At 70.6% G+C, this 57,671-nt stretch carries 45 protein-coding genes and 3 pseudogenes (2 of these 48 only partly in view); 22 read left to right on the forward strand and 26 right to left on the reverse strand.

Going from position 1 to position 57,671, the window contains the following annotated elements; translation table 11 throughout:
* Window positions 1-733, forward strand: a pseudogene (locus tag Phou_RS19680) (ParB/RepB/Spo0J family partition protein) (it extends 312 nt beyond the left edge of the window).
* Window positions 734-4,000: 3,267 nt separating this feature from the next.
* A pseudogene (locus Phou_RS55550) lies at window positions 4,001-4,870 on the forward strand (hypothetical protein); the annotation flags it as partial.
* A gap of 623 nt (window positions 4,871-5,493) precedes the next feature.
* Here Phou_RS55550 and Phou_RS19690 read toward each other — a convergent pair.
* Entirely contained in the window at window positions 5,494-6,447 is a 954-nt protein-coding gene (locus tag Phou_RS19690) for a D-alanine--D-alanine ligase family protein (RefSeq protein ID WP_173057362.1), read from the reverse strand.
* A gap of 8 nt (window positions 6,448-6,455) precedes the next feature.
* Window positions 6,456-7,772 (reverse strand): aminotransferase-like domain-containing protein, encoded by a 1,317-nt coding sequence (locus tag Phou_RS19695; protein ID WP_173057363.1) that lies wholly within the window; start codon window positions 7,770-7,772, stop codon window positions 6,456-6,458.
* 240 nt (window positions 7,773-8,012) lie between these two features.
* Here Phou_RS19695 and Phou_RS19700 point away from each other — a divergent pair, with 240 nt between their 5' ends.
* Window positions 8,013-8,672, forward strand: coding sequence for a GNAT family N-acetyltransferase (locus Phou_RS19700; RefSeq protein ID WP_173057364.1), 660 nt, complete (start codon window positions 8,013-8,015; stop codon window positions 8,670-8,672).
* 14 nt (window positions 8,673-8,686) lie between these two features.
* Here the strand turns inward: Phou_RS19700 and Phou_RS19705 are convergent, their stop codons facing one another.
* The 6 genes from Phou_RS19705 to Phou_RS19730 all read right to left on the reverse strand — a co-directional run bounded on the left by Phou_RS19705 (window position 8,687) and on the right by Phou_RS19730 (window position 14,489).
* Window positions 8,687-9,826 carry an N-acetylmuramoyl-L-alanine amidase gene (locus Phou_RS19705; RefSeq protein ID WP_173057365.1) on the reverse strand — a complete coding sequence of 380 codons (1,140 nt, stop codon included), beginning with the start codon at window positions 9,824-9,826 and terminating at the stop codon, window positions 8,687-8,689.
* A 150-nt stretch (window positions 9,827-9,976) separates the two neighbouring features.
* Window positions 9,977-10,300 (reverse strand): thioredoxin, encoded by a 324-nt coding sequence (gene trxA / locus Phou_RS19710; RefSeq protein ID WP_173057366.1) that lies wholly within the window; start codon window positions 10,298-10,300, stop codon window positions 9,977-9,979.
* A 16-nt stretch (window positions 10,301-10,316) separates the two neighbouring features.
* Window positions 10,317-11,270: a thioredoxin-disulfide reductase gene (trxB, locus tag Phou_RS19715; RefSeq protein WP_173057367.1), complete on the reverse strand. Its 954-nt coding sequence runs from the start codon at window positions 11,268-11,270 to the stop codon at window positions 10,317-10,319.
* Window positions 11,271-11,355: 85 nt separating this feature from the next.
* Window positions 11,356-12,264: an RsmA family anti-sigma factor gene (locus tag Phou_RS19720; RefSeq protein ID WP_173057368.1), complete on the reverse strand. Its 909-nt coding sequence runs from the start codon at window positions 12,262-12,264 to the stop codon at window positions 11,356-11,358.
* Window positions 12,261-12,905, reverse strand: a complete 645-nt coding sequence (gene sigM, locus Phou_RS19725) for an RNA polymerase sigma factor SigM (RefSeq protein ID WP_173057369.1) — start codon at window positions 12,903-12,905, stop codon at window positions 12,261-12,263. The genes Phou_RS19720 and sigM overlap by 4 nt, the downstream gene beginning before the upstream one ends.
* Before the next feature lie 9 nt (window positions 12,906-12,914).
* A complete protein-coding gene (locus tag Phou_RS19730; protein ID WP_173057370.1) occupies window positions 12,915-14,489 on the reverse strand; it encodes a protein kinase family protein in 1,575 nt (524 codons plus the stop codon).
* A gap of 284 nt (window positions 14,490-14,773) precedes the next feature.
* Here Phou_RS19730 and Phou_RS19735 point away from each other — a divergent pair, with 284 nt between their 5' ends.
* Complete coding sequence (locus Phou_RS19735) at window positions 14,774-16,345, forward strand: helicase HerA-like domain-containing protein (RefSeq protein WP_173057371.1); 1,572 nt, start codon at window positions 14,774-14,776, stop codon at window positions 16,343-16,345.
* A 76-nt stretch (window positions 16,346-16,421) separates the two neighbouring features.
* Here Phou_RS19735 and murJ read toward each other — a convergent pair whose 3' ends face one another.
* Window positions 16,422-18,188, reverse strand: a complete 1,767-nt coding sequence (murJ, locus tag Phou_RS19740; protein WP_173057372.1) for a murein biosynthesis integral membrane protein MurJ — start codon at window positions 18,186-18,188, stop codon at window positions 16,422-16,424.
* A gap of 1 nt (window position 18,189) precedes the next feature.
* Window positions 18,190-19,038 (reverse strand): hypothetical protein, encoded by an 849-nt coding sequence (locus Phou_RS19745; protein WP_246273626.1) that lies wholly within the window; start codon window positions 19,036-19,038, stop codon window positions 18,190-18,192.
* Between the two features lie 38 nt (window positions 19,039-19,076).
* On the opposite strand from Phou_RS19745, the gene Phou_RS19750 reads away from it, so the two are divergent.
* The 3 genes from Phou_RS19750 (at window position 19,077) to Phou_RS19760 (ending at window position 22,023) form a co-directional block, all read left to right on the forward strand.
* Window positions 19,077-20,522 carry a CCA tRNA nucleotidyltransferase gene (locus Phou_RS19750; RefSeq protein ID WP_173057373.1) on the forward strand — a complete coding sequence of 482 codons (1,446 nt, stop codon included), beginning with the start codon at window positions 19,077-19,079 and terminating at the stop codon, window positions 20,520-20,522.
* 116 nt (window positions 20,523-20,638) lie between these two features.
* The gene (locus tag Phou_RS19755) at window positions 20,639-21,508 is read left to right on the forward strand and encodes a hypothetical protein (protein ID WP_173057374.1); all 870 of its coding nucleotides are present in this window, start codon (window positions 20,639-20,641) and stop codon (window positions 21,506-21,508) included.
* A 35-nt stretch (window positions 21,509-21,543) separates the two neighbouring features.
* A complete protein-coding gene (locus Phou_RS19760; RefSeq protein ID WP_173057375.1) occupies window positions 21,544-22,023 on the forward strand; it encodes a methylated-DNA--[protein]-cysteine S-methyltransferase in 480 nt (159 codons plus the stop codon).
* A 52-nt stretch (window positions 22,024-22,075) separates the two neighbouring features.
* Here Phou_RS19760 and Phou_RS19765 read toward each other — a convergent pair whose 3' ends face one another.
* Entirely contained in the window at window positions 22,076-23,155 is a 1,080-nt protein-coding gene (locus Phou_RS19765) for an inositol-3-phosphate synthase (RefSeq protein ID WP_173058604.1), read from the reverse strand.
* Between the two features lie 23 nt (window positions 23,156-23,178).
* The gene (locus Phou_RS19770) at window positions 23,179-23,808 is read right to left on the reverse strand and encodes a PadR family transcriptional regulator (protein ID WP_173057376.1); all 630 of its coding nucleotides are present in this window, start codon (window positions 23,806-23,808) and stop codon (window positions 23,179-23,181) included.
* Between the two features lie 174 nt (window positions 23,809-23,982).
* Between Phou_RS19770 and Phou_RS19775 the strand changes: the two genes are divergently transcribed.
* The 3 genes from Phou_RS19775 to Phou_RS19785 all read left to right on the forward strand — a co-directional run bounded on the left by Phou_RS19775 (window position 23,983) and on the right by Phou_RS19785 (window position 29,032).
* On the forward strand, window positions 23,983-24,462 hold the full coding sequence (locus tag Phou_RS19775; RefSeq protein WP_173057377.1) for a DUF5318 domain-containing protein: 480 nt from the start codon (window positions 23,983-23,985) through the stop codon (window positions 24,460-24,462).
* Between the two features lie 575 nt (window positions 24,463-25,037).
* Window positions 25,038-27,413 (forward strand): transglycosylase domain-containing protein, encoded by a 2,376-nt coding sequence (locus Phou_RS19780; protein ID WP_246273627.1) that lies wholly within the window; start codon window positions 25,038-25,040, stop codon window positions 27,411-27,413.
* 86 nt (window positions 27,414-27,499) lie between these two features.
* Entirely contained in the window at window positions 27,500-29,032 is a 1,533-nt protein-coding gene (locus Phou_RS19785; protein WP_173057379.1) for a glycosyltransferase family 87 protein, read from the forward strand.
* A gap of 42 nt (window positions 29,033-29,074) precedes the next feature.
* Here the strand turns inward: Phou_RS19785 and Phou_RS19790 are convergent, their stop codons facing one another.
* The gene (locus Phou_RS19790; RefSeq protein ID WP_371872189.1) at window positions 29,075-31,216 is read right to left on the reverse strand and encodes a putative glycosyltransferase family protein; all 2,142 of its coding nucleotides are present in this window, start codon (window positions 31,214-31,216) and stop codon (window positions 29,075-29,077) included.
* Between the two features lie 493 nt (window positions 31,217-31,709).
* Window positions 31,710-32,486 carry a deoxyribonuclease IV gene (locus Phou_RS19795; protein WP_173057381.1) on the reverse strand — a complete coding sequence of 259 codons (777 nt, stop codon included), beginning with the start codon at window positions 32,484-32,486 and terminating at the stop codon, window positions 31,710-31,712.
* A 163-nt stretch (window positions 32,487-32,649) separates the two neighbouring features.
* Here Phou_RS19795 and Phou_RS19800 point away from each other — a divergent pair, with 163 nt between their 5' ends.
* From Phou_RS19800 to rplI, 5 genes are all read left to right on the forward strand, one after another.
* Window positions 32,650-33,447 carry a hypothetical protein gene (locus tag Phou_RS19800; protein ID WP_173057382.1) on the forward strand — a complete coding sequence of 266 codons (798 nt, stop codon included), beginning with the start codon at window positions 32,650-32,652 and terminating at the stop codon, window positions 33,445-33,447.
* 250 nt (window positions 33,448-33,697) lie between these two features.
* The gene (rpsF, locus tag Phou_RS19805) at window positions 33,698-33,988 is read left to right on the forward strand and encodes a 30S ribosomal protein S6 (protein ID WP_173057383.1); all 291 of its coding nucleotides are present in this window, start codon (window positions 33,698-33,700) and stop codon (window positions 33,986-33,988) included.
* Between the two features lie 72 nt (window positions 33,989-34,060).
* Window positions 34,061-34,600 (forward strand): single-stranded DNA-binding protein, encoded by a 540-nt coding sequence (locus tag Phou_RS19810; protein WP_173057384.1) that lies wholly within the window; start codon window positions 34,061-34,063, stop codon window positions 34,598-34,600.
* 48 nt (window positions 34,601-34,648) lie between these two features.
* A complete protein-coding gene (rpsR, locus tag Phou_RS19815) occupies window positions 34,649-34,888 on the forward strand; it encodes a 30S ribosomal protein S18 (protein ID WP_089250287.1) in 240 nt (79 codons plus the stop codon).
* A gap of 14 nt (window positions 34,889-34,902) precedes the next feature.
* Window positions 34,903-35,355, forward strand: a complete 453-nt coding sequence (gene rplI / locus Phou_RS19820) for a 50S ribosomal protein L9 (RefSeq protein ID WP_173057385.1) — start codon at window positions 34,903-34,905, stop codon at window positions 35,353-35,355.
* Window positions 35,356-35,447: 92 nt separating this feature from the next.
* On the opposite strand, the gene Phou_RS19825 is transcribed toward rplI, so the two are convergent.
* Window positions 35,448-37,352, reverse strand: a complete 1,905-nt coding sequence (locus tag Phou_RS19825; protein WP_173057386.1) for a hypothetical protein — start codon at window positions 37,350-37,352, stop codon at window positions 35,448-35,450.
* A 361-nt stretch (window positions 37,353-37,713) separates the two neighbouring features.
* Here Phou_RS19825 and dnaB point away from each other — a divergent pair, with 361 nt between their 5' ends.
* On the forward strand, window positions 37,714-39,129 hold the full coding sequence (dnaB, locus tag Phou_RS19830) for a replicative DNA helicase (protein WP_173057387.1): 1,416 nt from the start codon (window positions 37,714-37,716) through the stop codon (window positions 39,127-39,129).
* Window positions 39,130-39,186: 57 nt separating this feature from the next.
* Here the strand turns inward: dnaB and Phou_RS19835 are convergent, their stop codons facing one another.
* The 6 genes and pseudogenes from Phou_RS19835 to Phou_RS19860 form a co-directional block, all read right to left on the reverse strand.
* Window positions 39,187-39,564 (reverse strand): TFIIB-type zinc ribbon-containing protein, encoded by a 378-nt coding sequence (locus tag Phou_RS19835; RefSeq protein WP_173057388.1) that lies wholly within the window; start codon window positions 39,562-39,564, stop codon window positions 39,187-39,189.
* Window positions 39,565-39,586: 22 nt separating this feature from the next.
* Window positions 39,587-40,233, reverse strand: a pseudogene (locus Phou_RS19840) (phosphoribosyltransferase).
* A gap of 54 nt (window positions 40,234-40,287) precedes the next feature.
* The gene (locus Phou_RS19845) at window positions 40,288-40,626 is read right to left on the reverse strand and encodes a fluoride efflux transporter FluC (RefSeq protein WP_173057389.1); all 339 of its coding nucleotides are present in this window, start codon (window positions 40,624-40,626) and stop codon (window positions 40,288-40,290) included.
* The gene (locus Phou_RS19850) at window positions 40,623-41,003 is read right to left on the reverse strand and encodes a fluoride efflux transporter FluC (protein ID WP_173057390.1); all 381 of its coding nucleotides are present in this window, start codon (window positions 41,001-41,003) and stop codon (window positions 40,623-40,625) included. Before Phou_RS19850 ends, Phou_RS19845 begins: the two co-directional genes overlap by 4 nt.
* A complete protein-coding gene (locus tag Phou_RS19855) occupies window positions 41,000-42,199 on the reverse strand; it encodes a glycosyltransferase 87 family protein (protein WP_173057391.1) in 1,200 nt (399 codons plus the stop codon). The genes Phou_RS19850 and Phou_RS19855 overlap by 4 nt, the downstream gene beginning before the upstream one ends.
* Window positions 42,196-44,727: a putative bifunctional diguanylate cyclase/phosphodiesterase gene (locus Phou_RS19860; RefSeq protein ID WP_173057392.1), complete on the reverse strand. Its 2,532-nt coding sequence runs from the start codon at window positions 44,725-44,727 to the stop codon at window positions 42,196-42,198. The genes Phou_RS19855 and Phou_RS19860 overlap by 4 nt, the downstream gene beginning before the upstream one ends.
* 750 nt (window positions 44,728-45,477) lie before the next feature.
* Between Phou_RS19860 and Phou_RS19865 the strand changes: the two genes are divergently transcribed.
* The 6 genes from Phou_RS19865 (at window position 45,478) to Phou_RS19890 (ending at window position 52,605) form a co-directional block, all read left to right on the forward strand.
* Window positions 45,478-48,405: a BTAD domain-containing putative transcriptional regulator gene (locus tag Phou_RS19865; protein ID WP_173057393.1), complete on the forward strand. Its 2,928-nt coding sequence runs from the start codon at window positions 45,478-45,480 to the stop codon at window positions 48,403-48,405.
* Window positions 48,406-48,503: 98 nt separating this feature from the next.
* The gene (locus tag Phou_RS19870; RefSeq protein ID WP_173057394.1) at window positions 48,504-49,865 is read left to right on the forward strand and encodes an ATP-binding protein; all 1,362 of its coding nucleotides are present in this window, start codon (window positions 48,504-48,506) and stop codon (window positions 49,863-49,865) included.
* Window positions 49,866-49,970: 105 nt separating this feature from the next.
* Complete coding sequence (moaC, locus tag Phou_RS19875) at window positions 49,971-50,462, forward strand: cyclic pyranopterin monophosphate synthase MoaC (RefSeq protein WP_173057395.1); 492 nt, start codon at window positions 49,971-49,973, stop codon at window positions 50,460-50,462.
* Window positions 50,459-50,947, forward strand: a complete 489-nt coding sequence (locus Phou_RS19880; RefSeq protein WP_173057396.1) for a MogA/MoaB family molybdenum cofactor biosynthesis protein — start codon at window positions 50,459-50,461, stop codon at window positions 50,945-50,947. Before moaC ends, Phou_RS19880 begins: the two co-directional genes overlap by 4 nt.
* A 9-nt stretch (window positions 50,948-50,956) precedes the next feature.
* Window positions 50,957-52,177 carry a molybdopterin molybdotransferase MoeA gene (locus tag Phou_RS19885; RefSeq protein ID WP_173057397.1) on the forward strand — a complete coding sequence of 407 codons (1,221 nt, stop codon included), beginning with the start codon at window positions 50,957-50,959 and terminating at the stop codon, window positions 52,175-52,177.
* Window positions 52,174-52,605 (forward strand): molybdenum cofactor biosynthesis protein MoaE, encoded by a 432-nt coding sequence (locus tag Phou_RS19890; RefSeq protein WP_173057398.1) that lies wholly within the window; start codon window positions 52,174-52,176, stop codon window positions 52,603-52,605. Before Phou_RS19885 ends, Phou_RS19890 begins: the two co-directional genes overlap by 4 nt.
* On the opposite strand, the gene Phou_RS19895 is transcribed toward Phou_RS19890, so the two are convergent.
* From Phou_RS19895 to Phou_RS19915, 5 genes are all read right to left on the reverse strand, one after another.
* Window positions 52,592-54,124 carry a glycosyltransferase 87 family protein gene (locus Phou_RS19895; protein ID WP_173057399.1) on the reverse strand — a complete coding sequence of 511 codons (1,533 nt, stop codon included), beginning with the start codon at window positions 54,122-54,124 and terminating at the stop codon, window positions 52,592-52,594. The two genes, Phou_RS19890 and Phou_RS19895, sit on opposite strands and share 14 nt — an antisense overlap.
* A 174-nt stretch (window positions 54,125-54,298) precedes the next feature.
* Entirely contained in the window at window positions 54,299-54,844 is a 546-nt protein-coding gene (locus Phou_RS19900) for a DoxX family protein (protein WP_173057400.1), read from the reverse strand.
* 29 nt (window positions 54,845-54,873) lie between these two features.
* On the reverse strand, window positions 54,874-56,079 hold the full coding sequence (locus Phou_RS19905) for an ATP-binding protein (RefSeq protein WP_173057401.1): 1,206 nt from the start codon (window positions 56,077-56,079) through the stop codon (window positions 54,874-54,876).
* A gap of 128 nt (window positions 56,080-56,207) precedes the next feature.
* Window positions 56,208-56,657: an LppU/SCO3897 family protein gene (locus Phou_RS19910; RefSeq protein WP_173057402.1), complete on the reverse strand. Its 450-nt coding sequence runs from the start codon at window positions 56,655-56,657 to the stop codon at window positions 56,208-56,210.
* Window positions 56,658-57,151: 494 nt separating this feature from the next.
* Window positions 57,152-57,671 carry the end of a UvrD-helicase domain-containing protein gene (locus Phou_RS19915; protein ID WP_173057403.1) on the reverse strand. Its footprint extends 2,669 nt past the window's final position, so the window shows 520 of its 3,189 coding nt (coding positions 2,670-3,189); the start codon falls outside the window, past its right edge; its stop codon occupies window positions 57,152-57,154.

A 57,671-nucleotide genomic window follows, 5' to 3' on the forward strand; every position in this document is an offset into this window, starting at 1 on the left:
GCTCAAGACCTCGATCCAGGAGGTGGGCCTCCTCCAGCCGATCGTGGTGCGCGAGCTCGACGGCGAGAAGTACGAACTCGTCATGGGCGAGCGCCGCTGGCGAGCCGCCCAGGCGACCGGCCGCGACACGATCCCGGCCATCGTCCGCGACACCCGCGACGACGCAATGCTCCGGGACGCGCTCCTGGAAAACATCCACCGCGCCAACCTGAACCCGCTTGAAGAGGCGGCTGCGTACCAGCAGCTGCTGGAGGAGTTCGGGGCGACGCACGAGGAGCTGGCCAAGCGCATCGGCCGGAGCCGCCCGCAGATCTCGAACACCATCCGGCTCCTGAACCTGCCGGCACAGGTACAGCGGCGGGTGGCGGCAGGCGTGCTGTCCGCGGGCCACGCCCGGGCACTGCTCGGCCTCGAGGACGCCAGCGCCCAGGAAGACCTGGCTCTGCGCATCGTGGCCGAGGGCCTCTCGGTCCGCGCGACGGAGGAGCTCGTCGCCCTGGCCGTCGCCGAGGGCCCAGGACCCGAGGCGAAGCCGGCCAAGCGGCGGGTCAAGGCACACGCCCCCGCCCTGAGCGATCTGGCCGAACGCCTGTCCGACCGCTTCGACACCCGCGTGAAGGTCGACATCGGCCGCAGCAAGGGGAAGATCACGATCGAGTTCGCGACGGTCGACGACCTTGAGCGCATCGTCGGGATCATCGGCGTTGAGCGCACGGAGCAGCCTCCGGAGTAGGCCACTCCCCCGGCTTCTCGACGGCCGCGAACCCGGGCGGGTTCGCGGCCGTCGCCGTTTCACGTGAAACGCCGGCGGGCCGCGTGCGGCCGCGATCTTGCGGGGGTTGTGGCCGTCCTTGGGGCTGGGTCGGGCGCGGCGTGCGCCGGTGGCCGGAGCGGCCCTCTCGTCGGTGTCGGCGCGGTTCGTGGTTCGGGCCACCGGTGCTTTCGGGGAGGGACCGTTCCACGTGAACACTCGTCCCGGTCGGCCGGCGGCACGGAGCTCGTCGGAATGGCACTCGGGCGGGCATGGGTGCGGGCGACGGTTGGCGCCGCGCTTCGGTCTTGGCTTGGCTCGTTTCTGCGCCACCCGGAGTCTCGTGGCTGCGACCTTCCTATCGGGCGTGGTCTGACCCTCCGGTGTCGGCGTCTCTGCCCGCGCTTGTGAGTACCCCGCCGCCCGGCTGAGAAGCTCGGTGTGTGGCTGCGGACGGCTCGTCGGGACGACCAGTTGAACGCATCGGAACCACCTCGGCTCTCTTGGCCTGCGGCCGTTCGTCGGCAGGCGGTGGCCACGTTCTTCTGTGTGCCGGCAGCCTTCAGCTGTTGGTGACCCGGCCGGCAGGGTGGCCAGGTCTGGTGGCTACCGCCGCGACTCTCGGTCGCAGCAGGTCGCCAGCTTCAGCAAGCCCTACGGGTTCCCTGCGGTTGCTCAGTCGACCGAGCGACCGCGAGACCTCGCTGACGCGTTGCTACCGGCGCCCTGTGGACCGGATGGATCGTGGGACTCACGCTGCCGACGGGGCGGATCGTCCAGGCCCAGTCTGCTGGGCCGCCCACCGAAAGGTCCGGTGCCGTGCTTGGGTTGCCGGCGTGCACGTGCTCGCAGTAGGACGGGGTGGGATGTTCGACGGCGCGGGCCACGCCGCTGGCCCCGACCAACTCGGCGGCGTCGCGGCTCGTGCCAAACCTTGCGCCGGTTGGCCCGACGCACTGCCGCAGTCTTTGTCACTGAGCCGCCTCAGTGTCGCCGTGCGTCGGAGCCTTCCAAGAACACGTGGCTTCCGGTTTCCCGTGAAACATCGGCGGCGCGGCGCCTGTGGCCGCCGCTGTCTGAGCTTCGCGTTTCCGTGGTTCCGGTTCAGGTGTGTGCACGGCCTGTCGGCTCCTCTTAGTCAGTCGTCTCGGCAAGTCCGTCGACGGGAGCTTGATGTCTCGGCTCGTAACGGCGGTGTGGCCGCCGGCGGGGCCTCGCTGCGCGAGCGCCGCGGGGCGCATGTCCGAGCGGTGCGTTCTGCTCTGCGTTGACCTCAGCCCGACTGCCCCTGGTGATGCGGCCTCTCACGTAGGCCGCCGCACCGCACCCTGGAGAAAGATCAGTGCCCCAGGACGACGCCGGCAACCGTCCGGTCGGGAGGACGATCCACCGTCATGACGGCCGTTGGCAGATGGGTGGACGCAGTGGTCCAACGCCGACCGTGGTGCTGCAGCCCGTCCTCGTCGACGTTGTGGTCGTCCTCGGTTCGGCGGCCGCCGGCTCCGTGGCGGCGCCCGGTCACTCTCGGAGGAGCTTCGCCAGTTCCGAGCGCGCGACTGGCAACCACCATCTGCATTGGAACCCCCGTCTGTAGGCCCGCCCCGCACTGTGGAGCGCCTTCGCTCCTGGGAGGTCTCGGGCGTCGCGGGACCTCGACGCAAAGAGGTCTCGGCCGGACAGGCGACCACCGATCGCCTCGCTCGTCGGCCGGCTCGAAGCGGCCGGGTCGCAGCGACCGCCACCGAGGGCGCGGGTCTGCCTGGCGGACGTTGCGACCGTCCGGCGGGACTGGGAGTCGGATAGTCGCGCAACGAGTCCAAGTAAGTGGATCACCGTGTTTCCCGTGAAACATCGAGCAGTCGGCCGGCGAGTCCTAAAGCGACGAGGAGGATGCGTCCCCTCGCCGTAACTCCGGTCCGCCCGTGCCACCGGACAGCTGAGGCGTCGCCGCGTGGCCGACATCGCCCCGCCACTGAGGAATGCCCAGCGGAAGGCAGAACTGGCGGCCGCCCATGCGCATTGGACGGTGTCTCCCCATCCGGCATGCCGCCGAGATGATGGGACGTTCCACAGCCGCCGAGCTGGGTGCGAAACCACGGCAGCGTGGCATCTCCCGTCCAGTGGCGCGCCCGGCATCCTCCGGGAGCCAGGCGACAGTGGCGTGCTCGGTAGACAGAGCGGCGTGTCACCCATGTGGGTTGCCGGCCGAAGAAGGGCCGGCGCTACTGCTTCCCCAAGACGCCTACTCAAGTGAGGCGACCTGTTGGGCATCGCCGTCTGCGTCCGCCGCCGCCCGGACCGAGCCGACCCAACGACCGAGTTGGGTCGCGGAGTTGAGGCCGACGATCCTGCGGCAGGCGATTGGCAACGGCCGGTGCTTCGGCCGCCGGTTCGACTAACAGGATCTGTCGAGAGTGTCACAGTCGACGATGAGATCGCCGCGGGCGCGCTTCGCCGCGACCCCACCCTCGGCCAGGAACGCTTCGCGCCCAAGCCGCCGGGGCGAAGCGGCCTGACCGAGTGGGAACCGGCGACGTCGGTACATCACCGAGCTATGCGCCGGGCCGGCTAGTCGCCTTGCTGCTCGCAGCCCACCACGACGAGGCAGCAGAAAGGGGGAAGCCGAGGAAGCAGCCAGAACCTTCAAACTCGAAGGTCGCCGCACAGTCGACAGCGCCCCGTCACGGCCAGCCGCACGACAGCGAGTCGACGGATGCGGACGACAAGGGCGGCACAGCTACGACGGCAGCGCGGACGATCGCAGACCCGCGCGACACCACCGGCTCAGTCCGCTCGCCCAGACAATGTCCCGGCCAGGAGCCGATGGCCGTCTTAAGGCCGGCGACGATAGCCACAGCATCGTCCACTCACGAGCCGTGAACCTCGCGACGGGCATCTCGACCGCCTAGCCATCCCCGCCACGCTTCCCCCATCCGAGTGACGGCACGAGCCGCCGCCACCGCACGAGAAGCAAGCGGGCCACCGCGCCCAACCACCGGCTCCACTGCTGGCGAGCCCTCAACGAGCGGTTCCTGTTTCACGGGAAACGGCGAGGGTGACCACCGCCACCCAGCAGGCCCCCGTTTCACGTGAAACGACGGCGCTCACAATCCACAGAGGTTATCCACAGCTAGACCGGATTCGAGAGAAAGGGCCGGTCGGGGTGGGTGGTTGCCTGTGGACAGAGACGGTGGCGTCCGCCCGAAACGGGGAAGGACAGCGGTCCTGAACTCCGTTAGGGTCAGCCTCGTGCCAGACACAGCATCCCCCGTTCCTGACTTCACGAAGTGGCCCTCCTTCCCTTTCGAGGGCGACCTGCGGGTCAAGCAACTCGACGCACCGGTGGCAAAAGAGCCGGCGCGTAAGGGTGAGGACGCAGCCGACTGCAGCGCGTGCAGCGCACCCGACGAGGCGTACATCTGGGTCAGCGAGCGATGGCGTGTGCGCGCCATGGACCGGCCCACCGGACTGCCGATGGTGCTCATCCTGGAGTCCCGCTCGCACCTCGATCTGGGCGACCTGCCCAACCTGTTGGCGGCCGAGCTCGGCGTGATGACGGTGCGGCTGGAGCGCGCCGTCCGCTCGCTCGACGGCGTCGCGCGGGTCCACGTCAACCGGTGGGGTGACGGGTCGGCACATCTGCACATGTGGTTCCTGGCCCGGCCGTACGGGCGGCTGCAGCTGCGCGGCACCTTCCTGTCGCTGTGGGACGACATCCTTCCACCGATCCCCGAGTCGACTTGGCGGGAAAACCTGGCGCTTGTCGCGGCGTGGTTGGCGGAGTTCGGCGGCAGGCCGCTCGCCGAGCCGCCGCGGATCGAGTGGCAAGCGCCGTCGAGTCTGGTCCAGCAGGCAGAGGCGGAAGCAGCGAGTCTGGCGTTGCAGGCCGAGTCCGACGACACGTCCGTGGCGCTCATTGAGGCACCAGCCGACGAAGCCACCGACGACGCGGCGACCGACGACGCGACCGACGGCCCGGCGGCCAACGGAGCGACGACGGCGGGCAACACCACAACAGACCGCCCAACGCCCGGCAGCACAACGACAGACGGCGCCACCGCCCACACGGCGACTGCGCACACGCCAAAAGCAGGCGCGGCAACCACGCAGGCGGCACCTACGCAAGCGTCGACAGCAGGCGGGGCAGCAGCAGGCGGGGCAACAACAACAGCATTCGGGACAACAGCACCTGCGCCAGCAGCGGACCGAGCGACCACAATCGCGACCCCTGCCAACCAAGCACCGGCAGAAAACACAACCGCCGGACAAGCCGCGGCCGGCCCGCCGACGGCGCACGCACAAGGCGCGACAGCACACGCGGCACGAGCGGAAGAACGAAAAACCGCCATCCCCAGCCAGGCGAGCACCGCCACCCAAACTGCACCAGGAGCGGACGACGCCGAAGCCGCCACCGTCGACCTGGCTCGCCAAAACCCGGCCGCGCCCACTGTGCCAGCCGCCAGATCAGGCGACCAGACCACCGCCCAAGGCAGCAAGCCCGAACACCAAGGCGCGCCAACCTGACCCGAGCCCAAAGCACCCGAGCGGCGGCCACCGCACGAGGCAGCAAGCCCGAGCAGCCACCGCCCAAGGCACCAAGGCCGAGCACCAAGGAACCGCCGACCTGACCCCAAGCACCAAGCACACCCGCACGACCAAAAGACGCGCGAACCAAAAACGCGAACCAAAACAGAGCGCCCCCGCACCGGCGAACCGGTACGGGGGCGCTGCGGATTAAGGGCTCAACCGCCGCGGCGTGCGGCCCGCCCCACCAGCGTCGACAGCAGCTTGCCGAAGTCGAGGCCGGCGGCCTGTACCGCCAGTGGAAGCAGCGACGTCTCGGTCATGCCGGGTGAGACGTTCACCTCCAGGACATGAGGGCGGCCCTCCCGGTCGACGATCATGTCGACGCGGGAAAGGTCGCGCAGCCCCAGTGCCTCGTGTGCCGCGATCGCCGTGTCCGCCACCACGCCCGCCACCGCCGGGTCCAGTCGCGCGGGAGCGTGCCAGGTGGTGAGGCCGGCGGTGTAGCGAGCGGCATAGTCGTACACCCCGTTGCGCGGCACGATCTCGACGGCGGGCAGTGCCTGGGGCCCCTCGCCCTGGTCGATCACGGATACCGCCACGTCCATGCCGGCCACGTACCGCTCGACCAGCGCCGTCGAGTCGTACGCGAAACAACCCACCATCGCGGCCGGCAGTGCCGTCGCGTCCCGGACCACCGCGGCGCCCAGGCCCGATCCGCCCTGCGCGGGCTTGACCATCAGCGGCAGCCCCAGCCGCTCGGCGATCCGGTCGAGCACCGCCACGGCGCCCAGCTCCGAGAAGCGGTCGTGCGGCAGCGCCACCCAGTCCGGCGTGGGGATGCCGGCCTCGCGCAGCACCGCCTTCGCGGACGGCTTGTCCCACGCGAGGCGGGCGGAACGCGCGTCGCAGCCCACATAGGGCACGTCGCACAGGTCGAGCACGCCGCGCAGGGAGCCGTCCTCCCCGGTCGCGCCGTGCAGTGCGATCACGACGGCGTCGGGTGGATCGGCCTGCACGGCGGGCAGCAGCGATACGTCAGCGTCGCGCAGGTCCGCCTCGATGCCGGCGCCGCGCAGCGCGTCGAGCACGCGGCGCCCGGACTTGAGGGATACGTCCCGCTCATACGAGAGGCCGCCGGCGAGGACGAGGACGCGAAGGTCCGTATTCATGCCTCAGATCATGCCAAGCCGGGGTCAGGGGCGTCGGCCGCGGCCTGCCCCCGCCGGCGCGCGGCGAGCCCGCTCACCGCGCCGAACACCTGCCGCATCGCCAACTCCTGCTCCATCACGCCAGCGAGCCGGCGCACGCCCTCGCGGATGCGCTCGGGCGGCGGGAACGAGAAGTTGAGCCGCATGTGCCCCGCACCCGTGCCGTCGGCGTAGAAGCCGGTGCCCGGCACGTACGCCACGCGGGCGGCGATTGCCCGCGGCATCATCGCCTTCGCGTCGAGGCCCTCGGGGAGGGTCGCCCACACGAAGAGGCCACCCTTCGGCTCGGTCCAGGTGGTGCCGGCCGGCATGAGGTCCGCGAGGCCGGCCAGCAGCGCGTCGCGCCGCTCCCGGTAGATCTCCCGGTACGTCTTCAGCTGCTCGCGCCACGGCATGGTCGCGAGGTACGTGGTGACGGCCGCCTGCGCGTACGCACTCGGGCACAGGATCTGCGCCTCGCTGGCGATGACGAGCTTTTCCCGCACCGCGTGGGGGGCGAGGATCCAGCCCACCCGCATGCCCGGCGCGAACGTCTTCGAAAACGTGCTCAGGTAGAAAACCCCGTCGCGGCGGCGGGAGCGCAGCGGCGCGGGCGCGTCGCCGTCGAAGCTCAACTGCCCGTACGGGTCGTCCTCCACCACCAGCAGCCCCGCACGCTCGCAGATGTCGAGCACCCGCTCGCGCCGCTCCTCGGTCAGCGTCACGCCGGCCGGGTTTTGGAAAGTGGGAATCGTGTACAGGAACTTCGCCCGCCGCCCCGACCGCGCGACCTCGGCGATCGCCTGCTCCAGCGCCTCGGGCAGGATGCCGTCGTCGTCCATCGGCACGTGCACGACCTGCGCCTGCGCGGCCTGGAAGACGCCGAGGGCCCCCACATACGTCGGGCCCTCGGCGAGCACGACATCGCCCGGGTCGAGGAAGATGCGGGCCACCAGGTCGAGCGCCTGCTGCCCGCCGACGGTCACCACCACGTCTTCGGGGGATGCGCCGCAGCCGACGTCGATGCCGGAGAGCGCCATCACCTCACAGATCCGCTCGCGCAGCTCGAGCGTGCCCTGACCGATCCCGTACTGCAGGGTGGTGGGGCCGTGGTCGGCGGCGAGCTTGCCGAGCATCTCCCCCACCGCGTCGAGCGGGAGAGCGGCCACGTAGGGAGCACCACCGGCGAGCGAGACGACTTCCGGCCTGCTGGCCACGGCGAAGAGGGCACGGATCTCCGATGCCGTCATGCCGCGGACCCGTCGGGCGTAGCGATCGGTATAGTCGTCAAGCGTCGTGCCGGTCATGACTCACCTGCCTCTGGCGGGAGGATTCGATCAGAAGGGGCGCAGCGACAGTGCTGGCCGATCGATCGTAATCCCGAGACTCAATCCACGCCTCTAGTTACCCCCGACCGGTTCCACATTGCGGGCCTCCGAGTGGCGTGTTGCCCGACCTCTCCCCTGACGCGAAGTTCCGGCGTACGATCTGCTGTCGGGGGCAAGGAGGCGGCGCGTGGCTGCAATCGATTCGATGAGGATCTGGCAATGTCGCGACGCTTGGTCAGTCTGACGCTCGACACGCTCGAGGACCTTCCACGCCCATGCCGCGCATGCGTGTTCTGGGAGCTGGACCCGGTGGCCGCCGAGCGCGCCTGCGCCGCCGGTGACCCCGGCCTCGAAAAAGAAGCGTGGGTATCCCAGACGCTGCTGGAGTGGGGCTCCTGCGGCAAGTTGGCGTACGTGGACGGAATGCCCGCCGGCTTCGTCATGTACGCGCCGCCGGCCTACGTGCCCCGCTCGATGGCGTTTCCCACCTCGCCGGTCTCGGCCGACGCGGCGCTGCTGATGACCGCGCACATCGTCACGGCGTTCGCCGGCGGCGGTCTGGGGCGCATGCTCGTCCAGGGCGTCGCCCGCGATCTCACCAAGCGCGGCATCAAGGCGATCGAGGCGTTCGGCGACGCGAAGTACGGCGAGTCCGGCGACGGAGAAGACGGCTGCCTCGCGCCGGCCGACTTCTTCCTGTCGGTGGGCTTCAAGACGGTGCGACCGCACCCGCGCTTTCCGAGGCTGCGGCTGGAGCTGCGCACCGCGCTGTCGTGGAAGTCCGACGTGGAGTACGCGCTGGAGAAGCTGCTCGGGTCGATGAGCCCGGAAAGCCTCCTGCGTCCGGTCCGCCCGGCTACACGCTCTTTGCCCGGTTAAATCCGGGCAAAGGCTCAGGACACCGCCGCTGCCCGCAGCTGCCGCACGTCGATCGACCCGGTCGGCACATCGGCCTCCATCGGGAAGTACATGCGCTGGACCGCGGCCACGACCGCCTCCGCCACGCGGTCGCGGAAGCCCGGGTCGATCAGGCGCTCCCGGTCGGCGGGCGACGTCAGGTAGCCCACGTCGACGCGCACAGCCGGCATGCGGGTCAGCCGCAGCAGCTCCCACGTCTTCGGCTGGGTCTGGCAGTTGAGCAGGCCGGTGCGCTTGACGATCTCGCGCAGCACGAGGCCGGCCAACCGCTCCCCCACAGTGGAGGTCACGCCGTTACCCGTGCCGTAGTGGAACGCCGCGACGCCCTCGGCCTCCGGGTTGGCGTGGCCGTCGATGTGCAGCGAGATGAAGAGGTCGCCGCCCAGCTCGTTGGCCAGGTCCGCGCGGGCGAGATCGCTCAACGCCGGCCCGCCGCCAGGACCTCGGGTCAGGTGCACCCGCATGCCGGCCGCCGCCAACCGCCCCTCCAGCCGCGCCGCCATGTCGAACGCCAGGTCGGCCTCGGTCCACCGCAGAGGCCCGTCCGGCACGACGATGCCGGGGTCGGAGCCGCCGTGGCCGGGGTCGATGACGATGACCTTTCCGATCAGGTTGGGCCCCGAGCGGCGGAAAGCCTCCGCCTCGCGCAGCCACTGCGGCCGGCCGCCCACCACCTTGCGACCGAGCCGCTTCAGCGCGTGCATTGTCTGCGGCCCGCACGCCCCGTCGGGCTGCAGGCCCACCTCACGCTGGAACTGCGCCACCGACCGCGCGGTGTTGGGACCGAAGATGCCGTCGGCGCGACCCACGTCGTATCCCATCTCCAACAGTCGCTCCTGGAGTGCGCGGACGTCCTCGCCGACGAGCGGCTCGGGCATCGCGTGGTAGAGCGCCCGCGCGCCCAGTCGCCAGCGGGCGGCGTCCAGCGCGCGCCACGTCTCGTCGCCGACCTCGCCGTCCACGGACAGGCCGCGGGTCTGCTGGAAGCTGCGGACGGCGCGCTCGGTGCCGCCGTCGTACTCGTCGCTGCCGCCACTCAGGAGGTCGAGCTCGGCGAGGATTTGGTTGATCTCAATGACCGCTGGGCCGCGGTCGCCACGCCGGATCGGACGCACGGAGGACCTCCTCGGTGAGAACGCTTCAGGAGCCTATCCCGCCCCGCGTTACCCCGCGGCCGGACAGCGGTAACGACAAACAGCGTCCCAGGACGGCGCAAATAAAATCGGGGCACCCTCCAGAAGAGAGCGCCCCGACACAATTGCCTGTTACAGCGCGGCCTCGATGAGCTTGACCAGGTCGCCCTTCGGGCGGGCACCGGCCACCGACTGCACCGGCTGGCCGCCCTTGAAGACGGTCAGCGTGGGCACCGACATGACCCGGTACGCGCGCGCGGTCTCGGGGTTTTCGTCAATGTTCACCTTGACGATCCGCACCTTGTCGCCCATCTCGTTGGCGATCTCTTCGAGCAGCGGCGAGACCTTCTTGCACGGCGCGCACCATTCGGCCCAGAAGTCCACCAGGACGGGCGTCTCAGACTGCAGCACGTCGCTGGTGAAACTGGCGTCGGTGACCGCCTTGGTTGATCCCACGAAGACCCTCCTGAACTCAGACTTCCAGTGATGCGATGAACCGCTCGGCGTCCAGCGCGGCGGCACAGCCCGTGCCGGCAGCGGTGATGGCCTGGCGGTAGGTGTGGTCGACCAGGTCACCCGCGGCGAAGACGCCGGGCACGCTGGTGTGTGTGGTGGGGGCGTCCACCACGACGTACCCACTCTCGTCGAGCTCCACCTGGTCGCGGAAGAGCTCGCTGCGCGGGTCGTGACCGATCGCGACGAACACACCCGTCACGTCGAGCACTTTGCTCTCACCGGTGTGCACGTTGCGCAGGCGCACGCCGGCTACCTTGCCGTCGTCTCCGAGAACCTCTTCGACGACCGAGTTCCACTCGACGCGGATCTTCGGGTTGGCGAGCGCCCGGTCAGCCATGATCTTGCTGGCCCGGAACTCGTCCCGGCGGTGGATGATGGTCACCGTCTCCGCGAACTTGGTCAGGAACGTGGCCTCCTCCATCGCGGAGTCGCCACCGCCCACGACCACGATGTGCTGGCCGCGGAAGAAGAAGCCGTCACACGTGGCACAGGAGGAGACGCCGTGGCCGAGCAGCTCCTGCTCGCCAGGGACGCCCAGCGGCCGCCACGCGGATCCGGTCGTGAGGATGACCGCCTTCGCCTGGTACACCGTCTCGCCGACGTACACCTTCTGGAGCGCCGCCGAGCCGAGCCCGCCGGTGTCGACGAGCTCCACGCGGGTCACGTCGTCCGTGAGGAACTCGGCGCCGAACCGCTCGGCCTGCTTGCGCATCGAGTCCATCAGCTCGGGACCCATGATGCCGTCGGGAAAGCCCGGGAAGTTTTCCACGTCGGTGGTCGTCATCAGCGCGCCACCGGACTGTGCGCCTTCGATGACGAGTGGCTTGAGGCTGGCACGCGCGGCGTAGACCGCGGCGGTGTAGCCGGCCGGCCCCGAGCCGATGATGATCAGATTGCGGACCTCGTCCACTGCCGACTCCCGTAATGTTGTTTGCGCAGGGGAAAACCCATCGCGCGGCGCGATGATTCCCGACCCCTTGTCCGGGTGGGTCAGCTCACCTTATCTGCGCGCTGCCGCGGGTGTCCGCGCCCTGCCTGGCCACGCCACAGTCCGGACCTGACGCCCATATCCACCGTGCCCCGGAACCATCGGTGAAAAACACGATCGCGGCGGGTGACCCCTCAAAGGTCGCCAAGTCCACCGTCTCGACGTCGGTGATGCCCGTCGGGTGCGCGCTCGCTATCGCGTCGATGCAGGCGGCCAGCGCGGTCGGGTTTCGCAACCTGTCGAGCGCAGGTGGCGCCCCCAGGTCGACCTTCGGCTGGTCCTGCTCTTGGTGGGGGGCGACCGAGGTGCTGGCCAACGCCCTCGCGGCGCCTGGCGTCCCCGCGCTCGCAAAGGTCGTGGCGCGGTAGTCGACGCCACTCGCCACCAGCGGGATCGCGCCACCCGCGTAGGGAGCCATCTCCGGGCCGAGCTGTGCGTCGTCGCGGGCGGACGCGGGTGCCTCCGCGGCGGTGCCGGCAGTGTCGGCGCCGCCGTCCGCATCCCCGCCGCCGGCCTGGCTCAGCCCGAAACCGGCAAGCGCCGCGACACCAGCGGCAACAGCCGCCGGACCGGCCCACCCGGGCATGCGGCGCCGCCGCCGAGACGCGGTCCGCGCCGGTCCAGCTTGATCATTTGGTACGAGCGACAAGACTGGACGGTGCGGCTCCTGCTCCAGGGCCGTGGCGATCCGGTCGGCCACCTCGGCCGGCATCGGCTCCGCCGACTCACCCCAGGTCGCGAGGCTGGTGCTCACGCTCCCGGTCGCCTCGACAAGCGCGGCGTGCGCCTCGGTCCACACGGGCTCCTCGGCGACGCGCCGGGCTACGACCGCCTCCTCGGGCGTACCGTCCAGCGCACCGCCGACGTAGTCGGCGAGCAGGTCGAAATCGACCTCGCTGAACTCCTGCCCGGTCACTTCTCTTCCTCCACGCTCGCGGTGCGCGCCTGCGCCGTACTGGTTCGGACGCGGTCGCCGGACCGCGGGTTCCCACCGCGGCCGCGAAGGTGACCCAGCACAACTGCCAGTTTGGCCCGGCCACGTGCGCACCGGCTCTTGACCGTGCCTTCCGCCACGCCGAGGATCACGGCCACCTCGGCGACCGGATAGCCCTGCACGTCGACGAGGATCAGCGCCGCCCGCTGCTCCTCCGGCAGCTGGCTGAGCGCCTCCCGCACGTCGAGCGCGGTGTCGTGGTCGACCAAGGGCGCCGCCGGCTCCACCGCGACAGGGCGGTCGTGCTCGGTACGGGAGCCGTCCGGCAGCGGGACGGTGGGGTGCGCCTGGCGCCGGCGGGCACGGTCGAGGCAGGCGTTTACCACGATGCGGTGCAGCCAGGTGGTGACCGCCGAGTCGCCACGGAAGCGCGCCGCCGCACGGTGCGCCGACAGCAGGGCGTCCTGCAGCGCGTCGGCTGCTTCCTCCCGGTCGGCGAGCGTACGCAGCGCCACGGCCCACAGCCGGTCGCGATGCCGGTGGAACAGCTCGGCGAACGCGTACCGATCGCCGTCGACGTGGGCGCGCAGCAGCTCGTCGTCGCTACGCGAGCTGTCGGTCACGGCTGCACACTAGCTCAGCCCGGCGACCACGATTTCCTGCACGCCGACCTTGAACGGCCACTGACTGTCACCTGTACGAGGCATCTCGGTGATGAAGAAGAGCAGGTACTGGTACTTCTGGTCCGGGTCGAAGTCGGTGAAGCTCATCTTCGTCGCGTCGAACGCCTCGAAGGGGTCGCCCACGCGCTTGAACGAGGAAACCACCTGCTTGTCGCCCGCCGCGCTGCTGCCAGGGTCGCTCCCGCCGGCCTTGAGCTCGGCGGATGCCCCACCGTTGGAGAGCGTCACGTGCACGGCGCTGACCGTGCGGGGCTCGCCGAGGTCGATGAGGATGCCCATGCCCGTCTTGAGGTTGCCGAACTTTGAGGACTTGTAACCGTTGGGCTCCCAGCCGGTGTTTTCGTTGCCGTCGACGACAGCGTCGGCGCCCTCCAGCTCGTTGCGCTGGCCGTCCGACGGGTCGACGATGCGCACCTGGTTGGCGCTGATCGCGAAGTTTTTCGGCTGCCCGCTGACCGCGCCGCCGGTGGCGGGGTCGTTGCCAGAGGTGGCCGGTGCGTTTGACGGCGGGGACGCCGTGTCGTCGGAGTCGCCGTTGCCACCCAGCGCGCTGATCCCGAAGAGCAGGCCGGCGACCGCGATGGCGAGGAGCCCCGCGACACCTGCGGCGATCTTGCGAAGCGTCGCTCGCTGGGGCTCTGGACGCACACCGCCCGGCTCGACCGTCGCGGCGACGTCGCGAGGGCCGGACAGGAACCGCAGCGGCCCGGCCTCCTCGTAATACGGCTCGTCGGCGGCGCTGTCGAGCCGGCCCAGCTCGGCCGCCAGCACGTCGGCGGCCGGCAGCGCGAGGCGGCTGTCGAGCAGGTCCATGGTGAGGTCGTCGAGGTACGCCGGGACACCCGCGCGGATCTGGCGGGGCGCGGCAACCGCGCCGCTCGCGTCGCGCACCGCGTCGGGGAGGTTGGAGCGGCCGGCCTCGGCGTGCGGCCAGTGGCCGGTGAGCGCGAAGTAGAGGACGCCACCGATAGCCCGAACGTCGGTGTCTTGCGTGTCGGCGTTGTCGGCTCGCGCGTCGGCGAGCACGACGCGGCCGTCGTCACCGATCAGGACCGTGCCGGGGTGGATGTTGCCGTGGACCATGCCGGTCGCGTGCATCGCGGCGACCGCCTCGGCGACCGCGTGCGCCACAGTGGTGGTGCGGGTCGGGTCGAGCGGCTCCTCGGCCACGATCTCGCGCAGCGACTCGCCGTCGACCCACTCGCGCACGACATAGGCCCGGTCGGCCTCGTCGATCGCGTCGTAGACACCGACGAGGCTTGGGTGGATCACGCGGCTCGCGGCGACCGCGGCCTGCAGCATCTCCATCGCGGAGTCGCCGCCGGGATAGCGCAGCACGACCGCGACCGGGCGCCGGAGCACAACGTCGACACCCCGCCAGACCTGCCGGCCGGCGCTGTCGTTGTTGATGTGCTCCGCCAGCTCGTACCTCTCGGCCAGAATCTCACCGAGGGTGGGCGCACCGAAGGTCATGACCTGAGGCGCGCTCTCGCTCGCCTCCTGACCTTCGCCGACCTGGGTCACCCCGTCCTCCCTCGGTGATCGTGTCGATCAGTGGACCCGCACGCTGTCTTGCGATCTGACCGCTTTTGCCGGCGCCGGCATCCCGGCGGCAGGCACAACTCATAGCGTAGGCGCTACCCGCACCCGACGAGTGCGACCTTACCTGGGTCATGCGACCTCTCGACACGTCATCTTGGCGTGGCAACCGGCCTGATGCGAGTCGTCGAGTCGGGCTTGACCGCTAAGTTGCAATCGTCCCGCTTTGAAGCGTCCTGCAAATAGTGCCTTATAGGTACGCTTTTGCCATGTCTGATCTTGCGGGACAGGTGCGCGACGGGTACGCCTTCGACGGGCCGGCCCTGGACCTTGGCGCGCTCGTAGTGGACGGTCGTGGCGATCCCGGCGCGAAGGTGCGCATCCCGCTCGGCATGCTCAACCGGCACGGCTTGGTGGCGGGCGCCACAGGCACCGGCAAGACCAAGACCCTCCAGGTGATGGCCGAGCAGCTCAGCGCCGCCGGCGTGCCCGTTTTTCTCGCCGACATCAAGGGCGACGTCTCGGGCATGTCGGTCGCCGGTACCGCTAACGAGAAGATCACCGCCAGGGCCGCCGAGATCGGGCAGGACTGGCAGCCGGTGGCGTACCCGGTCGAGTTCTACGCGCTGGGCGGGCATGGAACGGGTATCCCGGTGCGGGCGACGATCACCTCGTTCGGCCCGGTGCTTCTGTCCAAGGTGCTCGGGCTTTCGGACGTACAGTCGTCGTCCCTGAACCTGATCTTCCACTTCGCCGACGCGAACGGATTGCCGCTGCTGGACATCAAGGACCTGCGGTCCGTCATCCAGTACCTGGTCTCCGACGAGGGAGCCGAACAACTGCGGTCGCTCGGCGGGCTCTCCAAGCAGACTGCGGGAGTCCTGCTGCGTGAGCTGGTGGCGTTTTCCGACGCGGGCGCGGACGACTTCTTCGGCGAACCCGAGTTCGACACCGCCGACCTGATGCGGACGGCACCCGACGGGCGGGGTGTGGCCTCGATCCTGGAGCTGCCCGGCGTTGTGGCACAGCCGGCGCTCTTCTCCTCTTTTCTTATGTGGCTGCTCGCCGACCTCTTCCAGGACCTGCCTGAGGTCGGCGACGTCGACAAGCCGAAGCTGGTGTTCTTCTTCGACGAGGCGCACCTTCTCTTCAAGGACGCGTCCAAGGACTTCCTGGAGTCGATCACGCAGACGGTGCGGCTGATCCGCTCCAAGGGGGTTGGCGTCTTCTTCGTGACCCAGACGCCCAAGGACGTGCACCCTGACGTGCTCGCCCAGCTGGGCAACCGGGTGCAGCACGCGCTCCGGGCGTACACGCCGGACGACGCAAAGGCACTCAAGGCGACCGCCTCGACGTTCCCCCGCTCGGCGTACGACCTGGAGGAGGTGCTCACCCAGCTCGGCACCGGTGAGGCGATCGTGACCGTGCTGTCGGAGAACGGTGCGCCGACACCGGTCGCCTGGACCCGCCTCTGCGCACCCCGCTCGCTGATGGGCGCCGCCGACGCCGCGGCGATGACGGCGGCCGTGAAGGGCTCGTCGCTGTACCCGAAGTACGCCGAGCCGGTCGACCGGGAGTCCGCGTACGAGAAGCTGGCCGCCCGCGTGGCACCGCCGTCCACAGGCAGTTATCCACAGGGCTCAACCGCGCCCGACGCTCCTCCCGCACAGAGTTATCCACAGGGCGACAAGCCACCGAAGGCGCAAAAGGACGAGCCCAACATGGTCGAGAAGGTGCTCGGCTCCACCGCCACGAAGTCGTTCGTCCGAGCCGCCGCCACAGCCGCCGGCGCCGCAATAGCCCGACAGATCTTCGGCACCGCCAAACGCCGCCGCCGCTAGCCGCACTCCGCGCGCCGCCAGCCGCCAGCAGGCTGATCAACCGCGAGCAGTGCGGCAGGGCGGCAGCGGCGCGGGGCTAGCGGCGGATCTTGCGGCGCACCAGCGCGAACACGCTGTTGATCTCGGAGACCTTCAGGCCCAGCGCGATGGCTATATAAGTGCCGACGATCGCCACGCCGCCTACCGCCAGCTGGAGCAGCGACTCGGGCTTGCTGGGTGTCCAGCCGCCGGGCAGCACGTACATCACGGCGAGGCCGACCACTGTCGCGCCGACGGCGGCCACGCCGACCTTGACGAACGTGACAAGGATTCCGCCCAGCCCGATCGCCCCGATCCGGCGGTGCATCAGCCAGGCGGTGATCAGGCCCGAGGCGGCGAACGACAGCGCGTTGGCGAACATCAGCCCCGGCGCCGCGAACGCCGCCGAGAAGAGCGCGAACACGATCAGCTGCACGAGGATCCGCAGGCCCACCACCGGAAGGTTGACCAGCGCGGCGGCCTTCGTCTCCTGCCGCGCGTACAGCCCGACCGTGAAGAGCTGGCTGATCGAGAAGGGCACCAGCGCGACCGCGGTCGCGACGAGCACCACCGCGGTCTCGGTCGCGTCCTCCTGCGTGTAGGCACCGCTGCGGAACAGTGCCACGGAGATCGGCGCGGCCAGCACCGCGTAGCAGATCGCGACCGGCGTCAGGACGGCCGTGATCATGCGGGTGCCGCGGGCGAGGTCGGCGGCCATGTCCCCATGCCGATGGTCGGCCGCCGCCGAGCTCATCCGCGGGGTGAGGGCCGTGATGATGGAGACGCCGATGATGCCGTGCGCCATGTACATCAAAAGGAAGACGTTGTTGTAGATGGCTGGACCGGCGGCGTCCTCCTCCCCGGCGCGGTTGAGGAGGTTGATAGCGACCGCCTGGCCGATCTGGGTGACCACGACGTAGCAGAGCGCCCAGCCACCGATCCGGCCGAGCTCGCGAAGGCCGAGTGCGCGGAAGTCGAAGCGCCACTTCCAGCGGTAGCCCACCTTGCGCAGCGCGGGCAGCAGGCCGACGCTCTGGATCACGACGCCGAGCAGCGTGCCGCCGCCGAGAAGGAGTATCTGACCGGTGGTCATCTGCTCGGGCCGCAGCGCCTCGGCGCCGTAAATGATCATGTACACGATGCCGGTCGCGATCACGACCAGGTTGTTGAGGATCGGCGTGAACATCGGCGTCGCGAAGTGGCCGCGCGTGTTCAGCACCGCGGTGAGGATGCCGGAGACACCGATGAAGAAGATCATCGGAAGCATCAGGTACGAGAGCTTCGTGACCAGGTCCTGGAAGGCCTCGCTGGACTTATCGCTCGTGTAGAGCACGGTCAACACCGACGCTGTCGCCGTCACGAGCACCGCGGCGCCGCCGAGCACCAGCACGGTGAGGGTCACGAGCCGCTGGGTGTACGCCTCGCCGCGATCCGCGTCAGCCTTCCGCCGCCGGACCAGCACCGGGATGATCGTGCTGCTCAGCAGCGCGCCGAGCAGCAGCTCGTACACGATGCCGGGCAGGACCTGCGCGGTCGTGTACGCGTTGTTGATCGCGCCGCCGCCGAGCGCGGCGGCAAGGATCACCGTGCGGAGGAAGCCGGTGCCGCGGCTGACCAGGCTTCCGACCGCCATGATCGCGCTGTTGCTCGCCGCGCTCCCCTGCTCGACCTCGACGGCCGGCTCGAGATCGGGAGAGGACTCGAGGCCGGGGGCGGGGTGCATGCCGGGCGGCATCGCCTGGGTGGAAATCAGCACGGCACCATCCGGGTACTGCTGGTGTGCGCTGTGCCCCGCGTTGGCACTCTTATAGAGGCCGCCGCCCATCTCAACCCCGCTTCTGATCGCTGCCGTCCCGAGGCAAGGGTACGGGCACTCCGCCCGCCAGGACGTCCACGACCCAGGCGGCTTCGGCGGGTGCGACCGGGTCGGCGAGCGCGTCGAGGAGGGTGGGGTGATCGCACCCGGCCGACTCCAGCGCGTCGAGCAGTGCGGCCCTGTCACCGACCCGGGCGAGCGCGCGAACCCGCTCGGTGCACCACGGCTCGGCGGCCAGCCGCGCCACCCGCAGCCGCGCCAGCCGTACCAGCTCCGCCAGGCCGTCAAAGGGAAAGACGTCGCTTCCCGCGTACCGCAACGTGCCCGCCACACCCTCACCCGGCACGCCGAGGTAGTCGGTCACCTGGTCCTCGGTCAGCACCCGCGGCGAGTACGCGAAAAGCGGCTCCTGCTCGTCCGGCGGCACCGGCACCCGGAGCGACCGCAGCGCGGTGCCGAGCAGGTCGCGTACCGCCGCGGCGTCGTCCTCGGGCGTGATCGGCGCAAACCGGCACAGCAGCGCGACCGGCAGCCCGGGGTGCGGCAGCGACGGGTCGTCGAGCGCCACCACTCGGCCCACAAGGTCCAGCTCGGGCCAGAGCAGGCCGTGCGGGTGCCACCGCGAGCGGTCGTCCCACGCCATCGGTATCGGCTCGGGGCTCACCGGTGTGCGCAGGCCGAGCGCGTACGTGCCGTACTGCCGGTCGAGGTCCAGCACCAGCGCGTAGCCGCCGGCGATCGGGAACGTCGCGCGCAGCTCCGCGGGGTCCGGATCGGGGTCAGCGGGGGCGCGGAAGAAGTAGTCGGCCCAGAACGCCGGATCGTGACTGAGCGTCCGCAGGGCATCGGGTACCGGCACGTTGTGACATCCTGCCCCACCGATAGGCTGGCTGTCCCATGTCCAAGACTTCGAACGCCACGGGGCTCACCGATGCGCAGCGCAACGCCGTGGCCGAGCTGATGCGGGTCTCCCCGATCGCCGACGAGCTCGGCCGCCGCTTCGCCAAAGCCGGGTACGAGCTGCACCTGGTCGGCGGTTCCGTGCGCGACGCGCTGCTCGGCAGGCTCGGTGACGACCTGGACTTCACCACCGACGCCAGGCCGGACGACATTCTCCGCGTGATCAAGGGGTGGGCCGAGACCACCTGGGAGACCGGCCGCGAGTTCGGCACGATCGGCGCCCAGCGGCACGGCCTGCGGCTGGAGATCACCACGTTCCGCTCGGAGGCGTACGACGGGGTGACCCGCAACCCCGTCGTGCAGTACGGCGACAACCTCCTGGACGACCTGCGCCGCCGCGACTTCACGGTGAACGCGATGGCGGTGAGCCTGCCCGAGCACCGGTTCACCGATCCCTACGGTGGGCTCGACGACCTCGCCGGCCGGCGCCTGCGGACTCCGGGCACACCGCAGGAGTCGTTCGGCGACGACCCGCTGCGGATGCTGCGTGCCGCGCGCTTCGCCGCCCAGCTGCGCTTCGCGGTCGACCCGGACGTGGTCGCGGCGATGACCGCGATGGCGGCCGACCTCGACCGCATCACCGTCGAGCGGATCCGCGACGAGTTCACCAAGCTGCTCAGCGGCGCCGACCCGGTCACCGGGCTGCGGCTGCTGGTCGACACCGGCCTGGCCGACCACTTCCTGCCCGAGCTGCCCGGGCTCAAGCTCGCGATCGACGAGCACGCGCAGCACAAGGACGTGTACGAGCACACGCTCACCGTCGTGAGCAACGCGGTGCGGCTGGAGGGCGACGGCGGGCCGGACTTCATCCTGCGGATGGCCGCGCTCATGCACGACGTGGGCAAGCCGGCCACAAAGGCGGTCGGCTCCGACAACCGGGTCAGCTTCCACCACCACGAGGTGGTCGGCGCGCGCATGACCAAGCTGCGGATGAAGGAGCTGCGCTACCCCAAGGACGTGACGTCCGACGTGGTCAAGCTTGTCGCGCTCCACCTTCGCTTTTACGGGTACGGGCGGGGAGAGTGGACCGACTCTGCGGTGCGGCGGTACGTCACCGACGCCGGTGACCTCCTCCCCCGCCTGCACAAGCTCACGCGCTCGGACTGCACGACGCGTAACCGGCGCAAGGCGGCTCAGCTGGCCTCCGACTACGACGCGCTGGAGGAACGGATCGCGCAGATCCAGGAGGCGGAGGACCTGGCGCGGGTCCGCCCCGACCTCGACGGCAACGCGATCATGGAATTGCTCGGCGTGCCGCCCGGCCCCATCGTCGGCCGCGCGTGGCGCCACCTCAAGGAGGTCCGCCTGGAGCACGGGCCGCTCGACCGGGACGAGGCCGAGGCCGAGCTGCTGCGGTGGGCGCGCGACCAAGGTGTGATCTAGCCAGTCGGACGGGTCTCAAAGGCCAGCCGGTTTGTTGGTTACCGGGCGTGGCGCGCCTCGACTACCGTCGCTCGCGAAGTGGGGGCGACATTTCCGTGCGGTGGGGGAGGTAGCTGATGCAGCCGTGTGCGGTCTGCGGGGGCGTACAGGTGGACGCCGCTGGCTACTGCACGCAGTGCCGCACGTTCCGGGGAGTACCGCAGCCTCCACCTGGTTATCCACAGGCACCCCCGCCGGCGTACACCGGTTATCCACAGCCCGGCAGCCCACCGGCGTACCCGACGAGCGTGCCGCCGGCGGGATATCCGACGAGCGTGCCGCCGTCGTACGCGCAGCAGACCAGCGGCGGTGGCTACCCCGGTTACCCACAGCAGCAGCCGCAGCGCGGCCGCTCCTTCCTCGTTCCCCTGGTCGCCCTCGCCTCGACGCTTGTGGTCCTGGTTGTCGCGATCGTGATCGTGGCCGCGGTCCGCGGGGGTGACGAAGAGCCGGTTGGCAGCCCCACGACCAGCGCTCCCACCAGCGCGGGGCCGGGCGAGAGCCAGAGTGCCGCGCCCGCCGGCGACATCGACCAGTGCGTGATCGGCACCTGGCAGGTCACGTCGCACCGGGAGGACGTGCCGGTCGAGGGCGTGGGAAAGGTGACGTTCATCGGTGGTGAGGGCGCCACACTCCAGCTCAACGCGGACGGCACCGGCGAGACCGACTACCGCAGCGGCACCGAGTTCCAGGGCACGACCGGCGGCCGGACGTACAAGCTGGAGGTCTCCGGCAAGCTGACCTTCGAGTACACGGCGCGCAGCGGCAGTGCCGAGTTCACCGACGTCAACTCGAACGCGAGCGGCAAGCTCTTCATCGACGGCGAGCAGTACGGCGGCTCGATCCCGTTCAACGCCGAGGCGGACACCTCCACGTACACGTGCTCGACCGGCCTGCTGACGCAGAAGACGTTCCTCTACACCACCGAGTACGAGCGGGTCAGCTGAGCGACGCTGTCGTACCCCCGGGCAAGAATGGGGTCATGCGCTGGGTGGTAATCGACTCGCCGATCGACGAGCTCTCCGTCGCCGTTGACGGCACCGGTGTGTGCGGCGTGCATTTCGGCGCGGTCGACGACGCCGGCGAGGCCGACGACCCTCGCCTGGATGAGGCGATTGCCGAGCTCCGGGCGTATTTCGCGGGCGAGCTCACCGACTTCACGGTGCCGCTGTCGGTGCGCCGCGGCAGCGAGTTCGAGCGCGCGGTGTGGCACCAGATGACACTGATTCCTTATGGGGAGATGCGGACCTACGGTGAGATAGCCGCTGCGGTCGGCGACCCTGGTGGCGCCCGCGCTGTCGGCGTCGCCTGCAATCGCAACCCGATCCCGGTCATCGTGCCCTGCCACCGCATCGTGGGTGCGGGCGGCAAGCTCGTCGGCTTCGGCGGTGGCCTCCCCCGCAAGCGCTACCTGCTCGAGCTCGAAGCCCGTGTCGCCCTCCAGCGCTCCTGGGGTGCCTGAGCCAAGCAAGCGGGCCGGGACAATGTCCCGGCCCGCTGTTGCTCGTGCTTGATCAGCGCTCGATTTCGCCCTTGATGAAGGCCTCGACGGCGGCGTGCGCCTCGTGGTCCGCGTACTGGACCGGCGGCGACTTCATGAAGTACGACGAGGCCGACAGGATCGGTCCGCCGATGCCGCGGTCCTTGGCGATCTTCGCGGCGCGGAGGGCGTCGATGATGACGCCAGCCGAGTTGGGCGAGTCCCAGACCTCGAGCTTGAGCTCGGCGTTCAGCGGGGTGTCGCCGAACGACTTGCCCTCCAGCCGGATGTACGCCCACTTGCGGTCATCGAGCCACGGCACGTGGTCGGACGGTCCGATGTGGACGTCGGACTTGGCCATCTCGTGCGGCACCTGGGACGTGACCGACTGCGTCTTCGAAATCTTCTTCGAGACGAGGCGGCTGCGCTCCAGCATGTTCATGAAGTCCATGTTGCCGCCGAAGTTCAGCTGGTACGTGCGGAGCAGCTCGACACCGCGGTCCTCGAAGAGCTTGGCCAGCGCGCGGTGCACGATCGTGGCACCGACCTGGCTCTTGATGTCGTCGCCGACGATCGGCAGGCCGGCGTCCTCGAACTTCTTGGCCCACACCGGGTCGGAGGCGATGAACACCGGGAGCGCGTTGACGAAGGCGCAGCCCGCGTCGATCGCCGCCTGTGCGTAGAACTTGTCGGCCTGCTCGGAGCCGACCGGCAGGTACGACACGACCACGTCGACCTGCGCGTCGCGCAGAGCCTTGACGACGTCGACCGGGGAGTCGTCGGACTCCTCGATGATCTCGCGGTAGTACTGGCCCAGGCCGTCGAAGGTCGGGCCACGCTGCACCTGCACGCCGGTCGGCGGCACGTCGCAGAGCTTGATGGTGTTGTTTTCGCTGGCGACAATCGCCTCAGCGAGGTCTCGACCCACCTTCTTGGCGTCCACGTCGAACGCCGCGACGAACTCCACGTCAGACACGTGGTAGTCGCCGAAGGTGACGTGCATGAGACCCGGGACGCGGTCGGTGGGGTCGGCGTTCCGGTAGAACTCCACGCCCTGCACCAGAGACGAGGCGCAGTTTCCGACACCGACGATGGCCACGCGTACGGAGCCCATCGCGTTTGCCTCCTTCTTGTTCATCACGGCCGCTCCGGCATGTCCTTGGTAGACCGAGGCGGGCTGTCTTCAACTTGTGGGCTGCCTGAGGCCTTGGCCTCGGGTGCCCGGCCGGAGCGCTCGTTGGCGATGAGCTCCTCCAGCCAGCGGACCTCGCGCTCGCAGGCGTCGAGTCCGTGGCGTTGCAGCTCGAGCGTGTAGGCATCGAGCCGCTCGGTGGCGCGGGCCAGCACGTCGCGCAGACCCTCCCGGCGCTCCTCCACCTTGCGGCGGCGGCCCTCCAGGATGCGCAGCCGGGTGGCGCGGTCGGTGCGGGCGAAGAAGGCGAAGTGAACGCCGAAGCCGGCGTCGTCGTAAGTCTCCGGCCCGGCCTGCGCCAGCAGGTCCGCGAAGCGCTCCTTGCCTTCCGCTGTGATCTTGTAAACAACGCGACCTCGGCGGGTGGTCAGCGGCGGGACCTCTTCGGCACCGACGGCCGCTTCACCCGCCTCGGTGATCCAGCCGGCGCTCTGCAACCGCCGCAACGTGGGGTACAGCGTGCCGTAACTGATCGCCGCGCGGATCGCGCCGAGCTTTGTGGCCAGCTCCTTGCGCAGCTCATAGCCGTGCATAGGAGCCTCTTGCAGCAGGCCAAGGATGGCGAGCTCGAGCACGTCCCCATCCCCCTTACCCGCTCGTGGACTTGTGTTAACCGAGGCGATGTATCGCCCCGATACATCGCACGGTAGCGCGCAGGTGGCCGGAGGGCAAACATCAGAATCGAGTCGTCCGGTAGCGGAAAGTGACGGTTGTCGCCTCCTCGGCCGGAACCGCGTACCCTCGTCCGCATGCGCACGCAGCGACAGGTTGTCGACTACTCGCTTCAAAAGCGAGCGCTGCTGCGTGAGGTGCTTTCCGGCCGTCTGGGGACGTATGAAGTCTGCGACGCCTCTCCTTACTTGAAGAACGCCGCCCGCTTCCACGGCGAGCCGACCGACCGGCGCTGCCCGATCTGCCGTCGGGAAAACCTGACGCTCGTCCACTACATCTATGGGGATGAGCTCAAGCAGTCGGCCGGACAGGCCCGCACCCGCACGGAGCTGCCGGTGCTGGCGATGACTTTCCGTGAGTTCCAGGTGTATGTGGTGGAGGTCTGCCGCGCCTGCGCCTGGAACCACCTTGTCGAGCAGTTCCTGCTCGGCCGCGACGGGCTGAACGATGAGCCCGGCGCCGAGGCGGCCGCTGCCGTCGGCTCATCCACTTCCGGTTCATCCGCTACCGGCGTTGGGGCGCCGGCGACCAAGCGAAGGCGAGAGGCCCGACGGTGACCGAGGCTTGCCCGAACGACGGGGTGGAGGACCCGAAGTGGCGGGGCAGGCAATCACTCGTTAATCGGATAAGTCCGAATTTGTCGGGCGAAGCCTCGTTCGGCCATGTGGCCGAGCTGGCGTCAGAAGGTGTCCTAACTCACCGCAACACGGTGGCGTCGCGGAAGCGCGCCATCGCGACCGGCAGGGTGTGACGAATGAACTCGTACGACGACCCTAGTTCCGCGCGCGGTCGGGCTGATTTCCCTGGCCCGTCCGACGACTACGGGGCACCACGCGCCCGTGGATCGGCACGCGGCGGCTCCGAGGGTGGCTGGTCCCGAAGCAGCGACGGGTACGGCTCGGCGCCGGGCCCCCGCCCCACGTCGGGCCGTGCGCCCGCGGGTTCCTCGGGACGGGCATCGGTCGGCTCTTCGGGCCGCGCATCGGTTGGCGCATCGCCCGGGCGGGCCTCCGCCGGCCGGGCACAGGTCGGCGCGGCACCGCCCGGCGCGGCACCGCCTGGTACGGCCGGACGCGCGTCCGTCGCCGGCAGCGCAGGCAGGGCCACGGTCGGCCGCGCGTCGGTTCGGCCGGTGTCGCCGGCGGGCCCGGAGTTCGGCCGCCCCGACGTCATGGAAGGTCCCGGTGGACCCGGCGGTCCCGGTGGGCCGACCGGCCCCGGGCGCAGGGCCGCGCGTGGTGGCAAGGGCGACCCCGCGGCGATCAAGCGGGCCAAGCGGCGCAAGCGGATCAACTGGATCGTCGCCGCGTTCGCCGTCGTCGTCATGGCGGCGGGCGCCGGCGTGGTCGGCCTGACCTGGTTCTACGACGATGTCCCGGCGTATGACACGACGGAGCTCCAGGCGACCTCGATCGTCTACGCCGACGGCAAGACCGAGCTGGCCAAGCTCGGCGAGGTCAACCGCACGCTCGTGCCCGCCGAAAAGATCTCCCCGGTGGTCAAGAACGCCGTGATGGCGGCCGAGGACAAAAACTTCCTCGACCACGAGGGCATCGACCTCAAGGGCATCGCCCGCGCCGCGTGGAACAACTTCACCGGCGGCGACACCCAAGGTGCCTCCACCATCACCCAGCAGTACGCGCGGCACGCGGCCGACCTCAGCGGCATCAACTACAACCGCAAGATCCGCGAGGCGGTGCTGGCCCGGAAGCTGGAGCAGGACCTCACCAAGGACCAGATCCTGGGGTACTACCTCAACGCGATCTACTTCGGCCGCGGTGCCAACGGTGTCGAGGCGGCCGCGCAGATGTACTTCCGCAAGTCCGTGCTGACGCCGCCCGGCCAGAAGGGCGCGCTCACCAAGGAAGAGGCGGCGGTACTCGCGGCGGTGATCAAGCAGCCGGAGCCGGACCAGGCGACGGGCCACAAGGGCTACGACCCGGCGACCAACAAAGAGGCGGCCGTCGAGCGGTGGAACTACACCCTCGGCAACATGGTCGAAAAGGGTTGGATGACCGCCGAGGAGCGGGCCAAGGCCGTCTACCCGGAAAAGACGCTGCAGAAGTACGACCCGAAGAAGTGCAACATCGGGTGCGGCATCGACAAGCCGACCGGCAACGTCGTCAACTACGTCCGCGACGAGCTCGAGGCCATGGGCATCCCTTCGACCGAGTGGAAGAAGGGCGGGTACCGGATCACCACCACGATCAACCCGCAGGCGCAGAAGTCGGCGGAGGAGGCGGCCCGCTGGGCGTCCAAGACCTCCCCGATGAGCAAGCTGCCGAAGTACTACAAGGCGGCGCTGGTGGCGATCGACCCGTCGAACGGTCGAGTGCTCGCGTACTACGGCGGTGAAAACGGTACGGGCTACGACTACGCCGGCCTCAACGACGGCGGCAAGTCGGGCGGCCACGCGGCGGGTTCGACCTTCAAGATCTACACTCTCGCGGCGGCGCTGCGGGCGGAGATCCCGATGGACTCCCGCTGGGACGCGCTCAAGGACGACGACAACGGGCGGAAGATCTCGAACGCGGGCCGCGACGCCGGCGACATCCGGTGTGGCCACAGCTGCACGCTCGAGCAGTCGACGATCTCTTCGTACAACGTCCCGTTCTACTGGATCGCCGATGGGCTCGGGCCGGACAAGGTTGTGGCCGCCGCGCGCGACGCGGGTATCCGCACGATGTTCGACACGAGCAAGGGTGCGCCGCACGACCTCACCAAGACCAAGCCGGAGAAGTTGGCACCGGCCGAGTTCGACAACGAGGTCGCCTTCGGCCAGTACCCGGTCACGGTGCTCGACCACGCCAACGGCGTCGCCACCCTCGCCAACCGTGGCGTCTACAACAAGGCGCACTTCATCCTCTCGGTGGAAAAGCGCGACGCCAACGGCAAGTTCGTCAAGATCGCTGGCAAGGGCGAGAAGCTCAACCCGCAGCAGCGGTTCGAGGCCAACCAGATGGACGACATCAACTCCGTGCTCCAGAAGATCCCGGACAACATCGGCAAGGATCTGAAGGGTGACCGGCCGGCGACCGGCAAGACCGGTACCTGGGAGCTCAACCAGGACCGCAGCGACAACGGCGACGCCTGGATGGTCGGCGCGACGCCGCAGGTGGCCGCTGCGGTCTGGGTCGGCACCGAGGGCAAGCGGCGGGCGATCAAGGAAACCAGCGGCAAGAAGATGTCGGGTTCGGGCACGCCGGCCTCGATCTGGGAAATCTTCATGGACCTGGTGCACGAGCGGATGAAGCTCGACGTCAAGCGGTTCGAGGACCGGAAGAACACCGGCAATCCGGACAGCGAGTACCCGAACGGCCAGTCGCCGCCACCGCCGACGCAAGGCCCCGGCAACAACAACTGTGGCCTGCTGCCTGACATCCTGTGCCCGGACCGCAACCGCGACCGGGGCGGCAACGACAACAACAACGGCAACGGCAACCAGGGGCCGGGCGCGGGCATTCCGTCGACGGCTCCACCACCGCCAAATACGTTCCCGGGCGGCTAGCGCAGCTGCTGCCTACTCGACGATTACTGGGATCCGCGCGGTCAGACCGCGCGGATCCCGCCGTTGATAGGGCATGATGCCTCCTTATGAGCGTGCGGACGACCGGCATCGATGGATCTGAACGTGTAGATCACCCGGGGCAGTCGGACACCTTCGTTCGCGGCCTTTCCGAGGCCATCGGCGGGCCCCTGGGCGAGCATGCGGCGGGCTACGACAAGCCACAGACCCAGTGGGGCGGCCGCTTCTGGACCGCCACCCGCATCGTCATCGCGCTGACCTGCCTGACGCTCGCCCTGCACTGGGTGCAGAAGTCGCCCTGCCGTGACGGCGCCTGGGCAAACCACATCCAGTACACGCGCTTCTGCTACACCGACGTGCTGGCGCTGTACTACGCCGAGCGGCTCAACGAGGGCGCCGTGCCGTACCGCGACCACGCGGTCGAGTACCCGGTGCTGACCGGCTACTTCATGGGTGCCCTCGGGCTGCCGGTGCACGAGTTCGGCAAGAGCCGTCCGGATCTCAACCAGGCGTTGTGGTTCTACGATGCCAACGCCCTGGTGCTCGGGGCGCTCGCGGTCGCCACTGTCGCCATGATCCTGGCTGTGCGACGACGACGACCCTGGGACGCGGCGCTGTTCGCCCTCTCTCCAGCGCTCTTCGTCACCGCGACGGTCAACTGGGACTTCCTCGCCATCGGGCTGGCCGCATTCGGCATGTACGCCTGGGCCAAGCGACATCCCGTGGCCGCGGGCATCCTCTTGGGGCTCGCAGGCGCGGCGAAGATGTGGCCACTGTTCATCCTCGGGCCGATACTCGTGCTCGGCCTGCGCACCGAGCGGCTGCGGCAGGCGCTCATCGCCACCGGCACCGCGCTGGTCACACTCGTTGCCGTCAACCTGCCGGTCGCCATCCCGTACCGGGAAAATTGGGACCGCTTCTTCGAACTCAATACCGAGCGCCCCATCGACTGGGGCACGCTGTGGTACATCGGGCGATATCTGGACGGCAAGTGGAACTCCGGCGGACCCGGTGACATGGGGCCGTTCCAGTGGCTGAGCAACCACGTGCCGACGCTCAACTACGTGACGTACGGGCTGTTCGGCCTCTGCTGCCTCGGTGTCGCGGCGCTGGCCCTCTTCGCGCCGCGAAAGCCCCGGCTCGCCGCGCTCGCCTTCCTGGTGGTGGCCTCGTTCCTGATCTTCAGCAAGGTCTGGTCCCAGCAGTACGTGCTGTGGCTGCTGCCGCTCGCCGTCCTGGCCCGCCCGCGGTGGGGTGCCTTCCTGGCCTGGCAGATCGCCGAGGTGCTGTACTTCGTCTCCTTCTACGGCGAGCTGCTCGGTGCCTCCGGCAAACCGGTCTTCCCCGAGGGCGTCTTCGTGCTCGCGTCAACGCTCCGCCTCGTCACCGTCGCAGTCCTGTGTGGACTGATCGTCCGCGACATCCTGCGCCCGGAGCGTGACCCGGTGCGCCAGACGTACGAGGACGATCCCGACGGCGGCATCTTCGACGGTGCCGACGACGCGCCATGGCTGGTCCGATGGCGTGAGCGGCGCGCGCTGGCCGATGGCAGCCGACCCTCGGACAACCCGCCGCAGGACCGCGAGCCCGTGACCGTCTGATTCCAGCCGCCGCTCCCGACTCGGGGACGGCGGCTGGATCTTTCAGAGGCGGTACACGATCGTGTTGCCGATCTCCTCACGCTGGATGCCGAGCGAGTCGACCGGCAGGTCGACGGCGGCCTGCCACGGTGTACCGGAGAGCGCGTCGCGCAGCAGCACCACGGTCCGGACGCCGAGCTCGCGCAGGTAGTCGACGCTCGCCTGGTCGGGGAACGTCTTCACAGCCTCACGCGTGCGCTCCTGCCGCACCGGCGTAAAGCCGCTGCCGCCGTTGACCACCGGCTGGAAGCGCGTGGTCGTCCAGAGCATGACGGCCTGCTCGTAGGTCAGGTTGAAGGGCAGCACCATCATCGGTCCGTCGTCGGTGCGCATCACCTCGGGCTGCCTGGGCACGACCGGGTGCGGCGTCGTGTTCAGCCCTTCGACAAGCACGAGCAGCAGGGGTACGAGCGTGACCAGGCGGAGCAGCAGGCCCGGCCGCAGCGTCACCCGCGTGGCGGCGATGTCGTTGACGCGGCGCACGAGCGCGCTGACGGTGCCGGCCGCGAGGATGCCCAGCAGCAGCGTCGTCCACAGCATGAGCCGGCCAGGTGTGCGCAGGCCGTCCCAACCCGGCAGGTGGTTGAAGAGCGGCAGGTAGGTGTACGTGCCGCCGAAGAAGTTGGGGCCCATCGCGAGAATCGCGGTGACCAGGACGCCGGCGAGCAGCAGCAGCCTGTGGCGCACCTTCCAGATCGAGAAGAACAGGCCGGCGATCGCGAGCGCGTACAGGACATATCCCGGCAGCACGGTCATCTCGGCCGGCCACCGGAGCCCGTCACGCACGTTTTCGTGCAGGTCACCCCAGATGAGCGACTCGGGCGGCGCGATGAAGAAGCCGCTCGGCGGCGGCGCGTACGCCTCCAGGTCCTGCACCCGGCGGGTCGCTTCCGGATATTTGTGCGCCACGTCGAAGTACGGCAGCGCGAGCAGCGCCCCGGTGCCCGCGAAGACAAGCCCACCGAGCAGGTCGGCGATGACGAGCCGCTCGCCCCAGGGCCGACGGATCCGCCACTGCCGCACCCGTCGCCCGACGCGGATCGCGATGGTGACGATCGCGATGACGCCCAGCACGTACCCGAAGACCAGGCCGATGCCGAAGCCGAGGCTGATCTGCCACGCCGCGACAAGCCAGCCGGCGAACGCCCATCCCGCGTGCCGCCGCTCCGGACGGAAGCCGTGCGCCAGCGACCAGCCATGCCCGCGGGCAAGCATCGCCAGCGCGAGCGGGATGCCGCCGTTGGAGACGATGTGCAGGTGGCCGGCCTGGGCCAGCATCCAGGGAGCGTAGGTGTAAGCCGCGCCGGCCACGATCGCGCCGGTGCGGCCCGCGCCGAGCTGGCGGACCAGCGCGTACGCCCCGAAGGTCGCCAGCGCATGGGCCAGCACAAACATGATGTTGTACCGGAGGATCGCCGCAGCCGGGCCGTCACCGATCAGCCCCGCCGGCGCGTATCCGAGCAGGGTGTCGGAGAACGCGAAGCTCAGCGGTTCCGGAAAGAACGTGTTGGAGTCCCACAACCGGCCCGGGTCGCTGATCAGGATGTGGCCGGACCACGCCATCTGCCACGCCTGCAGCGCCGGGTCGTGAAAGTCCTGCGGGAGCGTGTGCAGCGGGTAGCGCAGCGTGGGCCAGGTCATCAGCACCGCGAGCACGAGCGAACCGACGCTGGCGAGCGTCCACTCGTGAATCAGGAAGCGCCCGACCGCGCGCACCGCCCGCCGGCGCCGGGTGGGCACGCGCTCCGGCTCAGGCGCGAACGCGGCGAACGGATCACGCGGCGGCTCCACCTTGGTCGCGTCGACCTTGGTGTCGCTGTCCTTGCGCTCGTCGCCCTTGCCCTCCTTGCGTTCCTCGCCGTCCTTGCCCTCCTTGACCGCGTCGCCCTTGCCCGCAACGCCGGCCTTCGTGGGGGTGTCATCCTTGGCGTCGCCATCAGCAGCCTTGTCGGCGCTGGTCTCGTCGCCTTCGGCCTTCGCGTCGCCGTCAGTCTTCGCGCCGCTAGCCGACTTCGCGTCGCTGGCGGAGGCGCTCTCGTCGGGCTTGAGGCGCTGGTGTGGGGGCTCGGCTTCGGCGACCTCGCCAGTCTTCGCTGCCGCGCCGCCCGTGCCCTCGGCATCAGCTTCGGGCGAGCCACCGGTGATCCGACCGCTGCTCCTGGGCGCCACACCGGCCTCGGCCAAGCCGTCCCCGCCAGACGCAGCCCCGCTGTCGCCCGTGGGCAAGCCGCCGGCCGTCGCCCCGCCGTCGCCCTTGGATGAGCCGCCGGCCGCAGCCCCGCTGCCACCCTTGGATGAGCCATTGGACACGGCTCCGCCGTCATCCTTGGGCAAGCCGCTGGAGGCGGCCCCGCCGTCGCCCCCAGCTTCACCGCCGACCTTGGGATTGCCGCCGCCCCCAGATGCAGCCCCGACCTTGGGCTCGCCCCCGTCCCCACTTCCAGCCCCGACCTTGGGATCAGCCCCGACCTTGGGATCAGCCCGGACCGCGGGATCAGCCCCGCCCCTGCGGTCGGCGTCAGCCGTGGGATCGGCCCCGACCGCCAAGGGGTCGACGGGGTCGGGTGGGCTCGACTCCGGAACCGTCGGATCGTCCTTGACGACCTGCGGCTGCTCCGCGCTCATCGAAATGGGGTCCCTATCGGCCGACTCGGTCACGCAGGAAGGTGATGTCGGCGGCCTGGCCCTCCACGCCGCCCGGCGTTTCCACGACCACCGGGGCGCCCGCCGCGCGGACCACGGCCACCACCAACTCGGGGTCGATCCTGCCGCTCCCCAGGTTGTCGTGTCGATCCCGCCCCGAGTCGAAGTCGTCCTTTGAGTCGTTGGCGTGGATCAGGTCGATGCGGCCGGTGATCGCCTTGATGCGGTCGACCGCGGTGAGTAGGTCTTCACCACCGGCGTGGGCGTGGCAGGTGTCCAGGCAGAAGCCCGGCTCGAACTCGCCGATCGCGTCCCACAGCCGGGCCAGCGCGTCGAACCGCCGGGCGCAGGCGTTGTCGCCGCCAGCGGTGTTTTCGATCAGGACCGGGGTGGCGAAGCCGCCGGCCTTCGCCGCGTACTCAAAGGCCTTGCGCCAGTTGTCGAAGCCGGTGGCGATGTCCTCCACCTTTTCGACGTGTCCACCGTGGACGATGATGCCCTTGGCCCCGACGGCGGCCGCGCCCGCGGCGTGGCTCATCAGCAGCTTGCGGCTGGGGATCCGGATGCGGTTGTTGAGCGTCGCCACATTGATCCGGTACGGCGCGTGGATGTAGACGTCGAGGCCCGATGCGCGCAGCGCCTCGGCGTCGTCACGCGGCACCGGGTCCTTCCACGCCTGCGGGTCGGTCAGGAAGAACTGCACCGTGTCGGCGTCGCGGGCGGTCGCGGCGCCCAGCGGGTCGGTCGAGTCGACGTGGGCTCCGATACGCATGGGGCGAGCCTACTGAAGAGGGCTGACGGTCCGTCATCGAGCGGCGGTTCGTGACAAATCACCCGTCACCGGCGACTCGCCCGATTCGTTACTTCGAGTAGATCCGAGCCCGGGAGGTCCATAAGTGCGGCCTCCCGGGCGCGCCTCCGACCTGGGGAGATGAATGCCGCCGCTGGCCCGACACCGCGCCGCGGCCACCGTGGTGGCCGCGCTCTTCGCCGCCACGCCGCTGCTGGTCGCCGCCGCTGCGCAGGCCGCACCGACGCCGGACCCGATGCCGGCGGAGAGTGGCAAGGAGGTCGTGTTCAGCGGCGACCGAGGGCTGCTCGGCGTCTCGTGCGCGGCCAACCCCAGTACGAGCTCGGTCACGATTCCGGCGGAGACCACGCTACGGGTGGTCAACAAGACGGGGTACCGCGCGAAGCTGCTCCTGGACGGCGCCTCGCAGGGTGAGCTCGCCGACGGCGCCGCCGCCCCGGTGGTGTTCCACCGCGGCCCGGTGACACTCGGGCTCAAGCCGAGCTGCATGCTGTCCGACGAGTCGGCGGTGCGCGTGGAGGTGGTTCCGGCGCGAAACGCCACGGCGCCCGGCACCAAGCCCCGGACCGGTTCGGCGCCGCGACCGGCCGGCGGCGCCCGCGGCCAGCAGGAGGAGCAGCCGGAGGCCGAGCCCTCGGCCCAGCCGACTCCCACCGCCGCCGCCGCGACCGAGACACCCGAACCGGCGACCGTGGGCGAAGACGGTGGCGACTCGGGCGAGGCCGTGGCTACCGTTGAGGACACATCGGGTACCGGCGACGAGGGTGTTGCCGCCGAGGCGCTTTCCTCGGTCCAGCCGGTACGTAAGAGTGGACCAATCGGACTTCTAGCGCTCATCGCCACTGTCTGTGTGGTGGGTGTCTCGGCCGGCGCAATTCGGGCAATTATCGCCCAACGTGCAACCCGGACGAGTGTGGCGTAATATATAAATCAACACAGGCTCCGCGGGGCGCCTTCTATCCAACCTCGTCGGTGTGGTCGTTCCTCCCCAGGTCCCACCCAAAGAAGCGGATAGGGCGCCCCGCGGCTCTTCATGCCGGGGCAGCCCGGTATCCTGGTTCGGTTCGCCTCGGCGCCGTGGGCCTATCCCACGGCGTCACTTGTGCGAACAGACGCACGACCTCCTGCCACGGATGGACCGTGGCCACTAGCCCATAGGAGGTGAGCACGTCTTGCGTCATTACGAGATCATGGTGATCCTCGATCCAAGCCTCGAGGAGCGCACCGTCGCCCCGTCGCTCGACACGTATCTCAACGTGATTCGGACCGCGGGTGGCTCGGTGGAGAAGCTCGACGTCTGGGGTCGCAGGCGTCTGCAGTTCGAGATCAAGAAGAAGGCCGAAGGCATCTACGCGGTCATCGATCTGCAGGCATCCCCTGAGGCGGTTGCGGAGTTGGACCGTCAGCTGCGGCTGAACGAGTCCGTTCTGCGTACCAAGGTCATCCGGCCGGACGTCCGCTGACGCGGCGCCGGCTCGCCCGGATCAGCCTCATCGGGTTGTCGTAGGGCTCTGGGAGCCTGTGGCAAGCGATGAGTGCGCGAGGAGTTGGTCATGGCAGGAGACACCACCATCACGGTCATCGGCAACCTGACCGATGACCCCGAGTTGCGCTTCACCCCGTCGGGTGCGGCGGTCGCCAAGTTCCGGGTCGCTTCGACGCCGCGGATCATGGACCGCCAGTCCGGCGAGTGGAAGGACGGCGAGCCGCTGTTCCTTTCCTGCACCGTGTGGCGGCAGGCGGCGGAAAACGTCGCGGAGTCGCTCCAGCGCGGCGCCCGCGTGATCGTCTCGGGCCGGCTCAAGCAGCGGTCGTACGAGACCCGTGAGGGTGAGAAGCGCACGGTCATTGAGCTGGAGGTCGACGAGATCGGCCCCTCGCTGCGGTACGCCACGGCGAAGGTGCAGAAGATGTCGCGCTCCGGCGGTGGCGGCGGTGGCTTCGGCTCCGGTGGTGGCGGCGGCCAGGGCGGCGGCGGAGGAAACTTCGACGACCCCTGGGCGACGGCGGCTCCGGCCTCTTCCGGCTCCGGTTCGGGCGGTGGCAGCAACTTCGACGACGAGCCCCCGTTCTAAGGCGGCAGCCCCGGCGCGGGCTGCGCAGGATCATCAGGAGCAAGAGCAATGGCTAAGGCTGCGGCACTTCGCAAGCCGAAGAAGAAGGTGAACCCTCTCGACAAGGAGGGCATCACCTACATCGACTACAAGGACACCGCGCTGCTGCGCAAGTTCATCTCCGACCGCGGCAAGATCCGTGCTCGGCGGGTGACCGGCGTTACGTCGCAGCAGCAGCGGCAGATCGCACGCGCGGTCAAGAACGCCCGCGAGATGGCGCTTCTGCCGTACACGGCGACGGCGCGCTGAGGGGAGGCACCACGATGAAGATCATTCTGACTCAGGAGGTGTCCGGCCTCGGCGCTCCTGGTGACGTGGTGGAGGTCAAGGACGGCTACGGCCGTAACTACCTGCTCCCGCAGGGCTTCGCCATCACCTGGTCGAAGGGCGCGGAAAAGCAGGTCAGCGTGATCCGTCGGGCCCGTGAGGCCCGGGAGATCCGCGACCTCGGCCACGCCAACGAGATCAAGGCCCAGCTCGAGGGCCTCTCGAAGGTCACGCTGTCGGCTCGCGCCGGCGACGGTGGCCGTCTCTTCGGTTCGGTCACCCCGGCCGAGGTCGTCGAGGCCGTCCGCGCCGCGGGTGGTCCGGCCCTCGACCGTCGCCGGCTGGAGCTCTCCGGGCACATCAAGTCGCTCGGCGCCCACCCGGTCCGGGTCAAGCTGCACCCGGAGGTAACGGCCCGCTTCGACCTGACGGTGGTCAAGGCCAAGTAAGGCACGCACAGCGAAATGGGGGCGCTCCGGCGCCCCCGTTTTCGTATCCGCAAGAGACCGGCGCGGTCAGCGCACCGCCACCGTCGGATGCTTCAGCCGCCCAGCGGCTGGCCGCTGAGTGCGGAGAGCAGCACAGTGGACAGTCCACCGCCCACCACGGCCGCGGCGAGGCCGACGCTGATCGAGCGCCAGGTATTGCTCACCCAGCGCAGAAGCACGGCCACCACGAGGCTGACCGCGAGCGCCGCGCCGAAGCGGGTGAGCCCGCCGGCCAGCGAGCCGAGCACCTGGGACTCCTCGCCCTGGACGACCGTGTAGACGGCGAAGAGCAGCAACGGCACCGCGTACCAGGCGAGGGTCGCCACCACCGCGGCGAAGACGCCGCCAGGTGCCCGGTTGAACTGGTCTTCCAGCTCGTCCGGCGTCGCCACCCGGCGGATGGCGGAGCCCAGCCCGCGCTCGCGGCCCGCGTCGGCCGCGGGTGGGCGCCAGTCGGCGGCGGGAGCGGCGCCACGGCCGGACACCTGAGCCCTCCCGCGCTCGATGGCCGGGACGGTCGTGGGTGCACGCCAGTCGGTGGGAGCGGCCGCCCGCGCCGACGCCGCGGCCGGACCGCGCTCGCTGCCGGGCGCCGCCGTGGGCGCCCGCCACTCGGTGGGTGCCTCGATGGCGCGGGCCTGGTAGGCGGTGGGCGTGTCGTCCCGGTACACCGTGGAGGAGCCGGCGTCGCCGCGGCGCTGGGCCGGCGGCATGCCCGCTCCCCGCAGGTCGTCATCCCGGTAGGTCGTCGGGGTGGCCCGGGCGGCGGGACGGTCGTCGTAGTCGAACTCGGGCTCGTCGGGGAAAGCCACCGCGGGCGAGCGCGGTGCCGACGACGGGATGCCCACCCAGCGGGGATCGTCTTCGGAGAGCCGGGCGTCGCGCGCGCCCGACCACCGCGCCGCGGGCTCGTCGCTCCGGCTGACCTCCGCCCGCCCGGACCAGCGGGACGAGTCTGCCACCCCGGAGACGGGAGCGCTGCTCGACCAGCGGGACGTGTCTGCCACCCCGGAGACGGGAGCGCTGCTCGACCAGCGGGACGTGTCCGCCACCCCGGAAACCGGAGCGCTGCTCGACCAGCTCCCGGAAGGCTCGTCGGCGCGGTCGCTTTCGGGACGAGTGCTCGGCCACCGCGCCTCGGTCTGGTCCTGCCACGACCGGCGCCGGCGACCGGTCGCCGACGACGGGTCCATCCCGACTGCCCAGTCGGGCCGGCGCGGGCGGGACGCCTGGCCGCCGCCGGCAGGCTCGCCGCGCTGAGGGGTCCACTCGCTCGTGTCCGTGAAGCTGTCGCGCTGCGGCGGGACCGCGGGTCGGCGGTCGTCCTGGCCACTGGGCAGTGCGGGCAGCTCGCGCCAGTCGGGCGCGGCCCGGCGCCGCCGTCCGCCGCCGCCCGGCTCATCGCGGCGGGCACTGTCCGAACGGGACGGTGTCAGCGGCTCACCGGTGTCGCGGTGCCACTCGCCCGTGAAGTCGCCACGATTCCACTCGCCCGTGTATGCCTCGCGGGTCCACTCGCTCTGGCTCGCGGCGCCGACCCAACCACTGGTGGGTGCCGCCGGCGGGGTCCAGCCGCTCGTCGGGGCTATCTCAGGCGTCCAGCCACCCGCGTGGCGGCCGCCGCGGTCGTCAGGCTCCTCGTACCGGCTGAAGGTGCCGGTGGCGTCTTCCTCGCCTTGCTGCCAGCGGGTGCGGGCACTGCGACGCCCGAACGGGCGGTCGTCGGCAACCGCGTCGTCCTGCTGGCGTCGGCGGCCGCGGTAGATGCTGCCGGACGAGTACGCACTTGATGACGAAGAGTAGGAGGTGTAGTCACCCTCGCCGCCTCGGCGCGCACCGCTCGGCCGCTCGAGGCCCGAGATCTCGCCGGTGTAATCCCAGCTCTGAGGGTGCGCGTCATCAGCGGACCGGCGCTCGCGCGGGCCGCGAGAGTCGTACCCCCAGTCCCGGTAGTCCACGTGACCTTTCCTGCTGTCCTCACGACGCGAAAGTCCTTGAGGCACATCTGTCGATGGTCATGATATGCCGGAAACAGGCTTCCGGCAGGCCCGGAATCTTTCCTCCACACCTTGGGGACCAAGTCCGCCCACGTCACACCCTACCGGGCGGGTAATCCCCAATGGTTATACACAGCCTGTGCACAGGCTGCACACACCCCCTCGGGTGACTGTCCACAGGTTGTCCCAAGACTCGTCCACCGACGCATTTGAGGTCTTGACCAGCGTTTTCGTATCGTGTCGGCTCGACCTCCATGCGAACTTGTCGTACCCGTACGGTTCGCTGTGCAGAAGTCGATCACGTGTGGGGGAGGGGGACGGGGTGTCGGTCACCGACGACGTCCGGCCGGCTGGTCGCCCACCGGTAGATCCCCCGCCACCCGGCGGGCCCGGCGGATTCGACGGGCAGTTCGACAAGACGCCGCCCCAGGACGTCGCCGCGGAGCAGTGCGTGCTCGGCGGCATGCTGCTGTCAAAGGACGCGATCGCCGACGTCGTCGAGATCCTCAAGCCCGGCGACTTCTACCGTCCGGTCCACGCGACCATCTTCGACGCGGTCCTCGACCTCTACGGGCGGGGTGAGCCGGCAGACCCCATCACGGTCGCCGCCGCGCTGGCCGACACCGGCGACCTGGGACGCGTCGGTGGCGCGCCCTACCTGCACACGCTGATCGCGAGCGTGCCGACGGCCGCCAACGCGTCGTACTACGCACGCATCGTCGGCGAGCGCGCCGTGCTGCGCCGCCTCGTCGAGGCCGGCACCCGCATCGTGCAGCTCGGCTACGGTGCGGCCTCCGGCGCGGGTCGCGACGTCGACGACGTGGTCGACCTGGCCCAGCAGGCTGTGTACGACGTGACCGAGCGGCGCGTCAGCGAAGACTTCGCGGTGCTCGCCGACATGCTGCAGCCGACGCTCGACGAGATCGAGGCGGTGGGCGCGCAGGGCGGCGTGATGACCGGCGTGCCGACCGGCTTCACGGATTTGGACCGCCTGCTCAACGGGCTCCACGCCGGCCAGCTGGTGATCGTCGCCGGCCGACCCGGTCTGGGTAAGTCCACCGTTTCAATGGACTTTGCCCGAAACGCCGCCATCCGTCATAACTGCGCCAGCGCGATCTTCTCGCTGGAAATGAGCAAGGTCGAGATCGTCATGCGACTTCTCTCGGCCGAGGCGCGGGTGCCGCTGCACGTGCTCCGTTCCGGCCAGCTGTCCGATGACGACTGGACGAAGCTCGCCCGTCGCATGGGCGAGATCAGCGAGGCCCCGCTGTACGTCGACGACACGCCGAGCATGAACCTCATGGAGATCCGGGCCAAGGCCCGCCGCCTCAAGCAGCGCCACGATCTCAAGCTCATCGTCGTCGACTACCTGCAGCTGATGTCCTCGCCCAAGCGCACCGAGAGCCGCCAGCAGGAGGTCGCCGAGCTGTCGCGTGGTCTCAAGCTGCTGGCCAAGGAGGTCGAATGCCCGGTGATCGCGGTGAGTCAGCTCAACCGTGGTCCCGAGCAGCGCACGGACAAGCGCCCGCAGCTCTCCGACCTGCGTGAGTCCGGCTCGATCGAGCAGGACGCCGACGTCGTCATCCTGCTCCACCGCGACGACTACTACGACAAGGAGTCACCGCGGGCGGGCGAGGCCGACTTCATCGTGGCGAAGCATCGAAATGGACCGACCGACACCGTCACGGTGGCGGCTCAGCTGCACCTGTCGCGCTTCGTCGACATGGCGATCGTCTGACGCCCGAGCGGGTGGGCGCCCCGCGACGGTGAGCGGGACGCCCGGTGCTCGCGGAGCTCAGTCGAAGAGCTCGCCGAGGAAGCCGCGGTGCTTCTTCCGCCGGTAGTGCCCGTGGTAGCCGTAGTGCTGGCCACCACCGCCGTACGCCGGGGCGGGCGCGGGATAGCCGTGAGCCGGCGCGGGCGGCGGCGGAGGAGCGTACCCACCGGGCGGCGGCGGGGGCGGCGGCGCGTACCCACCGCTGGCGGGAGCCGGCGGGCGCTGGGCCGCGGCCGCGGGGTGCTGCTGGTTCCAGTTGGCCTCGGCCTCGAAGAGCTTCTCCAGCTCACCCCGGTCGAGAAAAATCCCACGGCACTCGGTGCACTGGTCAACGGTGACGCCACTGCGCTCGTACGTGCGCATCTCGCCACGGCATTTCGGACAGGTCATCTGCATCCCTCGACGGTACCGGGTGACTTCACTCGCGGCCCGGTGCGCGATCGCCCAGAGCGGCGTCGACCTCGTCGTCGGTGACCTGGTGGAAGTCGAGGTAGTAGCGGCTCACCGCGCCGAAATCCACCGCACAGATGGGGCACACGATTTCGTCGGCCACCGCGGCGAGGCTCTCGCACGCCTCAGCGGCGCCGACCGGCACGGCCAGCACGATGCGCTCGGCCCCAGCCGGTGCGCGACCACCACGGCCGCCCGCGCGGTGGCGCCGGTGGCGAGCCCGTCGTCGACGATCACCGCGGTGCGCCCGGCGAGGTCGAGGGGCGGGCGTGCGCCGCGGTAGCGCGCCTCCCGGCGTGATCGCTCAACTTCCTCCCGATGGGTGACGTCGGCGATCTGGTACGGCTCGAGCCGGCCGGCGATGTCGTCGTTGAGCACGCGCACACCCTGCGGGCCGAGCGCCCCGAACGCCACCTCGGGCGCCCAGGGCACGCCGAGCTTGCGGATCACCAGCACGTCGAGTGGGCTGCGGAGCCGGGACGCCACCTCGGCGGCCACCGGTACGCCGCCGCGGACCAGGCCGAGCACGACCGTCTCAGGCCTTCCGGCGTAGGGCTCCAGCCGGTCGGCGAGCACCGCGCCGGCCGCCCGGCGGTCGCGGTATTCGGCTCCCATGCCTCCAGGTGTACGCCCATCCGGCCGGCCACGCGACCCATGCGCTGCACAAACTCAAAGTGCCCTGCCGATGGCCACACCGAGGACAGCCGCCGCGATGCCGGCGACAAGCGTCACCGTTACATAGCGGGCGGCGGTCGACCGGGCGCGTGAGCGGCCCAGCTCGACCGCCTCCAGCGCGAAGGTGGAGTACGTCGTCAGCGCCCCGCAGAAGCCCACCCCGACAAGCGTGCCCACCCAGCCCGGCAGCGTGCTGCCGAGCCCGGCGAGCAGGCCGAGGAGGGCCGAGCCGGCGACGTTCACCCAGATGGTGGACCAGGGGACCACCCAGCGGACCAGGTAGCGCGCGAGCGCACCGACCGCGCCGCCGGCGAGGACCAGCACGAGCGTCATGCGTGACTCCGATGTGGACGCAGGCCCACCCACACGGCGGCGACGGCGGCGGCCAGCGTTCCGGCCACGTAGGCACCTGCCGCGAGCGGGCGGCCGGCATCGGCGAGGGTCCACGCGTCCACCGCGTACGTGGAGAAGGTCGTGAAGCCGCCGAGCACGCCCGTGCCCACGAACGGCCACACAAGACGGTGCGTGGGCGCCCGCCGGGCCAGCACACCGATCGCCAGGCAACCCAGCACGTTGACGCCGAGCGTGGCCCACGGGAAGCCGCCGGCGTCGTGCGGCAGGGCCAGGCCCACGCCGTACCGCGCGGCGGCGCCGAGCGACCCGCCCGCGGCGACGACGGCGAGCACGTCCCAGGATGGGCGGTGGCTCATGCGGGACGCCGCAGCGCGGGCACCCACGCCAGGAACGCGACCGGATACAGCAGATAGCCGAACCGCGTCGACGGCATGAGCAGGATGGCCGCGAGCAGCCCGTACCCGCAGACTGCCGCCGCCGCGGCGGCCGTGCGGGGCGGGCGGCGGGCGAGCCAGACGGCGATTGCCACCGCCGCGGCGGCGAGCAGCGCGGCGGCGATGGCCCGCCCACCGGGCAGGTTTTCGGCGATCAGGTAGCCGGGGAACGGGGACTGCGCCGGGCTCGTCACCACGCCCTCGCCGAGCGGGAAGCGGATCACGTTGTCGACGAACGCGGTGGCGTCCACCAGCACCGCGGGCAGCAGCGCCGCCGCGGGCAGCCCGATCGCGCCGGCCGCCAGCCGCGCCGCCGGCCGGCGCCCGGCCGTCAGTGCGTGCACCAGCAGCACGGCCACGACCGGCCAGGCGAAAAGCTTGAGCGCGGCGGCCAGCCCCACCGCGATCCCCGCCGCGCCGTAACGGCGCGTCGCACACAGAGCCAGAGCCAGAAGACACAGCGAGAGTACGGGTATGTCGTCCCCACCCGTTGACAGCGTGAGTGGCACGAGGGGGATCACGGTGCCGAGCTGGAGGGCGCGCAGGAGCGCGGGTCCCCACTGCAGCTGCCGGATCGCGAGTGCCAGCGCGGCGATCGTGACCACCGCGAACCAGATCCGCGCGTCCGTCCACCAGGCGTCGCCGGCGGCAGCGCGGGGCAGGCCGAAGAGGGCCATGCCCGGCTGGTACGGCAGGTAGCCGAGCAACTGCTCGCCCGGTGGCAGCGTGGCGATGGTGTCGCTCGACAGGTACGGCGTGCCGTGCTCCAGGAGCCGCTCGCCGCCGTGCTCGACGACGACGACCTCCTCCTGCGCGCGATCGGTGCGCCCGTTCGCCCGCTGCACCGCCTGGATCACCATCGGCAGCAGGGCGGTGGCGGCGAAGGCGAAGGCGGCCACGAGCGCGCGTTCCCGGGTACCCCATCGCCGGCGGACGAGCTGGACCACGACGGCGATGGCCGCCACCGCGTAGCCGGCGGTGGCCACCGCGCCCCACGCCCGGTGTGGCAGCAGAGTCGACGTGGCCGCGGTGATTGCGGCAAATGCAGCAGAGAGTCCGTAGATCGCCAGGTCGATGCCGAGCGTCCGGGTTTGGGTACCTTCCGCGACCGCGATCACGCCGGCAAGTGTGGCAGGCGGTCACCCCTGTTGCGGCCGGCGGCCCGGCGGTTGGGCGAGAGCCGGATGACCGAGCCCTCGTCGTGCAGGGCCGGCGCGAGCGTGCCGGGGCGACCGCCGGAGCCGCGATGCAGCGCGGCGAGCAGGCGGGCCGAGGGCATCGGCCGGGCGAAGAGGTGGCCCTGGCCGGCCGTGCAGCCCATCTCCCACAGCGCCCGCCGCTGCGGCTCGCTCTCGACACCTTCGGCGACCACGACGAGGTTGAGGCTGCGGCCGAGGTCCAATGTGGAGCGGATGACGGCGGTGGCCTCCGCCGAGGTCTCCATCTCCCGCACGAAGCCCCGGTCGATCTTGAGCTCGTGCACGGGGATGCGGGAGAGCACCGACAGCGACGAGTAGCCGGTGCCGAAGTCGTCAAGTGCCAGCCGGACGCCCGCGTCGCGCAGCTGGCCCAGCACCTGGTCGACGACCTCCAGCTGGCTGATCGTGAGCGTCTCGGTCAGCTCCAGGAAGAGGCGGTCCGGTGGCAGGTCGTGTGCGCGCAGCCGGGCCACCACCGAGCTGGGAAAGCGCGGGTCGAGCAGGCTGCGCGGCGAGACGTTGACCGCGACCGGCAGGTCGAACCCGGCGTCACGCCAGGTGCCCGCCGCGACGAGCGACTGGTCGAGCACCGCGTCGGCGAACGCGGGCAGCAGGCCGGAGCGCTCCACCGTCTCCAGGAAGCGCAGCGGGTCGAGGTTGCCCCGGTCGGGGTGGTGCCACCGGGCCAGCGCCTCAGCGCCCACCACCTCGCCCGTGCCGAGGTCGACGATCGGCTGGAACGTCACGGTGAACTCGTGCTGTGTCAGCGCCCTGGGCAGGTCGCCGCCGAGCGCGAGGCGGCCGACGTCGGCGGTGTCGCGGGCCCGCGCGTACGTCGCGGTGCGCTGGCCCGAGCGCTTCGCCTGGTACATCGCGACGTCCGCCCGGCGCAGCAGCTCGGCCATCCCCCCGCTGCCCGGCGCGACCGCGATGCCGCCGCAGGCCTCGACGCTGATCCGCATCCCGTCCAGCGACATCGGCTCGTGCAGCGCGGCGAGCAGGCCCTCCGCCCGGTGCGCCGCGATGGCGGGCGCGGGCAGCCCGGTGATGAGCACGGCGAACTCGTCGCCGCCCAGCCGCGCGACAAGGTCGTCGGGGCGTGCCTCCCGGCGCAGCCGCGACGCCACCTCGACGAGCACCCGGTCGCCGGCGGCGTGCCCGAGCGTGTCGTTTACCTCTTTGAAGTGGTTGAGGTCGATCAGCACCAGCGCGGTGACGCCGTCGACGTGGCGGTTGGCGAGGATCTCGGTGCCGTGCTCCAGCAGCTGCCGCCGGTTGGCCAGGCCGGTCAGCGCGTCGTGCGCCGCGGCCCGCGCGTGCTCGGCGGCGACCCGGGTCAGCTCCTCGTACGCCGAGGCGTTGCGGACGGCCGTGCAGAGCGCGGAGGCGAAGGTGCGCAGCGTGTAGCTCTCCCGCTCGGAGAGCTTTACCTGGCCGTTGACGCGCAGCCGCAGCTCGCCGACGTCAGCGGTGCCGTCGTGCCCCTCCAGCGCGCTGGGGATGACGGTGCCGGTGGTGGCCGGCGCCTCCGGCGCGGGCCCGTCGTACGTGATGCCCTTCGCGTTGCCCCGCACGAGGCGGGGACGGTCGTGCAGCTCGACCTCGACCTCGTCGACGGAGAAAAGCTCGGCGGCGCGGGTGACCGCACTGCTCAGCACGGCGTCCAGGTCGACGTCGTTGAGCGCGTCGGTGGCCAGCGCCAGCCGCTGCCACGCGTCCCGCTCGACGCGGTAGCGCACGCGTGACGCGTACGCCAAGTGGAGGCTGATGATCAGTGGTGGCACGGCCAGGAGCAGTCGCGGATCGGCCTGCAGGATCATCACCGTGCACAGGACCACGATCAGGCGACCGATGCCGCCGCCCAGGCGGAGGTCGAGATCCTGCCGGAAGAGCTTGCGGAGCTCGGTGCCGGTCGCGAGCCCGATCACGGGAAGCGTGAGGAGCTCGTCCAGCACGACGGCCGTCAGGTAGGCGAGGGCGAACGGCCCCACGACCTCCAACGCGTGGTCAGCCGGCCGGGTCCACCCCGCGAGGTGCAGCGCGGCACCCGCCGCGCCGGCCAGCAGCATGTTCTTCGCGACGCCGAAGGCGGCCTTCTGCACCGGCATCTTGTTCATGACAGCGCCGATGGCCACGCCGAGGCCGGTGCAGAGCACGACCCACTCCGCCGGTGCGACGGCCAGGCCGATCACGATGACCGTCTCGGACCAGGAGAAGTCGTGGTTTGTCGACCTGATCCGGATCCGGACCTTGATCCGGAAGCCGGCCGCGGCCAGGAAGACGAGGGTGGCGGCGAGGCCCAGGTCGCCGAGCGACGGAGCGGTCGGTGCGGTGACTGCTACGCCCAGTGAGTGCCCGCCGAGCAGGACAGCGCAAATGACGATGAGACCGACAAGCAGCGGAAGCCGCCGATCGGTCTCAGCATCGCGTCGGTCTGGGCGAGTCACGCAGGTCCTTTTGGTCGCCACGCGGTGGCGGTGCAGTGCCTCGCCAGACTACTTCCAGTCGCCCTGGTGTGTCAGTGGGTCTCAGCCCCATTCGTGCGCACGCATGACGTCTCCCTCGGCATACATGCACAAGAGGCGAAAACTGATCGCCGCTTTGTGCCAGTCCAGCCCCCGTCTTACTGAGAAGGAGCCTAAGGGAAGCATCTAGCGGTTAACACCGATAAGTGTCTTAATGCGCAGCATCAGCAACTATGGCCCGGATTGTCACGCCCTGTCCGTGGACATGAACGGAGCGCAATCGTCGTCGTATCAGAACCGTTTCCGCTACATCTACAGTTACGCGTTTCGTCGCCTAACGGAAGACTCGATCTTGTAGATGGCCTGATCACGTGCTGTGGCGCAAAGCGCTATCACCATAGCGGCTCGTCCGATAGGTGCGTTGTTGGCCGGTCTCATATGCGGATGCAAGGTCGCTTCCTCCGCCTATTTGATCAGATCGATAAGTCCTTCATGCTCTTATGGTGAGAGGCGCCAAAGCTCCCCCACTGCAACCGGACGGAAACGCAACCCGCCGCTTCGAAGCCGTTCCTGCCGCCGGTTACCCTGCATACTTGGTGGCCCGACACTATATCGATCCTTCTCTCTGGGAGACAAACGGTGTTGGAGGTGCGCGTCCTAGGGCCGTTGGAAGTCCTGGCCAACGGTGCGACATTGCCGTTGGGTACTCGCAAGCAGCAGACGGTCCTGGCGATGTTGGCGGTCCAATCCGGGCGTGTGGTCGGCCTCGAAGAGTTGATCGATGAGCTGTGGCCGGCCGATCCACCCGCCTCAGCCGTGCCCAACGCGCGCACGTACGCGGCGAACCTCCGCCGGCTCTTCGACGCCACCGGGCCGGCCAGCGGCCTGATCCGGCGCCAGGGCGACGGCTACCTGCTGGTGGCCGAGCGCTCCGACGTCGACCTGCACGCCTTCCTCGACGACTGCCAGGCCGCCCGCGACCTGCGAGCCGGTGGCGAGCCGCTCAAGGCGGCCACGGTCCTGGCCGGCGCGCTCGCCCGGTGGCGCGGACCGATGCTCGCCGGCGTGACCCAGGGCCCGGTGCTCGCCGCCCGCAGCGCCGCGCTGGAGGAGGAGCGGCTGGTCGCCACCGAAGACCTCGCCGACATCCACCTCGAGCTGGGCCAGCCGGCCGAGGCCGCCCGGCTCATGCGCGACCACACCCACATGCACCCGCTGCGCGAGCGGGCGTATGGGCTGCTGATGCGTGCCCAGGTGGCCGCGGGGGACGTGGCCGGTGCGCTGCGGGCGTACACGGCCGCGAGGCGAGCGCTCGGCGAGGAGCTCGGCATCGAGCCCGGTCCCGAGCTGCGCCGGCTGCACCGGGCCGCGCTGAAACCGGCCGCCGAGCCGGTACCTGTCGCGCCTCCCGAGCCGCCGGCGCCGGTACCGAGCTGGCTGCCCCGCCGGGTCGCCGACTTCACCGGCCGGTCGCACCTGGTGGCCCGCCTCCTGCGGGCGGGGCGGGAAGCGGGTGACCACCCGGTCATCCAGGTGATCGACGGGATGGCCGGCAGCGGCAAGACGGCGCTGGCGGTACACGTCGCGCACCAGCTCGCCGAGCACTACCCGGACGCGCAGCTCTTCATCGACCTGCAGGGCCACGGCGAGAGCAGCCCTGTCGAGCCCGCGGCGGCGCTGGTCACGCTGCTGCGGCAGATCGGCGTACCGGCCGAGCGGATCCCGGCCGACGTCTACGACCGGATCGCCCTGTGGCGCAACGAGCTGGCCCGCCGGCGGACCGTCGTCGTGCTCGACAACGCGGCCGGCACCGACCAGGTCACCCCACTGCTGCCCACTGCGCCGGGATCCGTGGTCTTGGTCACCAGCCGGCGCCGCCTCGCCGCGCTCGAGGGCGGCCACCTGGAGTCGCTGCCGCTGCTGCCGCCCGGTGAGGCGATCGACCTGCTGGCCAACGCGGTCGGTCCGGAGCGGGTGCGCGCCGAGCCGGAGGCGGCCGGCCGGGTGGTGGCCCGCTGCGGCTACCTGCCGCTGGCGATCCGGCTGGCCGGCGCGCGGCTCGCCCACCGGCCCGGCTGGCGCCTCGCCGACCTCGCTGACCGGCTCGGCCACCAGGCCACCGTGCTGGCCGAGCTGACCGCGGAAAACCGCTCGATCGCCAGCGCGTTCGGCCTCTCGTACGCGCCGCTGCGCGAGCCGGCCAAGAAGATGTTCCGGCTGCTGGGCCTGTGGCCGGGCGAGCACTTCCCGATCGAGGCGGCCGCCGCCCTCAGCGGGCTGACGCTCGCCGAGGCGCGGCGGGTGATCGACGAGCTCGTCGACCGGCATCTCGTCGAGGAGCCGGACGCCGGCCGGTTCCGCCTGCACGACCTGATGCGCGAGTACGCGCAGGCGCTCGCTCTGGCCGTCGATCGGCCGGCCGAGCGGGAGGCGGCCGTACGCGGCGTGCTCGACCACTACCTGCAGTCCGTGGCGGCGGTGACCGAGCCGATGGAGCCGGCCGCCCTGCGCCGGCACATCGCTCTGGGCCAGCCGCTGCGCCCGGACCTCCTCGACGAGCAGGGAGTGGTCGACAGCGACTGGCTGGAGCGCGAAAACGGCAACGTCCGGGCGCTGGTACGCCACGCGGAGCAGACCGGCCACGACGAGTACGCGTGGCGGATGGCCCGCGCGCCCTGGCGCTTCCACTACCTGCGCGGCTACATCGACGACATCGTGGAGCTGCACGAGTGCGGGCTCCGTGCCGCCGAGCGGCTCAAAGACGACACCGCGATCGCCTCAATGCACAACTACCTGGCCTCCGGCCTCCAGCGCGTGGGCCGTTCCCAGGAGGCGGTGCACCACCTGGAGATCGCGATCAAGCTGCGGGAGCGCACGGGCGACCTGGGTGGGGCCGGTCAGAGCAGGGCGAACGCGGCGAGCGTGTACTGGATGCTCGGACGGTTCGAGGAGGCGGCCTCGATCAACCTGATGGCGCTGGCCGAGAGCTGGCGCCTGGGTGGCGACCTGTCGGTCCTGCTGATCCTGCCCAACCTCGGCATCCCGCTCATGTACCTGGGGCGCCTGGACGAAGCCCTCCGGGCGCATCGCTGGCACCTGTTCCTGGCTCGCCAGCAGGGCGACTACTACCACATGGCGCAGGCGCTCGGTCACATCGGCGCGGTGCGTGTGCGGATGGACGACCCGCTCGGCGCGATCCGCGTCATCAAGGCGTCGGTGGCGCTGAAGAAGCGCATCGGCATCCGGCTCGGCGTGGCCGAGTCCTTCAACGACCTTGGCTGCGCGTACCAGCGCCTCGGTCACCTGGTCGAAGCCGAGCGGATGCACCGGCTGGCGCTGGTGGAGGCGGCGGCCGTGGGTCACCGGAGCATCGACGTCACCACCCTGAACGACCTTGGCTTGACGCTGGCCCTCGGCGACCGGTGCCGTGCCGCGATCGAGACCCACGAGCAGGCACTGGCGCTGGCCACCCGGATCGGAAACCCGTACGAGCAGGGGCGGGCGCTCTCCGGCATCGCCGCGTGCCGGGTCGACGAAAACCCCGTCGAGGCACGCCGCCACTGGGAGCGGGCGCTCGCCCTGTTCCGGCAGATGAACGTGCCGGAGCAGCACGAGGTCGAGCGCCGCCTCGCGGGCCTGGCGCCCGCCGTCCCCCACTGACCTATCGCCGCCTTATCGATTTCTTGTCGGACTCCTGCTCGCGGCCCCCGTACGGTCGCCTGCGTGCCCGTGGCAAGGCGCACAGGGAGGCGTGAAAGATGGGGCGGCCAGAGCGCGGGCTCGATGCGATCGACGGGCCCGTGGAGAGTTTCGTCGCCGAGCTTCGAGATCTACGACGGACAGCCGGAAACCCGAGCTACCGGGAGCTGGCCAAGCGAGCACACTACGCACCGACGACGTTCTCCTCGGCCGTCTCCGGGTACCGGCTGCCGACCCTCGACGTGACGCTCGCGTTCGTGAGCGCGTGCGAGGGCGACGTCAGCCGGTGGGAGGAGCGGTGGCGGGAGGCGGACAGCCAGACGCGGGCCGCGTCCACCCGGTCGACCGAGGGGGTCGCCCGCGCCCCGTACCGCGGGCTCGGGCCGTACCAGCCGCACCACGCGGAGTGGTTCTTCGGCCGTGACCGGCTGGTCAACAGGCTGTCCGCCCTGCTGCCGATGCGGCGGGTGGTGGTCGTGTCCGGCCACAGCGGCACGGGCAAGTCGTCGCTGCTCCGGGCGGGGCTCATCCCCCGCCTCAACGCCGCGGCGGCACGGCCGGCGTGGCTGCCGGTCCTGCTGACGCCGGGCCGCCAGCCGGCCGCCGAGCTGGCCCGGCGGGTGCGCGACGCGATCACCCGTACCCCTCATGAGGTGGCCCTGACCGTCGTCATCGACCAGTTCGAAGAGCTCTTCACGCGCGGGGTCGGCGAGGCCGAGCAGGCCGAGTTCCTCGCCGCGCTGCGCGGGCTCGTCCGGGCGCCGCACGGCCGGCACCGGGTCGTTGTGGGGGTCCGCACCGAGTACGCCGAGCGCACCGCCGACCTGCTGGCCGGCGCGGCGAACGGCGTGGGCCGGCTCGCCGTCGACGAGATGACCGGTCCGGAGCTGCGGGAGTCGATCGTGCGCGCGGCGCGGCAGGCCGGGCTCGCGGTGGAACGCTCACTCGTCGCCCGCATCGCGGCCGCCGCACCGGGCACGCCGCACGCGCTCCCGCGCATCTCACACGCGCTGCTCGAGGCTTGGCGCCGGCGGCGCGGCGTGATCATCACGCTGGCCGGCTACGAGGCGGCGGGCGGAATCTCCGGCGCTGTCGAGCAGACCGCGGAGAGCGTGCACACAGGTCTCGGCGGGCCGGAGCGGCAGGCCCTGCGCTGGACGATGCAGCAGCTTGCACGGATGGACAGCACGGGCAAGGTCTCACTTCTCGGGCACGCTCCGGCCGGCACCAGCCCTGCCGCGGTGACCGCGGTCGGCCGCATGGCGGTCGCTGGCCTGCTCACGGCCACTCCGGAGACCGTGGAGATCCCGCACGCCGCGCTCGTGACGGCCTGGCCGCGCCTGCGGGGGTGGCTCCGCGACGACGCCACCAACCAGCCGCGTATCGCGCAATTGTCGAGTTCGTATCGATCGGCCTCCTAGGGTCGCTTGGCCGCGACCGGCCCGCAGCCCGAGGCAGGGCCATCACCCGGGGAAGGGGTGTCACGGGGGCGCTCCCTTCCCCGGGTCGGCGAATAAGCTCACCTGGTGACGGATTCCGCCCATCTCACCCACGTCGACGACGCCGGCGCAGCCCGCATGGTGGACGTCTCGGCCAAGTCGGTTTCGGTGCGCCGCGCGGTCGCCGCCGGGCGCCTGCGCACCACCGCCGAGGTCGTCGACCTGCTCCGCCGCGACGGCCTGCCCAAGGGCGACGCGCTGGCCGTGGCCCGGATCGCCGGGATCATGGGCGCCAAGCGCACGCCCGACATCGTCCCGCTGTGCCACCCGATCGCGCTGCACGGCGTCACGGTCGACTTCGAGCTGACCGCCGAGACCGTGGAAATCACCGCGAGTGCCAAGACCGCCGATCGCACCGGCGTGGAGATGGAGGCCTTGACGGCCGTGGCCGCCGCCGGGCTCGCGCTTGTCGACATGGTCAAGGCCGTCGACCCGGCAGCTTCCATCGAGGGGGTACGGGTGATGAGCAAAGAGGGCGGCAAGACCGGCGACTGGCTCCGCCCCGAGGATCGGCAGTGATCAGGGCGCGCGTGGTCGTCGCTTCCAATCGCGCCTCCGCGGGCGTCTACGCCGACACCAGCGGCCCGCTGCTCGTCGAGGGCCTGCGCGGCCTCGGCTGCGAGGTGGGCGACCCGGTGGTCGTGCCGGACGGCGAGCCGGTCGCCAGCGAGCTGCGCCGCGCCGTGGCCGAGGGCCTCGACGTGGTGCTGACAAGTGGCGGCACCGGCATCAGCCCGACCGATCGCACTCCGGACGTGACCCGCGAGCTGCTCGACTACGAGGTGCCGGGCATCGCCGAGGCGATCCGGGCGTACGGGCGGGACAAGGTGCCCACCGCCGCGCTGTCCCGAGGGCTGGCCGGGGTCGCCGGCCGTACCCTCGTCGTCAACCTGCCGGGCTCCAAGGGTGGGGCGCGCGACGGCCTCGCCGTGCTCGGGCCGTTGCTGGCACACGCCGTTGATCAGCTCCGCGGTGGCGACCACGCGAGCCAGCCACAGGGATAGGCTCGGCGGGTGAGCACGCAGACAGCGCCGGTCTCGTGGGCCCGGGCGCGGTCGCTGGTCTACACGGCCGGCTTGGCCGCCGCCCAGCCGGCGGTGCAGGTGCCGCTGGCCGAGGCCGACGGGCACACGCTCGCCGAGCCACTGACCACGCTGACCGACCTGCCCGCGTTCCCGACCTCCAGTGTGGACGGTTGGGCGGTGCGCGGCCCGGGGCCGTGGCGGGTGGTCGGTCGGGTGCTGGCCGGCAGCAGCCCGGCACCGCTCGACGAAGACGGCACCACGGTCGAGATCGCCACCGGCGCGATGCTGCCCGAAGGCGCCACCGCCGTGCTCCGCGTCGAGGAGTCGGCGCACACGCCCGACGGGCTGGTGACCGGCACGCCGAGGGCGCAGCCCGAGTGGCGGGTGCCCGGCGACGAGGCGCACAGCGGCGAGGTGCTGCTGCCGGCCGGCGCCGCCGTCAACCCGGGAGTCATCGGCCTCGCCGCCTCCTGCGGCTACGACACGCTGCCGGTCCGCCGCCCGCCACGCTCGGCCCTGCTGGTCTTCGGCGACGAGCTGCTCACCACCGGCCTGCCCGGCGCCGGCCGCGTGCGTGACGCGCTCGGCGCGCCGGTGCCGGCCTGGCTCCGGCGGTACGGCGCGGAGCCCGGCCTCTTCGTCGGACCGGTCGAGGACACGCTCGCGGCGCACGTCGCCGCCATCCGCAAGGCGCTCGACGGCGCGGAGCTTGTCTGCACGACCGGCGGCACGATGCGTGGCCCGGTCGACCACCTCCACCCGGCCCTTCGCGAGCTGGGCGGGGAGTACGTGGTGAACACCGTCGCGGTCCGCCCCGGCTTTCCGATGCTGCTGGCCCGGGTGCCCGGCCCTGACGGGCGGTCCCGTTTCCTGGCCGGCCTCCCGGGCAACCCGCAGTCCGCGATCGTCGCGCTGGTGTCGCTGGTCGCCCCACTGATCGCCGGCCTGCACGGGCGGCCCGAGCCGGTGCTGCCCACGATCACGCTGGCCGAGGCGGTGCCGGGCCGCGGTGAGTACACGCATCTGGCGCTCGTCCGCGTCGACCCGGTCGACCACGTCGCGCATCCGGTACGGCACGTCGGCTCGGCGATGCTGCGCGGGCTGGCACAGGCCGACGGGTTCGCGGTGATCGAGCCGGGCACCACCGGTGAGGCGGGCGCGGTCGTCCCGTTCGCCCCACTCCCCCTCTTTTCTGGAGAGCGGCCATGACCGGCAGTGGTGCGATCGTCCTGCTCGCGGTCACCGACAAGCCGCTCGACCTCGCCGCGCACGAGGCCGCGGTCGCCGAGCGGCGGGCCGGCGCGGTGGTGTCGTTTCAGGGCGTGGTGCGCGACCACGACCACGGCCGCTCGGTGACCAAGCTGGAGTACGAAGGCCACCCCTCCGCCGAAGCGGTGCTCCGCGAGGTGGCCGCCGAGATCTGCGCCGACCCCGAGGTGTACGCGGTGGCGGTGTCGCACCGCGTCGGTCCACTCGAGATCGGCGACGCCGCGCTCGTGGCGGCCGTCAGCACAGCACACCGGGCCGCCGCCTTCGCTGCCTGCGCCCGCCTCGTCGACGAGGTGAAGGCGCGACTGCCGATCTGGAAGCACCAGATCTTCAGCGACGGCACCGACGAGTGGGTCAACTGCCCCTGAGCGCCTCGTCCGCCTGGCGTGGCTCCACCGGCTCCGCCGCCCTGCGGGCCGGGCCGCTGCGGGAGACCTCGTGCGTGCGGCGCGGGCGGAGCACCGTGTTGCCCACCGCGTAGGCCGGGCCGTTGAAGACCGGCTCGGCCCCGGGGCGCCACGGCAGGGCGGCCACCAGCACGATGATCGCCAGCGCGAGGGAGTTTTCCATCAGCGCGCCCCAGAGCCCGTCCGCGTAGTGCGAGACCTGCGGCAGCTGGTGCTCGTACGGCCAGATGGGCGAGCGCACGAAGAGCAGGAAGAGTCCCACAGCCGCCAGCGCGTGGCGCATGCCGGCCAGCGCGGGGAACCAGGACGGTGCGCGGAGGCCGGTCAGCGCGGTCAGTCCGGAGGTGACCGGGCCCGGCCGCCGGATGGGCCCTCGGCTGGCATCCCGGCGCCGCAGCGTGGCGTCGAACAGGATGATCATGACCGGGAGCACGTAGAGCAGGTGGTGCGACCACGAGATCGGGCTGATCACGTTGGTCGTCAGGCCCACCAGCGTGAACGCGGTCAGCTCGTCACCGTCGGCGTGCGCGTGCGAAGCCCGGGAGAGCCCGACCGCGAGCAGCAGCAGCGAAAACGTGAGCCACAGCAGGGTGGGCGCGGTCACCGAGTCGTACATCCGGGCGAGCACGCCGGCGAGTGACTGGTTGGGCGTCATGTCGGCCTGACCCACGCGCTCGGTCTGCCAGAGCACGCTCGTCCAGTACGTCGTGGACTCGCGCCCGGCGATCGCGAACGTGGCCATGGTCACACCCACAGCGGTGCCGATCGCGGTGAAGGCGACCCGCCACTGTCGAGTGAAGATCAGGTACACGATGAACAGCGCGGGCGTCAGCTTGATCGAAGTGGCCAGGCCGATGCCGGCACCGGCCCACGCGCCGCTGGCGAAAAAGCGGGCCAGCTGCCCGCGTCCACTGAGGAGCGGGTTGCTGCGGCCACGGGACCGCCAGCGCAGCGCCACGAGGTCGGCGAAGATCAGCGCGAACAACAGCAGGTTGACCTGGCCGAAGCCCAGCGTCTCGCGGACCGGCTCGGTGGCCGTGGCCAGCGCTGTCGCGATGCCCACGACAAACCACAGGGACCAGCCGTATCGCCGGGTGATCGGCGCGAGCAGGGCGGCCAGCACGAGCGCGAGCGCCGAGAGGCTGACCACGATGTTGATGACGCCCGCCGCCTTCACCGGCACCAGTGCCAGCGGCATCATCATGATGCCCGCGAAGGGTGGATATGTGTAGCCGATGGTCATGCCTGGAGCGATGAACTCGTATAGCTCGTTGCCGCCTGCCCACCAGACCACCGCGCCGTGGTAGATCTTCATGTCGAAGAAGTCGTAGAACCGCCCGTACGCCTCGATGGCGCGCCAGGCGGCGTAGAAGGTAACGGCGACGATGCCGACCCGTACGACCAACCAGAGATCGATCCCACTGAGCACACGGCGGACTCGGGCAAGGCGGCCCATCCGTCTCCCGACGGTCGCCGGCATGGCGTGGCCACCCCCGTACCAATGTCGTACTTCCCACCCAGGTCCGCCTAGAAGCCTAGAACGGCCTGTCACTCCAGTACCTCCTGCGTTACCCGACCGTGTCCGATCCCACACTGGTTCGCGACATTTCCAACGGGTTAACGTACGGCGTGTAGTTCAGGTGATTCGTGTGAGTTATCCCGGCAGGTGCCGGCCCACAGACGCCGACTTCACGGCGATTCGCGCGTCCCGCCGGGCGGCCCGGACACCACGCTTTATTGAACGCCGTCGATCCCCCACGAAGCGCCCCGTACGGTAGCGCAGGCTCGGTCGCCCCTCGGTGTCGGCGACCGCCAGCAGCAGTCCGCCGAGCAGCCCGATGTTCTTCAAGAAGTGGATCTGCTGGGTCCGGCGCTCGGCCGGGTCGTCGTGCTCCCAGAACGCGTGGCCCGCGAGCGTGGTCGGCACGAGCGTACCGGCCAGCACCGCCGCGGCACCGCGACTCCCCCGGCCGGTGGCCAGCAGCAGCCCGGCGACCGCCTGGACAGCGCCGTTGACGCGGACCAGCGTCCGCGCGTCGGTCGGCAGTTGAGCAGGCACTTTCTCGATGAGCGGAGAGACCCGGTCCGTGACCCGCTTGGCCCTCGGGACCAGCGGGTCCGGGTTAATGATCGCGTGCGCACCATTGGCCACGAAGATGGCGCTGAGCATGGCACGTGCCGCGCCGCGTACGGGTCTCATGCGCTCTTCATACCCGGTCGCGCTGCTGCTTATCCCACTGTTCGCAGGTATCGGCCGAAGTGCGGCACGGTGAACGCGACGGTCCCACGCTCGCCGGAGTAGATGAGCCCTTTCTTGATGAGCGCGTCGCGGGCCGGCGACAGGCTGGCCGGCTTGCGCCCCAACTGCTTGGCGATCTCGGCCGTGGGCACGGCGGCGTCCATGTCGTCGGTCGGCTCGTTCACCGACAGCGCCGCCATCGCCCGCATGTACTCGCGCTCGGCCGGGGTGGCCCGCTCGTACCGCGAGCCGAAGAAGCCCACCGCCAACTCCCCCTCGGCCTCCGGCGCGGCCACCCGCACGTCTTCGGCCGTGATCGGCGAGCGCGGCGCGTGATCCCAGGTGGCCTTGCCGTACGCCTGGACGAAGTACGGATAGCCGCCGGACTTCTCGTAGAGCAGGTCGAGCGCCTTCTGCTCGTACTCGACCTCCTCGCGCGAGGCCGGAGCGCCGAGCGCCTGGTCGGCCGAGAGCCGGTCGAGCCGGTCGATCCGCTGGTACCGGAAGAGCCGCTCGGAGTACGACTTGGCGGCGGAGAGGACGGCCGGCAGGTGCGGCAGGCCCGCGCCGACCACGATCAGTGGCGCGCCGAGCTGCGAAAGCTCGTGGCAGGCGGCGCAGAGTGCCGAGACGTCCTCCGCGCCGAGGTCCTGCATCTCGTCGATGAAGAGCGCGATGCCGGTGCCGACGTCGGTCGCCACGCTGGCCGCGTCGCTGAAGAGCTCGACCAGGTCGATCTCGATGTCGCCGGAGTCGGCCCGCCCGGCCCGCACCGGCGCGTCGATGCCGGGCTGCCAGCGGTCGCGCAGCTTGGCGTTGGACGCGTTGGCGCGCAGGGCGAACGCCTTGAGCACGCCGAGGAAGTCGTCGATCCGGTCGGGTGCGCGGTGATGCGGGGCCAGCTCGCGCACCGCCATGTGCAGGGCGGCGCTCACCGGACGGCGCAGCGACTGGTCGGGGCGGGCCTCGATCTTGCCGGTGCCCCACAGCCGGCCGATGGCCTGCGAACGCAGCGTGTTGAGCAGGACGGTCTTGCCGACGCCGCGCAGGCCGGTGAGCATCAGGCTGCGCTCGGGGCGGCCGCGGGCCACCCGCTCCAGCACGACGTCAAAGACCTCCAGCTCGCGGTCGCGGCCGGCGAGCTCGGGCGGGCGCTGCCCGGCGCCGGGGGCGTAGGGGTTGCGGACCGGATCCACGTATCGCACCGTATCGGCTCGTCTACGGCAGACCCTAGATTGCCGAATACATGGGTGTGTCGCGGCAAGTCGACAAATAAATAGCGCCGTCTAGCCTTATCGCTAGACGGCGCTATAGAGGGCTATCGCTATCGCTGCTTCATGCAGAGCACGAAGTCGAGCGGGTTGAGCTCACTGTCGAAGAAGTAGTGGAACTGGTAGCCCTTGACGTCCTTGCACTTGGCCTCGTAGTCGATCGTGCCGTCGAAGCGGGCCAGCACCTCGAAGCTCTTCGCGCGGCAATCAACGATCTTGAGCTCCGGTGCGTCGTTGGAGCCCTCGTTGACCACGCACTGGCCGGCCTTGACAAAGCGGGCGTCAGTGGAGCTTTCCGGCGCCGGGCTTGCGTCACCCGAAGGGTCTGCCTGCCCGCTGGGGTCGGCGGACGCGGACGAGCTGGGCAGCGCAGTGCCCGGGTCGCCGTCGGATCCGCCCAGCTTGATCACGGCCGCCGCGCCGCCGGCAACCACCAGCAGCGCGAGCGCCACGATCACGAAGATCAGCGCCCGGTTGCCCTTCTTGCGCGGCGGCGGTGGCACCGGCTGGCCCCACACCGGCTCGGTCGCGGGCGGCGGGTAGCCCCCGGCTGCTCGTACTGCCTGGTGGACGGGTAGCCGGGGCCCTGGTCGTAACCCGGACCCTGGTCGTAGCCACCGCCCTGCTGGTAGCCGCCGCCACCCTGCTGGTAACCGCCCTGGTCGTATCCGCCGCGGTCATATCCCCCGCGGTCGTAGCCGCCGCCCTGGTCGTACCCCGGGTAGCCACCCGGCGACGTGGGACCGGCAGGTGGCGTCGACGAGGGCGTGCCTCCCCATGGGTCCGGCTGTCCGCCCCAAGGGTCGGACGGCTGCCCGTACGGCTCCTGCGGCTGATGCGGCTGCTGCCTCCCCCAGGGCTCCTGTGGCGGGCCGGAGTAAGACCCGTAGTTCGACATGTGAACAGCCCTCCCGACACTGCGATGCTCCCGGTCACCGTAGCGTGGTGACCCCCTGGCCATACCTCCCGGAAGCGCGCCAATCTCCAGCGCATCCGATCACAGGAGGCGCAGCTGGCGGTCTTTCGGACGTCGTGGACCGGAGTCGCCGAGACGATCGAAGAGGCCGCCGTCGATCGCGTCCAGAAACGGGGTCGGCCGGGCCTCGCGCTCGGTGCCGAAGCGGGTGCGGCGGGAGGCGTGGCTGATGTACAGCCGGTCCTGCGCCCGGGTGACGCCGACGAAGAAGAGGCGGCGCTCCTCGGCCAGCTCCTCGTCCGTCGCCGGCTTGCCCGGAAGCCGCATCGGCAGCAGCCCGTCCTCGCAGCCGACCAGGAAGACGACCGGAAACTCAAGGCCCTTCGCGGCGTGCAGCGTGAGCAGCGTGACCGCCTCGGCACGCGGGTCGAGCGCGTCCACCTCCGCGCCGGTGGCCAGCTGCGACAGGAAAAGCTCAAGGTCGTCGCCGCACCGCTGAGCGAGCGGGGTGAGCACCTCGACGGCCGCCCAGATGTCCTCCGGCGTGTTGGCCGCGGGCGCGTCGAGCGTTGGCGCGGTGAAGCGCTGGGCCAGAACCTGG

The sequence above is a fragment of the Phytohabitans houttuyneae genome (genome assembly GCF_011764425.1).
Lineage (GTDB): Bacteria > Actinomycetota > Actinomycetes > Mycobacteriales > Micromonosporaceae > Phytohabitans > Phytohabitans houttuyneae.

Bases quoted from the DNA above. Each gene is read 5' to 3' on its own strand.
- Phou_RS19690 (WP_173057362.1), bottom strand. From the start codon at position 6,447: ATGAATACGGACCTTCGCGTCCTCGTCCTCGCCGGCGGCCTCTCGTAT.
- Phou_RS19695 (WP_173057363.1), bottom strand. From the start codon at position 7,772: ATGACCGGCACGACGCTTGACGACTATACCGATCGCTACGCCCGACGG.
- Phou_RS19700 (WP_173057364.1), top strand. From the start codon at position 8,013: ATGTCGCGACGCTTGGTCAGTCTGACGCTCGACACGCTCGAGGACCTT.
- Phou_RS19735 (WP_173057371.1), top strand. From the start codon at position 14,774: ATGTCTGATCTTGCGGGACAGGTGCGCGACGGGTACGCCTTCGACGGG.
- murJ (WP_173057372.1), bottom strand. From the start codon at position 18,188: ATGGGCGGCGGCCTCTATAAGAGTGCCAACGCGGGGCACAGCGCACAC.
- Phou_RS19750 (WP_173057373.1), top strand. From the start codon at position 19,077: ATGTCCAAGACTTCGAACGCCACGGGGCTCACCGATGCGCAGCGCAAC.
- Phou_RS19755 (WP_173057374.1), top strand. From the start codon at position 20,639: ATGCAGCCGTGTGCGGTCTGCGGGGGCGTACAGGTGGACGCCGCTGGC.
- Phou_RS19760 (WP_173057375.1), top strand. From the start codon at position 21,544: ATGCGCTGGGTGGTAATCGACTCGCCGATCGACGAGCTCTCCGTCGCC.
- Phou_RS19765 (WP_173058604.1), bottom strand. From the start codon at position 23,155: ATGGGCTCCGTACGCGTGGCCATCGTCGGTGTCGGAAACTGCGCCTCG.
- Phou_RS19775 (WP_173057377.1), top strand. From the start codon at position 23,983: ATGCGCACGCAGCGACAGGTTGTCGACTACTCGCTTCAAAAGCGAGCG.
- Phou_RS19785 (WP_173057379.1), top strand. From the start codon at position 27,500: ATGAGCGTGCGGACGACCGGCATCGATGGATCTGAACGTGTAGATCAC.
- Phou_RS19795 (WP_173057381.1), bottom strand. From the start codon at position 32,486: ATGCGTATCGGAGCCCACGTCGACTCGACCGACCCGCTGGGCGCCGCG.
- Phou_RS19800 (WP_173057382.1), top strand. From the start codon at position 32,650: ATGCCGCCGCTGGCCCGACACCGCGCCGCGGCCACCGTGGTGGCCGCG.
- rpsR (WP_089250287.1), top strand. From the start codon at position 34,649: ATGGCTAAGGCTGCGGCACTTCGCAAGCCGAAGAAGAAGGTGAACCCT.
- rplI (WP_173057385.1), top strand. From the start codon at position 34,903: ATGAAGATCATTCTGACTCAGGAGGTGTCCGGCCTCGGCGCTCCTGGT.
- Phou_RS19835 (WP_173057388.1), bottom strand. From the start codon at position 39,564: ATGCAGATGACCTGTCCGAAATGCCGTGGCGAGATGCGCACGTACGAG.
- Phou_RS19845 (WP_173057389.1), bottom strand. From the start codon at position 40,626: ATGACGCTCGTGCTGGTCCTCGCCGGCGGCGCGGTCGGTGCGCTCGCG.
- Phou_RS19850 (WP_173057390.1), bottom strand. From the start codon at position 41,003: ATGAGCCACCGCCCATCCTGGGACGTGCTCGCCGTCGTCGCCGCGGGC.
- Phou_RS19865 (WP_173057393.1), top strand. From the start codon at position 45,478: ATGTTGGCGGTCCAATCCGGGCGTGTGGTCGGCCTCGAAGAGTTGATC.
- Phou_RS19870 (WP_173057394.1), top strand. From the start codon at position 48,504: ATGGGGCGGCCAGAGCGCGGGCTCGATGCGATCGACGGGCCCGTGGAG.
- Phou_RS19890 (WP_173057398.1), top strand. From the start codon at position 52,174: ATGACCGGCAGTGGTGCGATCGTCCTGCTCGCGGTCACCGACAAGCCG.
- Phou_RS19895 (WP_173057399.1), bottom strand. From the start codon at position 54,124: ATGCCGGCGACCGTCGGGAGACGGATGGGCCGCCTTGCCCGAGTCCGC.
- Phou_RS19900 (WP_173057400.1), bottom strand. From the start codon at position 54,844: ATGAGACCCGTACGCGGCGCGGCACGTGCCATGCTCAGCGCCATCTTC.